This window comes from Halomonas caseinilytica (assembly GCF_001662305.1).
Lineage (GTDB): Bacteria > Pseudomonadota > Gammaproteobacteria > Pseudomonadales > Halomonadaceae > Halomonas > Halomonas caseinilytica.
Genome location: NZ_BDEP01000002.1, coordinates 166543 through 224213, shown reverse-complemented (window position 1 = coordinate 224213; position 57671 = coordinate 166543). Strand labels below are relative to the sequence as shown.

The following is a 57671-nucleotide window of genomic DNA, read 5'->3' as shown; positions in this document are numbered from 1 at the left end:
GCGACGCAGGTTCTGCTCCATCAGGCCGCCGAGTACATAGCCTAGGATCACCGGAGCCAGCGAGATGCCAAGCTTGCGCAGCAGATAACCGAGGATGCCGATGACCAGCATCAGGTAGATGGCGGTGAGATCGGAATGCAACTGATAGACGCCGACGAAGGCGAGCAGGGCGATGCCCGGTACCAGCACCCAGCGGGGAATGGTCAGCACCCGGGCGAAGAGGCCGGCCAGCGGCAGGTTCAAGGCCAGCAGGACCAGATTGCCGATGTACAACGAGGCGATCAGGCCGCCGGCTACCTCGGGACGCTCGGTGAACATCATCGGGCCGGGCGTGATGTTGTAGAGCATCAGGGCGCCGAGGAGTACCGCGGTGGTGCCGGAGCCGGGGATGCCGAGTGTCAGCATGGGTACGAAGGAGCCCGCCGCCGAGGCATTGTTGGCGGCCTCCGGTGCTGCCAGACCACGCATGTCGCCTTGGCCGAAGGTATCGTGCTTGTCGGAAATGCGCTTCTCGGTGGTATAGGCCACCGCGCTGGCCACCGAGGCGCCGGTGCCGGGCAGTACGCCGATGATGAAGCCCAGCAGGCCGGAGCGGCCCATGGCCCCCTTGCAGGCAAGAATCTCCTTGAGGCTGACGAAGACACGCCCCAGAGGCGGAATGCCCTCGTCCAGGCCATCGCGCCGGTTGCCCTGCTCGAGCATCAGCAGGATCTCGCTGATGGCGAACAGCCCGATGATCATCACCACGAAGTCGATGCCGTCGTAGAGCTCGGCCATGCCGAAGGTGTAGCGCATCACGCCGGTACCCGAGTCGACGCCGACGGTGCCGATCAGGATGCCCAGTATCGCCCCGATGGCAGTCTTGAGTGGATCCTTTCCCATCATCACCGACATGGACGCGAAGGCGAACACCATCAGGGCGAAGAATTCGGCGGGGCCGAACATCACGGCCACCTCCGCCAGCAGCGGGGCGAACAGCGTGAGGCCGATGATGGCGATGGTGGCACCAACGAAGGAACTGACCGCCGAGAGGCCGAGTGCCGGCCCGGCCAGGCCCTTCTTGGCCAGCGGGTGACCGTCCAGGGTACTCATGACCGCACCGGCATCGCCCGGCACGTTGAGCAGGATGCTCGACATGCGGCCGCCGTATTCCGAGCCGGTATAGATCCCGGCGAGCAGGATCAGCGCCGACTCCGCCGGCAGTCCCAGGGTATAGGCCAGGGGCATCAGGATGGCGATACCGTTGATGGGCCCGATGCCCGGCAACGAGCCGAACAGGGTGCCGAGCAGGGCGCCGAGGAAGGCCAGCCCCAAGTTCATGGGGGTCAAGGCGACAGCGAAGCCATGAATCAGAAAGTCGAACATGCTGACGCTCCTCTAGACGATGCCTGCCAGATAGCCGTCGGGCAGCGAGATGCCCAGGCCACTGGTGAACAGGAAGTAACTGCCGATGGCCATCAGGACACCGGTGATCAATGCCTTGCCCCAGGTCGTACCGAACAGCCGGGCCAGTATCGTCGCCGCCAGCAACGAGGCGGGGATGTAGCCGAGCCGGGTGAACAGGGTGGCGTAGACCACCAGCAGCACGAGTACCATCAACAGCTTCACGGCCAGGGCACGATGCGGCCAGTGCCCATTGGCGCCGGGCCTGAACACCAGCACCAGGGCCAGGATCGACAACAGCGATGCCAGCCCCAGGGGAAATGCCCTGGGGCCCACGGGTTCATAGCTGAAAGGAATCTGCCACTGCAGGGCCTGGACGGCGACAAGTGCCGCCAGGCCCAACAGGACGATCCCCAACAGCCTGTCGGCCGTCACTCTCATTGGCCCAGCCCCACTTCCTGTGCCAGTGACTTGAAGTTGGCGATCTGTTGCTGGACGTACTGATCGAAGTCATCACCGAAGCGGGACATCGGGAAGAGGCCGCGAGCTTCACGCAACTCGGCGAACTCGGGATCTTCGGAGAGCGCCTTCATGCGCTCGACCCAGGTGGAGTAGGCTTCGTCGCTGACTTCGGGGCCCATGTAGTAACCGCGCCAGATGGGCCACTGGACGTCATAGCCCTGTTCGGCGGCGGTAGGGATCTCGGCGAAGGGGCCGCCCATGCGCTCCTCGGACAGCGAGGCCAGCACCCGGATCTTGCCGCTCTCGAGCTGCGACTTGAGCTCGGAAAGGTCGCCGGTGAAGACCTGGATATGGTTGCCGAGCAGTGCCGCCAGGGCCTCGCCACCGCCCTCGAAGGCGACGTAGCGCAGCTTCTGCGGAGAAACGTCGGCGGCCTTGGCGGTCAATGCCGCCTTCATCCAGTCCTGGCTGCCCACGGTACCGCCGGCGCCGAAGGCAATCTCGCCCGGCTTGTCCTGGAGGTCCGACATCAGGTCGTCGAGGTCTTCCCAGGGAGCGTCGGCATTGACCACGATGGCGCCATAGTCGACGCCCAGTGCGCCCAGCCAGCGGACCTCGTCGCCGCTGTAATCGCCGAACTTGTTCAGGGCGAGGTTGACCGCCGCGCCGGTACTGGCAGCGACGATCAGGCTGGGATCGTCGGTGCGCACGCCATTGAGATGGTTGTAGGCGACGGCGCCGATGCCGCCGGGCATGTAAGTGACCACCATCGGCTGGTCGATGCGGCCGGTTTCCTCCAGGCCGTTGGCGGCCAGGCGGCAGGTCAGGTCATAGCCGCCGCCGGGCTTGGCCGGGGCGATGCATTCGGTCTCGCCGGACTGGGCCTGGGCGCTGCCGGTCAGCAACAGGCTGCCCAGCAGGGCGAGGCAGGAGGCGTGGCGTAGCGTCGTGTTGATCTTCATGGCGAACTCCTGTTCTCTTGTTGTGATCGAGGCTGCGGCCTCGGCGTCATCGGGGATGACGGGAGTGATCCTAGGAGCGCTACCTTTCATCAACCTGTCATGTCATGAATCGCTCTGTGAGACTTTGGTCGCATGCGTTTGCTCGTCGTCGAGGATGATCCGCTGATTGCCAGGTCACTGGACAATGCCCTGGCGCCGCTCGGCAACATCGTGGAAGTCTTCACGCATTGCGCCGAGGCGAGCGCGGCGCTGTGCCAGGGCGGTTTCGATCTGGTCCTGCTCGACCTGGGGCTGCCCGACGGCAATGGCCTGACGCTGCTCGAGGCACTTCGCGAGCGTGGCGACATGACGCCCGTGCTGATCCTCACGGCTCGGGATGGCGTGGAGGACCGCGTGCGTGGTCTCGATCTGGGCGCCGATGATTATCTGGCCAAGCCCTTCTCGCTCGCCGAACTGGAGGCACGAGTACGCGCGCTGCTCCGGCGCAGTCAGCAGCGCAGCGACAACCTGCTGCGCCTGGGGCCCTTGTGTTTTGATTCGGCCTCCGGACGCGTGACCCTCGACGAGGCCGTGCTGGAGCTGCCGCGTCGCGAACTGCTGTTGCTCGAAGGCTTGCTGTCCCAGGCGGGCGACATTGCCCCGCGCGAGATGCTGGAAAGTCGCCTGTTCGGTTTCGGCGAGGTGGGCTCGAACGCCCTTGAGGTCTACGTCAGCCGGTTACGCAAGCGGCTGCAGGGCAGTGGACTGTGCATCCGTACCTTCCGGGGGCTGGGCTATCGCCTTGAGGAAGCGCGGACGTGATCGAGGTCGACGGCTCGCTGAAGCGTCGACTGGCGATCTGGCTGCTGGTCACGGTGACCGGCCTGGGTACCCTGTTGATGATCGAGGCCTACCTGGGCGCGCAGCGCGCGGCGCAGCGTGCCTATGACAGCCAGTTGGAAGCTGCCGTCCTGACCATCGTCGAGTCGGTGCAATGGCGGGAGGGCGAGCCGGTGCTGGAGATTCCGGCGGCGGCGCTGCAGATCCTCTCCACCCGTCACGAAGAGCGCGTGTTCTATGCGGTGCTGGATGCCGACGGGAAGCGTATTTCCGCCAACCTGGCGCTCGAGATCGACCCGGCCGACCAGCGTCACGCCGCCCGTGAACCCTTCTGGCGCGACCTGACCTGGCGTGGGGAGGACTGGCGCCTGTACGGGCGGGAATACGATTCGGCTGGCTGGGAAACTCAGGACCCGGTACAGATCTGGGTAGGGCACACCATGGCCGGTCGCCGGGCGCTGGCGGGGGAGCTCTTCGAGCGCGCGGTGACACGCTTTCTGGCCATGGTGCTGCTCGCCGGCTTGCTGATGCTGCTGGCCATGCGGGTGGCGCTGACGCCGATGCGCCGGCTGCGGCAACTGCTGCGCCGCCGCGATGCCGATGACATGGGGCCGCTGGATGCCCGCGTGCCCGAGGAACTGCGCGAACTGGCCGAGACACTCGATACCCTGTTTGCCCACCAGCGCGACAGCCGCGACGCTCTGCTGCGCTTCACCGCCGATGCCAGCCATCAGCTCAAGACACCGCTGGCCGGCCTGCAGAATGCCAGCGAGCTGGCGCTTGCCCATGATGACCCGGCGGCATGGCGGGCGGCCCTGGTCGATGTCAACGAGGGTGCCGCGCGCACCAGCCGGCTGGCCAGCCAGTTGCTGAGCCTGGCGCGATTGCGCCATGTCGGTGGCGACGGTGACATGACGCGCCTCGACCTGGCGGCCATGCTGCGCGAGGTGACGCTCGACTGGGCTGGTCGGGATGCTGCCCGGGATCACGATCTGGGGCTGGCCGAACTGCCGGTCGGACCGGCCGTCATTCTGGGGTCGCCCTGGGCGCTGCGCGAACTGCTGGGCAACCTGATCGACAATGCCCTGAGCTATACCCCGGCGGGCAGCGAGATTACCTTGGGCATCGAACTCGATGCCGGCACGGCAACGCTCTACATCGAGGACGATGGCCCCGGCGTGCCGGCCGAGTTGCTCGAGTGCCTGCATCATCCCTTCGAACGAGGAGGACGTCAGGACACTCAGGGCTCCGGACTCGGGCTGGCAGTGGTGGATTCCATCGCCAAGCGCCACGGCGCCGACTGGCATGTGAGCAACCTTGACCCTCGAGGGCTTCGTGTGGCGCTGCACTTTACCCTGTCGAGCCGGGAGGAGCCATGATGCGAGCGCGACGCCTCGCCGTGTTCATCGGCCTGTTGGTCGCCTCGTTCAGCGAGGCTGTTGCCGCCGAGACGCTGGTTGTCGAGGCGGCGCTCGATCGGCGCGTGGTCGCGCCGTTACTCGACGCCTTCGAACGCTCTCACCCTGATATCGAGCTGAGGTTTCACGACCGGTCTACCCTCGAGGTCGATACCTTGGTCGAGCGGGCCGATCCGGCGCCCGACGTGGTGATCAGCTCGGCCATGCCCTGGCAGATGGCGCGCGTCAACCAGGACTACGCACGTCCCCTGCGTTCCCGGGAGGCGCGGGCCTGGCCGGACTGGGCCAAGTGGCGCGATGAGGTGTTCGGTTTCACCTTCGAGCCGATCGTCATGGCCTACCGGCTCGACTTGCCGCGGCACATGATGCCGCCCTCGACGCATGCCGACCTGCATACGCTGCTGACCACCCGGCAGGACATGCTGCGCGGCAAGGTGACTACCTATTCGCCGGCGCGCAGCGGTGTGGGTTATACCCTTTTCCAGCAGGACGCGCGCTACACGCCCCGCTTCTGGGATCTGGTCGCGGCCATGGGCAACGTCGATGCCCGCCTCGAGGAGAATACCCGCGCTATGCTTCAAGGCATCACCGAGGGTCGTTACTGGCTGGGCTACAACCTGCTGGGGTCTTACGCCATGGTCTGGGCCCAGCATCATCCCGAAGTGATCGTTCAGGTGCCTCAGGATTACTCGTTGGTGATGATGCGCATGGTGTTCATTCATCGAGATGCTCCGCATCCACGACGCGCCGGCGAGTTTGTCGATTTTCTGCTCAGCCGGGAAGGGCAGCGCGTGCTGGCGGGGCAGACGCCGCTGTTCAGCGTACGGCCGGATGTCAGCGGCCCTTACACGGCACAGCGGCTGCGCGATCAGGTCGGCGATCAGCTGTATCCCATTCCGATCAATGCGTCGTTGCTGGCCTTCGTCGACCCGCAGCGCCGCGCCGCCTTCATGGCACGCTGGCGCCGCGAATTCCAGCGCCGTCGCTGAGGGCCTCAGGAGAAGGCGGTGCGAGCAGCCAAGACAGCAGAAAGCACCACCACATTGCCCGAATTCGGTGGGCCGCGTTATAATGGTTGATTAACTTTACTCCCTCCTCCCACAGCGCACTGGGTGTTGCCGACTATGCTACGTATGGCCCAAGAAGCTCTTACGTTCGATGACGTATTACTCGTACCCGGCTACTCCGATGTCCTGCCCAAGGACGTCAGCCTCAGGACTCGCCTGACCCGCAACCTCTTCCTCAATATCCCGCTCGTTTCCGCCGCCATGGACACCGTGACCGAAGCCCGCCTGGCCATCGCCATGGCGCAGGAAGGCGGGATCGGTATCATCCACAAGAGCATGACCATCGCGCAGCAGGCCGCCGAGGTGCGCAAGGTCAAGAAGCACGAGAGCGTGATCGTCAAGGATCCGGTGACTGTCGGGCCCAAGGCCAAGCTGGCCGACCTGCTGGCCATGGCCAAGGAATATGGCTTCTCGGGCTTTCCGGTGGTGGAGGGGGAAACCCTGGTCGGCATCGTCACCGAGCGCGACATGCGCTTCCAGCCCAATCACGGCGACAGCGTCGCCGACATCATGACGCCCCGCGAGAAGCTGGTTACCGTGGCCGAAGGCACCGAGCTGGCCGTCATCAAGGGCAAGATGCAGGAGCATCGCGTCGAGAAGATGCTGGTGGTGGATGACGATTTCCGTCTGCGCGGCCTGGTCACCTTCCAGGACATCGAGAAGGCGCGCACTTTCCCGCACGCCGCCAAGGACAGCGACGGCCGCCTGCTGGTCGGCGCTGCCGTGGGCACTGGCCCCGAGACGTCCGATCGTATTGCCGCCCTGGTGGAAGCCGGTGTCGATGCCGTCATCGTCGACACGGCTCATGGCCATTCCAGGGGCGTGATCGAGCGTGTGGCCTGGGTGAAGGAACATTACCCGCAGATTCAGGTGGTCGGTGGCAATATTGCTACCGCGGAGGCGGCCAAGGCGCTGGCCGAGGCGGGCGCCGATGGCGTCAAGGTGGGCATTGGCCCCGGCTCGATCTGCACCACCCGCGTGGTGGCCGGTGTCGGCGTGCCACAGATCACCGCCGTCTCCAATGTGGCCGAGGCGCTCAAGCCTTACGACGTGCCGCTGATCGCCGATGGCGGCGTGCGCTTCTCCGGCGATCTGGCCAAGGCCGTGGCCGCCGGTGCCAGCTGCGTGATGGTGGGTGGCCTGCTGGCCGGCACCGAAGAGGCGCCGGGTGAGGTCGAGCTCTACCAGGGGCGGACCTACAAGGCCTATCGTGGCATGGGCTCCATGGGCGCGATGGCGCAGACCCAGGGCTCCAGCGACCGCTATTTCCAGGACAAGAGCGAAGGTGTCGAGAAACTCGTGCCGGAGGGCATCGAAGGCCGCGTGCCCTACAAGGGCGTGATGGGCGCCATCGTTCACCAGTTGATGGGCGGACTGCGGGCTTCCATGGGCTACACCGGCTGCCGCGACATCGAAGAAATGCGCACCAAGCCGGAGTTCGTGAAGATTACCGGCGCCGGCTTCAACGAGTCCCACGTCCACGACGTGCAGATCACCAAGGAAGCGCCCAACTACCGGGCAGGGTAAGAATCATCTGCGCTCGCTCAGGCAGTGTTGAATCGCGGCTCAACGTGCTCATTTACCAGCATGTAAACTCCGCTGTCTCGCCACGATTCGCCTCGCCTGAGCGTCGCTCGAAAGATTCTCGAGCGAATCGCCCCGTTCAAGGGACACCGTTGTTCAGCGGCGCTGGTGAGGCGCTGTTGCTTATTTAGAGAGCCCCCGATGACCGACATTCATGCCCACAAGATCCTGATCCTCGATTTCGGCTCCCAGTACACTCAGTTGATTGCCCGTCGGGTGCGCGATATCGGGGTCTATTCCGAGATTCGTGCCTTCGACATCACCGAGGAGGAGATCCGCGAGTATGCTCCCAACGGCATCATCCTCGCCGGTGGTCCGGAATCCGTCACCGAGCTGGATTCGCCCCGCGCACCGCAGTGCGTCTTCGAGATGGGCCTGCCGGTGCTGGGTATCTGTTACGGCATGCAGACTATGGCCGAGCAGCTCGGCGGTGGCGTGGAAGGCTCGCAGAAGCGTGAATTCGGCTACGCACAGATTCGTCTCGATGGCGAGAGTCCCCTGTTCGAGGACATCGCCGATCACATCGAAGCCGAGAGCGGCAAGCGTCTGCTCGATGTGTGGATGAGCCACGGCGACAAGGTCGCCCGGGTGCCGGAGGCCTTCAGCGTGATCGCCTCCACCGAGAGCTGCCCGATCGCTGCCATGGCCTGGGAGGAGAAGCGCTTCTATGGCGTGCAGTTCCATCCCGAAGTGACGCATACCCTGCAAGGACAGCGCATCCTCGAGCACTTCGTGCTGGGAATCTGCCAGGCGGAACGCTGGTGGACACCGGCGCAGATCATCGAGGACCAAGTCGCCCGGGTGCGCGAGCAGGTGGGCGATCGTCACGTGCTGCTGGGGCTTTCCGGAGGTGTCGATTCCTCGGTGGTGGCCGCGTTGCTGCACAAGGCCATCGGTGACCAGTTGACCTGCGTGTTCGTCGACAACGGCCTGCTGCGCAAGGACGAAGGCGATCAGGTGATGAAGACCTTTGCCAGCCATAAGGGCGTGCGGGTGATCCGCGTCGACGCCGAGGAGCAGTTCCTGTCGCGTCTGGAAGACGTGCATGACCCCGAGGCCAAGCGCAAGATCATCGGCAATACCTTCATCGACGTCTTCGATGCCGAGGCGGCCAAGATCGAGGGGGTGGAATTCCTCGCCCAGGGCACCATCTATCCGGACGTGATCGAATCCGCCGCCGCCAAGACCGGCAAGGCGCACGTCATCAAGTCCCACCACAACGTGGGCGGCCTGCCCGAGACCATGAAGCTCCAGCTTGTCGAGCCCCTGCGCGAGCTGTTCAAGGACGAGGTACGCAAGCTCGGCGTCGAGCTCGGTCTGCCCTACGACATGGTCTATCGTCATCCCTTCCCGGGGCCGGGCCTCGGTGTGCGCATCCTAGGCGAGGTGAAGAAGGAATACGCCGATATCCTGCGTGAGGCCGACGCCATCTTCATCGAGGAACTGCACAAGGCCGACTGGTACCACAAGACCAGCCAGGCCTTCGCCGTCTTCCTGCCGGTGAAATCCGTCGGTGTGGTCGGCGACGGCCGCCGCTACGAATGGGTCATCGCCCTGCGCGCCGTGGAGACCATCGACTTCATGACCGCCCGTTGGGCCCACCTGCCCTACGAACTGCTGGAAACCGTCTCCAATCGTATCATCAACGAACTGGAAGGCGTTTCCCGCGTCACTTATGACGTGAGCAGCAAACCGCCGGCAACCATCGAGTGGGAGTGATCACACGTTAGGCACTAGCTGGTACAAATTGGCATAAAAGATACTTAAGCCCATGTTCTCATGGGCTTTTTTTATGTTCTATATCAGCCTTTGTCCAGCCATGTGCGGGGACCCCAGGCCACTTTGCCCTCAGAGGTTTCCGCGAATACTGGTCTTACAGATCGTGGGCTTAGGGCATCAAATGGCGCCACAAGTCGAAAACGGTCGACTGGGGGGCTATCGGATGAATTTCTGTTCCTAAGATTTTAAGTTATCTACAGCTTTCGAAAAGATCAGATACATGTTTTATTCTATCTGGTAATGGATCATGGTCTTCTTTTCTGGTATTTTTCATTTCTTAATATTTTTCTTATTTAAAGAAGGTTAAGAGAGGGGTAGAATATAGTGAATAGCGGTCCTCGGTTTTCTATGCCAAAGGCGCTGGAATGGAGGTGTTAATAAAGAACATTCATGGATACACCACATTCTGTGCATTGTTTAGCATATGTCCGATGCAGGGCTGAAATTGATATGCTGTAGGGATTATAAATGAAAAATATCCGCATAATTATTGCTGATGACCATCCTCTGGTTTTGTTGGGGCTGAAGGAAGTCATAAACAGATATGGTGAGGATAAAGTGGAGGTGGTCGGGGAAGCTAATGATCCTGATGAGTTATGGAGGTGTTTGAATGAGAAAGCATGCGATGTCATTGTGACTGATTTTAATATGCCTTCAGGAAAAATGACCGATGGACTGGAGCTGATCTCAAGAATAAGAAGAAACTTCCCTTCAGTAACCATTCTGGTCGTTACCATGGTATATAATTCAAGCATGATCAACGCAATTTTTAAATCCGGAGCCAATGGAGTTTTTGACAAAAGAGAAGAGCTCCCTGTTCTTGTAGGAGCTATAAGAAGTATTAATAATAAAAGCATGACTTTGTATAGCTCAAGGTGGGTAGATAAGTCTGATTCTCATATGACGCAAGCCGACCTTGAGCGCAAGCTTTCAAAAAGGGAGTTAGAAGTCATTCGACTATATGCCTCAGGGCTTTCGGGAAGGGAAATAGCGAAAAAACTTAACAAGAGCGAGAAAACAATAAGCAGGCAAAAAAGAAGTGCGATGGAAAAGCTTGGGGTTGAAAGTGATGTTTATCTGAATCAAACAATTTCTGCGATTGGGCTGATATAAAAGTTTGGCGGGTTATGTTTTTATCTTTTTTCAAAAATACAATTCATATCGTTGTCTTTCTGATTTTTCTATTAGGCTCATCGCAGTCCAGAAGCACGGACCATGAAGATATCCTGAGGGAGTGGAAGGAAAGTCATGGTACGTTAATCGTTGGTCTGGCAGGTCTTGATGAGGAAGATGAAGATACTAGCTCAGGCGATGAAAGAAGTGACTCGACAAGTATAATAAAGGCGATTGCGAAGGAAATTGGTGTTGAAGTTAAATTTATTGTTTATCCAGACGCCGAATCTCTGAATTTGGCTTTGTCCAAGGGGCTGATAGATATAGCGCATCGTGGAAAAGGAAATCCCCATTATAATCCCCTTAGCCGTATTGAAAGGCCGCTTCAATCCCCGGGAGAGAGTCCGTATTGGATATTGAACAGTGAAGCGGACTATCCGATAAGTCGAGAAGGATGGGAATCATTGCGCGTCGCTGTCGTCAATGGGAGCAGAGTCGAGAATTACATAAAAAATAACTTTTCAGAAGTCAAGGTAGTGGAAAGAAATGATTATGGCGACATGATAGAAGCTGTAAGGAAAGGATATGCTGATGCCTTTGTGGGGGATAGATATTTTGTTAACAAGTATCTAAAAAATGGCAACGGTAAGGGGCTCAGGGTCGGGCCGGAAGCTATACCGGAGAATCGTCGATACGCATATTCCCTTTCAGAGAAAGATAAATCATTAAAGGAAGTGGTTGGTGAGGCATGGGCTCATCTATCAGATGACGAAAAATCCCGCCTTCTGACGGAGTGGGTGTCAAGCAGTATGGCAGCAAAAGAAAAAAAGCCCAAGAAACTAATAAAAATAAGCCTCGATGCTAAAGCGTTTCCTTTTACCTGGAAGGATGATGAAGATGGCATTGCCGGTCTCGGTGTCGAGTATTCTCAAAGCATATTTAAACCGGAGTACAACAGGATTCAGTATTATCCGGCAGAAGGTATGGAGAACGCTCTTAACATGCTCTTGGATGGAAAGGTACAGTTGTCTCTAGCAAGTGCTTCTATAGCGAGCAAGGTGCCAGGTCTCATATCCAGCGAACCTCTTATAGATTATCCCGTTGTCATAGTCGGAAAAGTGGATGAAGATCCTGTCAAAGAGCTCCCTGAGTTAAGCGGAAAGATTGTCGTTGGAGATTTGAATAACTCATGGTTTGATGACATGAAAAATAAGATTGATGGTGCTTCTTATATTCAAGAGTCGGATCTACGAAAGGCATACACATTGGTTTGTGACGGGAAGGCCGACTTTGCAGTGGCTAACCTGGCGCTGGCGACTCCCTTGTTGAGTGGAGACTTTTCAGACAAGTTAAAGATAGCGCGGTTGACTCATTGGATGGATGAGCTGGCATTCATAGCGACCGAAAACAATTCTGGACTGATTGATGATATTAATCAATCAATAGAAAACATGTCAGATTATGAAAGGATGAGGGTTGCCAATATCTGGATTGGCTCTCAGCTGTCTGAGAGCAAAGATAATCTGGATAAGTACTTTTACCCCCTTCTGTTGCTTATACTGGTGCTTCTTCCGGCGATCATGGTGTTGGTCATCTCACATATCAGGCTGAAAAAGGAGGTGGAAAGAAGGGTTGTCGTTCAGAAAAGGCTGGATGATGTGGCCAAAAACCTTCCCGCTGTCATCTACAAGCTCAAGGTCTCGAAACAGGAGGTTAGCCTCTTATTAATCATTGGTAACAGTGAGAAGATGTTTGGTATCTCGCCAAGGGATATAGAGCATGATCCAATGCTTCTGCTTAACAGGATTGGCACATATGATATCAAGTGGTTGGTAGGGCGCCTGCTAGTGTCCTCACGTAATTGCTCTCCAATTTACCGAGAGTTTTCCTTCTATGAGAAAGGTGAAAAAAGGTGGGTGGGAACCTTCCTTGAGCCTCGACGTCTGGAAAATGGAGACGTCCATTGGAATGGATACTGGGTGGATATCACAGCACAGCATTACCAGGCCGAAGCGCTATCGAAAGCCAAAAATGAGGCGGAAATGGCCAACAAATCGATGAAAAGCATGTTGGCTATTGTGTCCCATGAGCTAAGAACACCGCTCAGTGTCATCGTCGGGATAATCGACATACTTAGGAAAGGCTCTCCTAGCAGAGAGGAGAGATATTGGATAGAACAGCTGGAGATGACGGCAGAAGGACAGCTCCAGCTCCTGGAAGACATACTGGATTATTTCAAGATAGAAGCAGGACAGCTTCAGATACATCCGGAGAAGATAAATATAAGAGAAATTGTATGCCACTCTGTCAATATAATGTCGGATAATATATATTCAAAAGGGGTCGACTTGAGCCTGGATATAGACAGTAAACTGGCTACCTGTCTGTGGATTGATGGAAGAAGGCTCAGACAGGTTTTGTTTAATCTTATATCCAACTCAGCAAAGTTTACTGAAAGTGGAAGTATTGATATAGAAATTGAAGCAAATGAAATTCATGATGGAATGCAAAGAGTAGAGGTCAAGGTTGTCGATACAGGGATAGGTATCGGCGATTCGGCACAGAAAAAGCTATTTACTCCATTTTCCCAAGCGTATGATCATAGAGTACAAAATGCTGGGGGAACAGGTCTAGGACTCTCCATATGCAAGCAATTGATGGAAGCCATGAATGGCCATATAACCCTTGAAAGTACATTGGATAAAGGAACCACAGTAACGATCGACTTTTCTGCCAAGGTAGTGGAGTCCCGAAACCCTGCACCACTATTGAAAGGAATAGGCATCGCACTTGATGTGAGAAATGGTAAAACCAGGCGTGCTGTAGAAAATGCTTTGTATTATCACGAAGCGACCCTTCTGAAAAATGAAGAGGAAGCGCGGGTGGTGCTTTCTGACAGAATTTCCAGTTCCACGGAGAACAAAATAAGGCTTGTGGAATGCCCTAAAAGTCATTTGATTCACTCTAATGACGTGGCTATTAGCGTATATCCTCTGCAGCATGACGAGCTGTCTCATATCATTCTTGACCATCTGGGGATAAAAGAGTTTGGTCGCTTTGAATATAAGGAGGGAGGAAGCGAATCTATAGGGAAGTTCAAGATATTGGTGGCGGAAGACAATCCTGTCATCCGTAATGTCATCAAGGAGCAACTACAAAACTTGGGACAGTCTGTAGATGTCGTAGATGACGGGGATCAAGCGTGGGCCATGTTGCAAGAGAAAGGCTATAATATCGTTCTTACCGACTGCTACATGCCTGGCATCGATGGTATGGAATTGGCGAGAAGAATACAAGATAACAGTCAGTTTTCCGGCATGAATGTGATCGGAATGACAGCTAATGCACAGAAGGAACATGTGTCCGAATGCTTGGCATATGGAATGAAAAGGGTTTTGATAAAGCCTGTTACTTCCGATAATCTTTTAGAAATACTTTCCTCTTTAAGTTTTAGTGGAATGGAGGGGGAGCTTCTCGCTTCCAGTAGTGAGGAAAGCTTTTACAAGGAGAATGTTTATAGCATTGAGGGGTATTCTCCCGAGCTTGTGGAGAAGTGGATTTCAATGGTCAAGAAAGATAACAAGGAGCTGGAGGATAGCATTGGAGTTTATGATGCCGAGCAGATCGTTAGTAATGTACACCGACAACTTGGTTCATTGCGACTTTTTAACTGTCACGATGCTGTCGAGGCAGGGGCACTACTTGAGGAAAGATGGAGAAGTGATGGGGAATTGAAGGAAACGTTGTTGTCACGATATATAGATTGTATCTGGGATGCTGTTAGAGAAATCGAGGAGCTGGCGAGTAAGAGGTAGTGGCAAATAAGAAAATAACTTTAGCCGATTGGTTAGAAATTTCTTCAGCACTATTATCAATTATGGGAAGCAGTACCTTCTGAGTGGGGCGGTCGCTAGAGTGTTGCACGGACGCCACTCGTTTTCGCCTAGCCCGATAAGCGCTATTCGATATATGAGCTGGGCGCTATAGAACGAAAGGGGTACTGAGATAGGCTCTAGTTCTAATGAACCGATCAGGGAGCGTTCAGGCTAGTGAGGAGCTCACTATATGCGTTTCGAATTGTGAATCTGGCTGAAATACGGAATGGAGTCGTCGTTAGCGATGTGGTGACATATAGAGAATGATTCGAAAGCTCACTGTGCTTCTGGAATTGGTGTTCGTCACGAAGCCTGAAGATTATTACGATATTTCCAGAGTCGAATAACTCAGGTAGCGAAAGCAATACTTATCGGGAAGCTGTAGCCGTATAATTCTCCAGTCTTGTGATCGCTTGCTTTAAGTTTGATGCTTCGAGTCACTAACTAAAATGAGCCAATGGGGAAGTCTTTTTGCAGATAAAAGTGAGTTTGTTATATAATGGGAGAATTGGAAAGGAGGGTGTGTGAACCCTCCCTTTTATACGCTATGATAGACGACTTAAAACTGCAGTGTTGCGGTCAAGGTGTCTGTATAAGTGCCTGCAACTGCAGCTGTGTCGTTAGCATTCAGCTTACCATAGAGAGGAACTTCAACTGCCTGCCCATTGGTAATGTTGAATGTCACAGCCTTATTGATGCCGTATGCTTGAGTGCGGGCATCATCTTGATAGATGTTATAGGTGAGTGTGTCGCCACCAGCAGTGCTGATCTGCCGCTCTGCACCACCCGATGTGCCGCCATCGAGAGCCAGTGTAAAGGAGTTTACACCTCCTGAGCATACAACCGAGATGGCTCCGCCGCTAACCGAACTGGTAACTTCTGCATTAACGGCTTCGCTCCAAATGGGTTGAAGTGTTCCGAAATCCAGGACACCCCAGGATGTTTCGCTACCCCCGCCTTGGCCGCCATCAGTGCTAATTGCGCAGCCTTCCATGACAGTGGCCTTGACCTCAATCTGACCAGTGACAGGCGCTGTTTGTGCATTGGCAAGAGAAACAAATCCCATAGATGCACCAACAACGCTTGCCAACATAACATTCTTTAATTTCATAGTAGTTAGCCTTGCTCTTCAGTATAGGAAGGTGTTCGGTTGAATGTTGGTTTGTACTTTTCGGATTGAAAGTACCTTGCCTAGAATAGGTGAGCCGCTTGCTCGCCTCTATGGGAAAATTCTCATTTTTTAAATCCCTACTGGTTTTTCATTCTGCTCTTGATAAGCTGGATACTCTCACAGAGTATGCAGCATAGCAGGATGACGACTCTCAGGATGAGAACTATCTCATTTTTCTTCTGGGAAATGAGAATTCTGTCGTGGAGATTTTTTGTGTGAAAAGGATATCATGTTGCTGCTTATAGAATGAGGCAACTGAATTTTTCAGCCAAGTGTCTTCGCCATATACGTGAAGGCAAAGATCATGATTAATTCGTATCCTTTTTCTGGTTGAAAATGGAAGTTTTTTGTCTAGAGGGTTGGTCATGAAAACCTCTCACTGCTCTTATGTTACTGGTTTATTGCTTCTGTCGGTTGCCTCCGTGTCCATGGCACAAACACCCAGCTCCAATGAAGCAGTTTTGAATGTCAAAGTGACGATGGAGCTCACTCCCGCATGTGAGTTCTTGGCGGGGGGAGGGGCCGGAAGTGGCGAAGGGAACGTAAATCTTGGAACCATGGACTTCGGCTCTTTTTATCCACAGGATGCCAAGAGAACGACCCAGCTTTCCGGTGGTGAAGCTGGTAATGGAATTAGTGTGAAGTGTGCCACCGGTGTCGATGCCAGTGTGCTACTGCAGAGCTCTTTGAACACGGTCCAAGCAGGGGTGAGTGCTACAAGAGTCATGATGGATGGGGAAGGAAATAGTATAGGTTACGATGTATATAATGAAGTGAGTATGTCGACACCTCTGCAAGATGGCGATGTTATAGCAACTGTCAAGGGAGATGGTGGTGCACAATCAATACCTTTGTACGGTATGGCCAATATTACCCATGACACAGAGGCGGGCGAATATTCAGATACGCTGTATATAACCATCGAGATCTAAAGAGAGCAAAACATGACGAATCGTATGAGGATTTTATGCTCTTGTTGCGTTGCTTGCGTCGGAATATTGGTTACTAACCCTATGTGGGCAGCTCCAACCGCAACCTTTGAGGTATCTGCCGCGATAGTAGAAGGGTGCGTGGTTTCTGGTGGGGGGGCGAACGGAAACTACGGAACGCTGGATTTTGGAACGGCCTCGACCCTTTCAACCGATGAAAAGACAGCTGAGCTGATAAGGAATCAGAGTGTCTCTTTTTATTGCACTGAGGGCGTGACTCTCAACGCTGCTATTGATGGTGGTCAGAATTATGTCAATGGACAGCGGAATATGATAGCCGAAGATGGAAGTGGCAGCCTAATTCCTTACTCTATTTATAGCGATGCCAATATGGCAACCCCCGTCGGGGTGAATGAAAATATCATGATTGTAGCAGAAGATGCTAACCAAATAAGCATACCGCTTTATGGGAAGCTGAAGTTATCAGGGGGCAATCCTGCGGGACGCTATAATGACAACCTAACATTAACCGTTACATGGTGATTGAATCATGGAAAAGATACCATTTCGATTGCAGAGATTTTTGATCGGTGCGGTGCTGGCATTGCTTACAACGAATGCCTTGGCTGCGGCTTCTGTTCAAATATGGCCGATTAACCCGGTAATTCGTTCCGAAGAAAACGCCACTGGGCTATGGCTGGAGAATCGTGGCAACAAAGAGGTTACTCTTCAGGTACGGACGTTTTCATGGGAGCAGGAAGCTGGAGATGTTTATTCGAACCAGAAAAATATTATAGCCAGTCCGCCTGTGTTTACAGTGCCTGCTGGTGAGAAACAGCTTATTAGGCTGACAAAGGTTGGAAGCGTTGAGCCTGGAGTTGAAGATGCTTATCGGGTCATTGTGGATGAAGTTCCTGTAAATAATAAAGATCCCGATAATCAAGGCACACTTTTGAAATTTCAAATGAGGTATTCCATTCCCCTTTTTGTTTATGGGGAGGGGGCGCAACCTTTGAAAGAGGAAGGTGAAGATTCCTCTGGCTTTTTGGAAGATGGTCTTAGCTGGAGAATTGTCGACAATATGCTGGAGATCAGTAACTCGTCGAATCACCATGTGCGGCTTACTGCAGCCAGCATAGTTAACGGTAGTCATGAGGTTTCTCAGGGGAATGAGTTGTTGGGGTATGTGCTTGCCAACTCCTCGAATCGTTGGCCTTTGCCTGATGGGTTGAACAATCAGTCTTCGCTTAAGGTTCAGGTGAACGGTGGGGACGCCGTTATTATTAACAAGGGCTAAGACTATATTCTGAAAAAGGGGATTCAGGGTGTGTGAAGATAAAAATTGGCCATTCTTGTTTCAGAATAAAAATGGCTTTTTGGTTCGGGCAAGGGGGGCGGCGTTGGTTGCCGGCGTTGCCCTTTTTTCCGCAGAACATAATGTGGTCTGGGCCGAAGGCTTTCGTACCATTCCTGATATCCCTTCAGAGAGCAATAGCCAAAGTCAATCGGACCTGGCGGCCTCTCAGGAGGTCGAGCTGTATCTAGAAATTATTGTGAATGGACGCAGTACGGGCACGATTTACCGAACTATACGAAAAGGCGATGACTTCTTCCTGGATAAGTCGTTCCTGGTTGAGCATGACATTCGTGTTCCCAATGATGCCCCCATGCGTGTCAACGTATCTCAGCTGACAGACGTGGAGGTCGAGTATCAAGAGAGAGAGCAGAAACTGGAAATCACGGTGCCTTCCGAATGGCTTCCCGAGCAGAGTTTGAATCTGGCGGATGGCCGAAACTACACGGAAGCCAAGGTCGGTACGGGTCTGCTTTTTAACTATGACTCTTATACGACGCGGACCGATATCGGAACCAATACTTCTCTGTGGAATGAGATTAGGTTCTTTAGTCCTGCTGGAACCTTCTCCACAACCTCAGTTTATCAGGATTACATTTCTGGGGGAGATGAGATCGTTGGGCAGGATAATTTCATTCGCTATGATACTTCATGGGAGTACTCCGACCAGCACTCCATGAGGAAGTATCAAGCCGGCGATTTCGTTTCCGGCTCCCTGCCCTGGAGTAACAGTGTTCGTGCGGGAGGGGTACAGGTCTCGCGCGATTTTGGCGTGCGTCCTGACCTGGTGACGTACCCGCTTCCCGAGTTCAGCGGATCGGCGGCGGTGCCCTCTACCGTTGACTTGTTCATTAACGGTAACCGTTCCGGGCAAACTGATGTCAATCCCGGTCCTTTTACTCTGACGGATATTCCATATATCAACGGTGCGGGGCAAGCAGTTGTCGTCACGCGCGATGCCTTGGGTCGGGAGGTGTCGACCACCGTACCCTTTTACGTCACGAGTGATTTGTTGAGACAAGGGCTTTCGGACTACTCCTTTGGAATCGGTCAGATCCGGGAGGACTACGGCACCAAGGATTTTTCTTATGGCTCGACAGTGGCGAACGGTATCTTTCGCTATGGTGTGACAAATGATTTTACCCTGGAAAGCCATCTTGAGGGGGCGAGTGGGCTGCAGCTATATGGTCTCGGGGGTGTCTACCAGCTAGGCATGCTGGGGACGTTGAATACTGCCTATAGCTATAGCAACGATAATGACGAGTCTCAAAGTGGCAGTCAGTACAATGTCGGCTACCAGTACTCTGCTGGAGCTTATAATTTTGGTTTGCAGTACACGGATCGAGATTCGGGGTATACGGATCTTTCCTCGTACAAATCTGGCTATCGGTTGAGCGATCAGTCTTTGCAGGCCAATGCCAGTATGTCCTTCGATAAAATCGGCACGCTGGGAGCGGGATACTTTGACATCAAGAGCTTCGAGGGTGACAGAACCAAGCTGTTAAACCTCTCGTGGAGTAAATCTCTATGGTCAAACGTCAGTGCCTTTTTCTCGGCGAATAAGGACATGGGCGATGATGGTGGCTGGACAACAATGGCACAGGTCAGTGTGCCGATTGGTACGGCCGGAAGCGTCAGCGCGACGACGAATCATCCCGATAAAGGTACGGCGTCACAAATCGTGCGCTATTCTCATAGCGTGCCCAGTGATGGTGGCGTAGGGGTCAATGTGGCCTATACCAACAACGAAGGCAATGATGGCTACTACCAGGCCGATGCTACCTATCGCTCACGCTATGCCCAATTGCGCGGCGGCATCTATGGCTATGAAGGGGGAGAGGACACCAAGTGGCTCGATGCCTCTGGCTCGGTCGTCGTAATGGGCGACAATGCCTATCTCGCCAACAAGATCACGGATGCCTTTGCTGTCGTGGATGCTTCCGGCTACGAAGGCATTCCTGTTAGCTATGAAAACCGGCTGATCGGAGAAACGGATGCCTCCGGTACCGTGCTCGTCCCCTGGGCGACCGGCTATTACGATGCGAAATACACCATTGATCCGATGAATCTGCCCTCGAGTACTGAAGTATCGACCGTGGAGCAGCGCGTCGCCATCAAGAGCCGTACGGGCTATAAGGTCGACTTCGGTATTAAATCGATTCGTTCCGCGGCCGTTACCTTGCAGGACAGTCAAGGCCAGTCTATCGCACTGGGTTCTGTCGCCACGATCAACGACACAACAACGGCGCCTGTCGGCTGGGATGGCGTGATCTACGCGAAGGATCTCCAAAAGCAAAATTCCCTGCTGGTGGAAAAGGCGGATGGCGGTAGTTGTCATGCATCTTTCGAGATGAAGGAAGTTTCCGAGCAAATCGCAAACATTGGCCCTCTGGTATGCCAGTAGAACTTGGGAGGCAGGAATCATGCGTCAGATCATATTGATATTTGCCGCGCTCTGCGGCTGGACCTGGAGTTGCAATATCTGGGCTGATTGTAATGTAACTGTAGGAGATGCAGGTTTTGGTAGTCCTACTTCTAAAATTGTCCGAGAGCAACCAGTAACAACAAGTGGTGCGGGCGGAATAGTATGTGGAGGAAATCTTGGGTTTATTAGTAACCGCTGGATATTCTCGAAATCAGAGTCAGCAGGCCCTTTTGAATTGGTAAATCAAGCATATCCTTCTGAAAAAATCGGTTTTGAGGTCTATACAGATGCAGGCTATACGCTACCTTTGACAACACAAGTACAAGAGTTCTCTGATTTTTCAGTTATTGACTTTGGTGGTGCTAAAGAAGGCATTCCTCTCTATTTGAGAACGATCCCTGGGTCGAATGTTCGAGCTGGTCGATACGTGGGAAGTATTCCCGTACGATGGTATTGGCAGGTATGTCAAGGACTTGGTGTTGGCCAAATATGTTTGGGTTGGAATACCAGTCCTGGGCTTGTGACAAATTGTATTCTGGGGATTTGTTACAAACCAGAAGAGCTTGGTCAAGGGGCGGTAGGAACTATAAACGTTGAGCTTTATGTTACGAAAGATTGCCAGATTAATGCGCCGAATATCGACTTTGGCTCGGCGCCTTTGGTGGGTGAGTTTGATCCCGTCCAACAACGCATTGAAGTACAGTGTGCCAAGGGGGAAGCCTATTCGGTGGGGTTGAGCGATGGCAATCATCCTGTCGATGGTGTTCGGAGCATGCAAAAAATAGATGGTACTCAAGCCATCAAGTACGAGATCTATAAAGGAAACGGCACCACAGGGGAGCGCTGGGGGAATACCGGCAGCGAACGCTTCGACAGTGCCGATGCCAGTGTAAATCCGGGGGAGGCCGATGGGCTGAACTCTCAGGCGTATCGTTATACCGCCAAGATACTGGAAGATCAGAGTACCCCTTCGGGCGGCATTTACCAGGATAGCGTGGTTGTCGATGTCGCCTACTAAACCTCTCGAGGAGTCGGTAGGCCGTAAGGCCTATCGGCCTCTTCTCTCTATGACGTTCATTATCCTGTTGACGGTTTCGGCCTCCGTTTGGGGCCAGTCGACTGCGGGCAGCAATAGCCTGTATCAATCGCGTCAGCAGGATCTGCTCGAGCATCAACGCCATCAGTTACAGCAGATAGAAAAATCAAGATCCTTCACGACCGAGAAAAGGGAGGAGGAAAAGAGTGAAACGCCATCTGAGGGTCAGGCCGATGCGGCAAGGTGCATTCCTGTTGAAAGGGTCGAGATATCCGGCAATGTTGCATTGACACGCCAGGAGTTGCGAGACGGTATCGGTCACTATGAACACCGCTGCTTGACGTTCTCCGAGTTGAATGAGGTGCGCCGAGATCTGACCCTTCGATACATCGATGAAGGGTTCTTGACCACCAAGGTCTATTTTGGGGAGCAACAACTGTCTCCGCGTCGCTGGAATACCTTGAGGCTGACGGTGGTCGAGGGAAAAATCGAAAAAGTCTCCTCCGACATTCTGTCGGATTCCGAACTATGGATGCTTCTTCCCGAACGGCGCCATGCCTTGAACATTCGTGACCTGGAGCAATTGCAGGATCAGGTTTCCAGGTTGGATAGCGTCAGCACCTCCGTCGATATTGCCCCGGGGAACGCTCTGGGCACGAGTCGCATTGATGTCAAGGGAACGAGAGACTTTCCCCTTGAGCTTGGCATTGAGTATGACAATTCTGGACAAGTGTCTACCGGGCGTCATCGAGCTGTCTGGGATCTATCCTACGACAGTCCGCTGGGGCTGGCGGATAAACTGTCTCTGTCCGGAGAGAAGTCGCTGGATGGCGTGAACGACCAGGGGGAACTGACGCAGGTCGGTGGCCGTTACAGCATTCCATTTGGGTGGTGGCTGTTCTCTTACACCTATCAAGAGCAGGAGGCGAGGGTGCCCCTGCGCCTGGCCGATGTGCTGGCATTTGATAACACGGGGAAAAGTACCTTTCAGCAGCTTCGACTCGAGCGCGTTGTGCAGCGTGACGGTAATGGCAAAACCTCCGTCATGGGCGGGGTCAACAAAATCGAGTCCGAGAACTTCATTGAAAACATCAAGCTGGACTTGTCGAGCTTTGATCTGAGCGAGGCGCTGCTTGGCCTTTCCCGCAGTGGGTATCTTGGCAATGGGACCTATTACGGCAGTCTGAATTGGGCCAAGAGCATCAATGCGCTGGGGGCCGATCATGATAACGCTGAAGCGTTGGGCGATGTGCGGCTATCGTATGATCGGTTCAATCTGGCGGGAAGTCTTCTGTATCCCTGGTTCATCGACAAGAACGCTTATATTACCTATGAAACATTGCTGGTTGCCCAGTATTCGGACGATGTCTTGCCAAGCCCCGTCAAGTTCAGTGCCGGCGGGAGCGCATCGGTTCGTGGGTTCAGAGATCAACTGACCAGCAGCAGTACAGGGGTTTATTCAAGAAACCAGGTGTCACTGGTGCATCGTTTTCATGCCGTTGACGGCTGGGAGAGCCTGGTCGATAGCGCCTATGTCGGACTGGGGTATGACATCGGGCATGCCAAGGGAGAGCTCTATAACGATACTTACTCGGGGAGGCTCTCCTCGGCATCTTCAACGCTGGGACTGAAAGGAGGAAATCTCTCACTGGAAATCACTTACGCGAAATCATTGATCCATCCTGAGGGCTTCAGGGATGAAGACCCTCTGTATTTCAACCTTCGTTATGACATCTGAATAGAGACTGGCTATGAAAACCTTAGGTTCACTGTTGCTGGTGGGAGCAGGCGTTGCCCTGTCGTCAAGCGCGCTGGCGGCCGGCATCACCATTAACCCCGCGCAATCCGGCACTTCCGTCTCACTGACTGAGAGCGGTACCACTCTTGTCGATATCGTGGCGCCTGATGCCAACGGCATTTCCCACAATACGTATACCGACTTTAATGTTGGCCCCAATGGCGTGGTGCTGAACAACTCGACGGTCAGGACTCAGACGGAACTGGCGGGGGCCATCGCGGGCAACGCCAATCTCGGTGGCCATGCCGCAAGCGTCATCCTGAATGAGGTGGTAGGCGCGAATGCCAGTCAGCTGGGGGGGGCGCTGGAACTAGCCGGCGCCGATGCCAAGGTCATTCTGGCTAACCCTAATGGAATCGCCTGCAATGGGTGCCAATTTAGGCATATTGATCAGCTCGATCTGGTGGCGGGCGCGCCGGACACCTTCAATGGCGAACTCAAGGGGTACCGGATCGATGACGGCAAAATCACCGTTGCTGGGGGCGAGCGGCTGGATGCCTCTGCTACCGATGAGCTCAATCTTATGGCGAATGCTATCCTCGTGGAGGGGGGGATAGAAGGCAATAACGTCAATCTAGTGGCCAACAGAGGGCATTTGCGTCCGGACGGTACTATACGTTCCTCGGATAGTTCAGGGTATTTCCCAAAAGTGGCTATTTCGGTGGAAGAGCTAGGTGGAGTTCGTGCATCTAACATTCGTTTGGTATCGGGGAACTATGGAGGCGTTGGAGTAAATATAGCTGGCTATGTAGATTCCAATTCCGGGAGTGATTCTCAAGGGAATATCAGAATCGACTCCTATGGTGATATCAATATCGATGGAGGAGGAGTGTTGTATGCAGCTGATAAATTAGAGTTGACTACTGACCATAGCCTCTATAATCGTGGGCGTGTGCAGGCGGGTAACGCAACGTATGCTCATGCCAAAGACTCGATAGACAATGCTAGTGGAGTAATTGGCTCTCAGAATACAATAGATCTTTCTGCTAACCATATCTATAATGTTGGTGGCCATATTCAGTCTTATGGCTCCATTTCTCTTGAGGATAAATCCTGGTTCGGTGTGAACAATACATTCGGAACCATCAAGGCTGCTAAGTCTATTGAGGGTGATGTTCCTGGATGGTTTTTTAATATTGGTGGCACAGTTGAGTCAGGTATTTAATGTTTAGGAGCATAATGTTAATGAAAAAGAAATTTCGCTTTACGTGGTCTGCTGTCGCGGGTCTATCGTCTCTTGTCACTCCCCTGGCGGCCTTGGCGGGAGGCATTGCGACTGTCCCGAATGCCGGGGTGGACGTTTCCCATCAGCCTTCCGGCGTTGATGTCATCAACATCGCCACGCCGGATAAGAACGGGCTGTCTCACAACAAATATACGGACTTCAATGTTTCTCATTCCGGAGTCGTTCTCAATAACTCCTCTACAGGAGGGGCGTCTAGCCTGTTGGGTAGCGATATCGCCGGGAATGCCAACCTCGCCAAGGGAAGCGCCTCCGTCATCCTGAATGAGGTAGTGGGATCGGCGGGCTCTTCGCTGAACGGGGCTGTCGAATTGGTAGGGCAGGATGCGCACGTCATTATCGCCAATCCCAATGGCGTTTCCTGCAACGGCTGCTCGTTCAGCAATGTGAACCAAGCGACTCTGGTAGCGGGGGAATCGCGTATTTCTCAGGATACGCTGGACGGTTTCGCGGTCTCCGGTATCCTCGAGGTGGGCGAAAAAGGGCTGGATGCCTCCGGTACATCCGCCTTGACCCTGGCGGCCAACCAACTGTTCATCGATGGCATCGTCACCGGCCAGAACGTTGCCGCCTTGGCGGGCCATGGTTTCATGTCCGCGGGCACGGCTGCCATTGATGCAGGCAGCAGTGCCGTGCACCCCGACGTCGCGATCGACGTTGCGGCATTGGGCGGTATTCGTGCCAACAATATCCGTATCCTGTCGACCGATAACCAGGTGGGCGTTGGTGTGAACGTCGATGGCGATATCATGGCGAACAATGGTTTGAATATTGATGCCTATGGCAATGTGGTCGTGGACGGCTTTGTGCATAGTGGTGGCGATCAGATCGTCCATGCCCGGAACCTGAATAATACGGGGACCATCAAGTCAGACGCGAAGATGCAGATCATCACGACTCAGGATGTCAACAATAACCATGGCACGATTGCCAGTACTGATGACATGAGCATGACGGTTCATCACTTGAACAATGACCATGGTCGTATCGCCACGGCCGGTGATCTGAGCCTTGATGACAATTCCTGGTTCGGTCCCACCAACTTCTGGGGCAGTATCGAGACGGGCGGCACTTTTGAGGGCGACCGCCCAGGCTGGCTCCTGGGGATTGGAGGTAGCCTCAAGGAAGGGACTGGGGCTATCTGATCCTCTTCATTGCAGGGGGCGGAGGCATTCGCGGCGACGATTCCCCGCGGCTAGCAGGGGATGATCTCTAGGGCAGGACCGACGAGCCGTCTGCGCATGCTGAGTGCCGCGCTATAGCCGCCATCCTTGTTTCTACCGGGTCTGTCAGGCCTTCCGCTCGGGGAGAGTCAGCCCCCATCATTTCCATGACGAGGCGTGCTCCCATTGCACGAAAGGCGCCGTGGGCCTATGGTTCGCGGCGCCTGTTCATTTCTGAGGAGCCCCCATGTCCACGCCTTTGACATCCTTGTGGCGCGGCTATCGCGATACGTCGCTGATACTGCGGGTCACCCTTGCCCTGATTCTGGGTGCCGTGGTCGGCCTGGTAGGTGGCCCGGCTGTCGGCGAGGCGCTGGCGCCGCTGGGCGAGCTGCTGATGCGGCTGTTGACGTTCATCATCCTGCCGATCGTGCTGTTCACCTTAATGGCCGGCATCAATCAGGGGCGAGCCGGTAGTCTGGGGCGCATCGGTCGCAAGGTGTTCCTTTATTACATGGCCACCTCGGCGCTGGCGATCATTGTCGGGCTGAGCGTTGCGACCCTGTTGTCGCCGGGCGAGGGGATGTCGCTGGAGGGGGCCGAGTCGGTGTCGGTGCCCGAGAACCCAGGCATCCTGTCGGTCGTGCTCGGCATCGTGCCGACCAATATCATCGAGGCCTTCGCCGAGCAGGACCTGCTTGGCATCATCTTCACCGCCATGGTCTTCGGCCTCGCCGTGGCCCGTCTGCGACAGTCCGATAGCCGCAGCGAGCTGGGCGAGCGACTGGCGGGGCTGATCGAGGCGCTCAACGCTGTGACCCTCAAGGTGATGAGTGGCATCCTGCATGTGGTGCCGATCGGGGTGTTCGCCATCGTGGCGGGTACCGTGGCCGAGCGGGGTATCGACACGCTGCTGTCGCTCGGTGACATGGTCGTGGTGCTCTACGTGGCGCTGGCCGTTCACTTGCTGGTCTATCTCGGTTTGTTGAAGGGCTTCGGCGTGCCGTTGGGTGCTTTCTTCCGTGAGGCACGCACGCCCATGGCCACGGCCTTTGCCACTCAGAGCAGCTCCGGTACGCTGCCGTTGACCCTCGAGGCCGCGCGTCGGCTGGGGCTTTCCCGGACCCTCTATGGCTTCAGTCTGCCGCTGGGGGCAACACTCAACATGGACGGGGCAGCGATCCGCATTGCCATCTCGGCGGTGTTTGCCGCCAATGTGGCGGGCGCATCACTGGACCTTGCCAGCATGCTGCAGATCGTGGTGGTCGGCACCTTGATCTCGGTGGGTACCGCCGGGGTGCCCGGTGCCGGCATCGTGATGATCGCCACGGTGTTCTCCCAGGTGGGCCTGCCCATCCAGGCCGTGGCGTTGCTCACCGCCATCGATGCCTTGGTCGGCATGGGTTGTACGGCGCTAAACGTGACGGGTGACCTGGTTGGCACCGCGCTGATCGGTCGCAGCGAGAACGAGCGCATCGGCACGTCGGAGAGCGCGGAGACCGATGCGACCTGCAAATCCTGAAGGTCAGACACGATCCATTCGGTCCATGGGCGCTGATCCGCCTCTTGACACTCAGCGTGGAGCAGACGAGTGGCGGTGGCGTGTTGCGAGGGGTCGAAAGGTAACCTTTAACAGGCTATCTTTTCCCTGTCAGAGGTGAGCGGCGATGCATGGCGAGTGCATCGTCGCGCCCGCAACGCACTCGTACAGGAATTCCCATGAGCCAAGATACCGAGTACACCCCGCCGAAGGTCTGGACCTGGCGCCAGGAGAGTGGCGGCCAGTTCGCCAGCATCAATCGCCCGATTGCCGGGCCTACGCATGACAAGACGCTGCCGGTCGGCGAGCATCCGTTCCAGCTCTATTCGATGGCCACGCCCAATGGCGTCAAGGTCACGGTGATGTTCGAGGAACTGCTGGCGAAAGGCCATGCGGGGGCGGAATATGATGCCTGGCTGATCAAGATCGGCGACGGTGATCAGTTCGGCAGCGGCTTCGTCGACGTCAATCCGAACTCCAAGATTCCGGCGCTGATGGACCACGGCACCGAGCAGCCGACCCGGGTCTTCGAGTCGGGCGCAATTCTGCTTTATCTGGCAGAAAAGTTCGGCGACTTCCTGCCCAAAGACCCCATGGCGAGGACCGAGGCACTCAACTGGCTGTTCTGGCAGATGGGCAGCGCGCCCTTCCTGGGCGGCGGTTTCGGTCACTTCTACGCTTATGCGCCGGTGAAGCTCGAGTACCCCATCGACCGTTACGCCATGGAGACCAAGCGCCAGCTCGATGTGCTCGATCGCCATCTGGCGGAGAACCGCTACCTGGCCGGCGATGAGTACAGCATCGCCGACATGGCCAACTGGGCCTGGTACGGCCAGCTGGTGCTGGGGCGTCTCTACGATGCTGCCGAGTTCCTGCAGGTGCATACCTACGAGAACGTGGTGCGCTGGGCACAGGAGATCGATGCGCGTCCGGCGGTGCAGCGAGGGCGCATGGTCAACCGGACCTTCGGTGAGCCGGAGCTGCAGCTTCACGAGCGCCACGACGCCAGCGACTTCGAGCACAAGACGCAGGACGTTATAAACTCTTGATCCGCCGGATCTGACCTGGCGAGCGCCGTGGGCCCGAGGCCGGCGGCGCCTGTGTAACGGGCACGCGGCCACAACGAAACGGGGCCCGCATGTGCGGGCCCCGTTCAACGAACCGCGAGGGTTCGCGTGCTCTCGTGATCTTTGGGATCAGCCGAGAGACTTGATGTTAGAGGCCTGAAGGCCTTTCTTGCCCTGGGTCACGTCGAAGGAGACGCTTTGACCTTCCTGCAGGGACTTGAAGCCTTCAGCCTGAATTTCGGAGAAGTGGGCAAACACGTCGTCGCTGCCGTCGGCAGGAGAAATGAAGCCGAAACCCTTGGAATCGTTGAACCACTTGACGGTACCAGTCGTCATTTGAAAATCCTCTCGCGCTAAGCGCCTTGTAAAGTTTCTGGTATTACCCAGGATCAGTAGCGGGTACAACAAGAAATACAATTACAGGCGGTCGAAAAGGATCGAATGCTTCTGGAACCATGCTGCTTGCTTACCAACTGACGCCACAGTGTCACGCTGTCTCGCTCAGGTCAAAGACTTTCGCATACTATTTTTCTGGTGGTATTGAGTTGGTAGGGCACGGGCTAGCCCCCGATGATGAGGCGCTCGTCGGTGATGTGGCCGATGGCGCCATAGCGCCAGGGGCGGTTGTGCAGGCCGTGGCCGCTCGGCAGGCCGGTGTAGAGCGGCAGCCCGAGCGGGGTCAGGGTCTCGGCGACGATGGCTTCCAGCGGCGTGTCGCCATAGGGCCGGCAGCCCTCGAAGGTGCCTAGGCACACCGCGGCGGCCCGGTCCAGGGCTCCGCCGTGCACCAGCTGCCACAGCGCACGTTCCAGGCGGTAATAGGGCTCGCCCACGTCCTCGAGGATCACCAGCGAACCGGGTGGGGGGCGAAAGCCCGCCGGGGTGCCGATCAGGCTGGCGAGCGTGGCAAGATTGCCGCCTACGACAGGCCCTTCCAGGGTGGCAGGAGCATCCGCGTAGGGTGCTAGGGGGTAGTCGAGAGGTGTCGGCCCCTGAATCAGCGCCAGGGTCTCCTCGAACTGGCGTCGCACGATGTCCCGTTTGTCGGCCTCGCCCTCGAGCACGCCGACGGCGGCCTTGGCCACTGGGCCGTGGATGGCCGGCACGCCGTGGCGGTGGCCGTGATCGAGCAGCACCGTCACATCGGAATAGCCGATCAGCGGCTTGTTCGAACGCGCGAGTCGCGACCAGTCGATGCCGTCGACCAGTTGGGCGGCGCCGTAGCCTCCGCGCACTGCCCATACCGCTTGGGTCTCGGGAGCGTCGAAGGCGGCGTGCAGCTGGGCCAGGCGATGTTCGCGGCTGCCGGCGAGGTAGCGCTTCGGTGTCTGCAGCGGCTCATCGTAGTGGACGTCGGCGCCCAGTGCCTCCAGGCCGCGAATGCCGGCATCGATGGCCTCGGGGGCGGTGTAAGACGACGGGGCGATGAGGCTGACGGCGAGCGGCATGAAGACTCCTCGTGGGGCGAAGGGCACAGCCCGGTATTGTCGGCGGGATGCGGTCGGCTGTCACGGGGCGGTGTGTCGTGGTCAGGGGCGGGGTGGATGGTGAAGGCCTGCTCGAAGCGCTTTGCCGTGGCATCGCGCATGATGCCCTCGCGGCGAGCCGCCTCAGGTCAGATGTACCGCGCGCAGCGTGCTCGTCAGGCGCTCCAGGAGTGTGCCGCTGTGTCGCCAGAAGTGCCAGTAGAGGGGAACCTCCAGGGCGTGGCCGGGGGCGAGGCTGATCAACTCGCCCCGCTCGACCGGCTCTCGAACCTGCATCATCGGCATCATGCCATAGCCCATCCCGGCACTGGCCAGGCGCACGAAGCCTTCCGATTCCGGGCAGAGATGGTAGGGGAAGGGGCCGTGATAGCCGAACCGGGCGAGGAAACGATGCTGCAACTGATCGTGGGGGCCATAGACGATGGCGGGCGCGCGGCGAAAGGCGCTTTCGGTCGGGCCGTCAGGGAAATATCGCGCGATATAGCGCGGCGTGGCCATCGGGTGGTAGGCCATCGTGCCCAGCGGTACGCAGCGTGCGCCGGCGATCGGCTGGTCGCTGGCGCACAGGCAGGCGGCCACGTCGCCATCTCGTAGTCGCTTGAGCCCCACGTCCTGGTCCTCGATCACCAGATCCAGCAGCACGTCCTCGCGCTGGCAGAAGTCGCTGACCGCCGATGCCCACCAGGTCACCAGGCTGTCGGCATTCACGGCGATTCTCAGGCGTGGCGAGGCGACCTCGAGAGTTGGCAGGGCATGGCCCAGCTCGCGCTCCAGCAGGCACACCCGCTGATAGTGATTGAGCAGACGTTGGCCGGCCGGGGTCGCTGCCAGATGTGGATGACGCACCAGCACGGGCTGGCCGAGCCGTACCTCGAGAGCCTTGATGCGTTGCGAAATTGCCGACTGCGTTAACCCCAGCACGTCCCCGGCACGTTCGAAGCCGCCGACTTCCAGAACAGTGGCCAGGGCTTCGAGCAGTTTGTAGTCGAGCATAAGCAAAACTAATGCGTTATTAGCAGAATGATTTTTTAGTATAACAGCATGTCGTTAATCTGGCGGAGTGATGGCAAGCCAGAGAAGGACGATGTCGATGTTAGAGAGTTATCTGACCGGGTTGTTGGTGAGCGGAGGTATCATCATCGCCATCGGTGCCCAGAACGCTTATGTCCTGGGGTTGGCTGTGCGCCGCGAGTATCACTGGTGGTCGGCTGGGCTGTGCATGAGCACGGATCTGTTGCTGGTGACCGCCGGCATGTTCGGAGTCAGCGGGCTTCTGCTGGCAGTCCCCGAGGCCCTGGCGATAATGCGCTGGCTGGGAGTGGCTTTTCTGGCCTGGCTGGCGTTGCAGGGGATGTATCGCGCCGCCACGGGTCGCCACGGGCTGGAGCGTGCCGAGGCCGAGAGGCGCGGGCTGGTCCATGTGCTGCTGGCTACCCTGGCGGTTACGGTGCTCAACCCCCAAGTCTACCTGGACACGTTGCTGCTGATTCCTTCGGTGGGAGCGCAGCAGGAAAGTGCGGTTGCCTTCGTGGTCGGTGCCGGTAGCGCCTCGGTGGCATGGTTCAGCTTGCTGGCCTGGGGGGGAGCCCTGCTGTCGTCCTGGTTGTCACGGCCTCTGGCCTGGCGCCTGATCGATGGTGGCATTGGCGTGATGATGGCCGTCATCGCCTTGCAATTGGCAGGCGAGGGACTGGGGGTGTATCAATAAAGACTTATTCATTTGAGGGAGACTGCTACACTGGGAGTGCTCTGAAGCATTTGCCCCGAAGACACTCGTGCTCTGTTCATGTGCGGCATCGATGCGCATGACGAGCTCGATCGACAGGAGGAGGTTTCGTCATGTCGCGCGTGATATCTCTGCTCGCTACCGCATTTTTCGGCAGTGCCTTGCTGGCTGCACCGGCAATGGCCGACGTCGAGGCCGCGGCGCCACCGGAAGATGCCAATGTGTATTTCATCTCGCCGCAGGATGGCGCCACCGTGTCGAGTCCCGTGACCGTGCGCATGGGGCTCGAGGGCATGGGCGTCGCGCCGGCGGGCATCGAGGTCGAGAATACCGGCCATCATCACCTCTTGATCGACAAGCCGCTGGATGACGTGGATCTCGCCTCGCCGCTCCCTGCCACTGATCAGACACTGCACTTCGGTGGCGGTCAGACCCAGACCACGCTCGACCTCCCGCCGGGCGAGCACACCCTGCAATTGCTGTTCATGGACTATCGCCATATCAGTTTCGATCCGGCGGTGCATTCGGAGTCCATCACCATTACCGTCGAGTGAGCGTCACCGCCGAGTGAGCGTCTGGCGGTCGATCCGCGAAGGTGCGGTTGGCACGAACCTTTGCCCGTGATGCTGTCCAAGGAACATGTCTTGTCACTACTAGGATGATTGACCATGAAACGGATGTTTCTTTTTTTCTATTTTCTGCTGGCTGCCGCAGTTCTGGTCGGTTGTGCTGCCGTGGAGCGCTCGGGGAACGAGAAGGCCGAGGCAGCGCTGGGCGAGTTGCCGGCCAGTTTCCGGGGGACGCTGCCATGCGCCGACTGCCCCGGCATTCGCTATCATCTGTCGCTGTTCGAGGATGGTGTCTATACCCTGGAGACGGTCTATCTGGGCAGTGACGAGGCCAACCGTTTCCACGAGAAGGGCGAGTGGTCGCTGGATGGTGCCGGCAAGACGCTCACCCTGACGGACGACGAGGGCGCTCGACTGTGGCGCGTGCGGGATGCTGCCACCCTGGAAGCCCTGGATCTTGAAGGCAACGAGATCGAATCTTCCCTGAACTATACCCTGAAGCGTACCGATGGCTTTGTCACCGAGACGCTGGAGAACAGCTACTGGAGGCTTACCGAGTTGCGGGGCGAGCCCATCGAGACGACACAAGGGCAGCGCGAGGCGCATCTGGTGCTGCATCCCGAAGAGCAAAGGGTGGCCGGGGCCACGGGCTGCAACCAGCTTTCGGGCCGTTACCAGCTGGAAGATGACCAATTGAGCTTCGGTCCTCTGGCGACCACGCGCATGGCCTGCATGAACGAGGCGAATGTGGAGTCGCGCTTCCTGGCGGCCCTGGAGGAAACCACGTCTTATCGAGTGCTGGCCGACAGGCTGGAACTCTACAACGACGAAGGCGAACTGCTGGCGCAGTTCGTGGTGCAACACCTCACGTAAACGCTACCGTCGACCCTGATCCGGCCGGCCCCTGGGGCCGGCCTTTTTTGCGCTGGCGTTCTGCGAGGCGCTCAAGGCAACTCGCCACTGTGATAGACGTTCTGCACGTCATCCAGGTCGTCGAGCATGTCGAGCAGCTTTTCGAACAGGGCGACATCATCGCCTTCCACCGGTGTGGTGGTCTGGGGTACGAACTGGATCTCGTCGATTTCGAATTCCAGCTCGCCGAAGGCGTCGAGCAAGGCCTGCTTGGCCTTGGCATATTCGGTGTGAGGGGCGAAGACGGTGATATGTCCCGCTTCGTTCTCGATGTCGGTGACATCGACATCGGCTTCCATCAGCGCTTCAAGGGTCGCTTCCTCGTCCTCGCCATCGAAGGCGAGAATCGCGCAGTGGTCGAACATGTGGCTGACGCTGCCAGGGGTGCCGAGCTTGCCCTTGCACTTGGTGAAGCAGGTGCGAACATCGCCGATGGTGCGGTTGGGGTTATCGGTCAGACACTCGACGATGACCATGGCATTGCCCGGACCGAAGCCCTCGTAACGTGCCGGAGAGTAGTCTTCGCCACCGCCGCCTCTGGCCTTGTCCAGAGCCTTGTCGATGACATGTGCGGGCACCTGGGCTTTCTTGGCGCGCTCGATCAGTCCCCTCAGCGCGAGGTTGGCATGAGGGTCGCTGCCTCCCTGCTTGGCGCATACATAGAGTTCGCGCCCATATTTGCCGTATACCTTGGCCTTGGCATCCGACGTCTTGGCCATGGATTCCTTGCGGTTCTGGAAGGCCCTGCCCATTGCGTTGTCCTGTTGCCGCTAATGTTGTGCAGGATTCTACGAAACCGCAGGAGGTGGGAACAGTCTTATTTCGGCTTCCCGGAACGACTGCCTACACTGGTATGGCGTGCGTATCGAGCCGCGCGGGCATTCATGCCAGAGAATTCCTCGGAGAAGAGCCGTTGCCGGGAGAGCAACCATGGATCATCGGGCCTATCGTCATGCCCTCGCCACGACCCGACAGGGAAGCGAGTTGCCGTTTCCGCCGGATGAGTTCGAAAGGCGCCGCTTCGAGGTGCGTCGTCGGATGCGCGAGAGGGGCATCGAGGCGCTGCTGCTCACCGACCCGGCCGATCTGTACTATCTGACCGGCTATCACACCTTCGAGGTTTCGGTGCATGCCTGCCTGGTGGTGACCGGCGAGCGCCTGGTGCTGCAGGTGCCCTCGATCGAGACCGGGCCGGCGGTGGTCACCGCCATGGTTGACGAGATGCTCGGCTACCGTTGGGAGAGTCTCGACGAGGTCGTCGAGCCGCTGGCCGAGACGCTGTCCCCCCATGGCGTCATCGGTCTGGATACGTTCGGTGCCGGTTTGCGCTTCGGGGTGATCCGTGAGCTTCAGGCCAGGCTTGGAGCATCACGTTTCCGCGATGACGGCGGTGAACTGCTCGACCGGGTACGGATCGTCAAGAGTCCAGCGGAGCTCGAGTGCCTGCGTGAAAGCGCTCGAATCACGTCTCTGGGGCTAGGTGCGGCGGAGTCGATCATCGCGCCCGGCGTCACCGACAGCGATGTCGCGGCCGAGGGGGCCAGGGCTATGCTGGCAGCGGGAAGCGAGTTCATGAGCCTGCAGCCCATCGTGACCAGCGGACATCGTACCGGCACCATTCACGTCAACCACAAGCGGCGGACGATCGCGCCTGGCGAGCCGGTGTTCCTGGAGTTCGGCTCGGCCTTCCAGCGTTACACAGCCCCCATGATGAGGACGGCCGTGGCGGGCGATCCCAGCCGCGACATGCTGGCGCTCGGAGAGCTGTGCCGGGAGATCGGGGAAGTCCTGTGCGCGGCCATGCGACCGGGTAACACCTTCGACGAGGCGGCGCGTGCCGCCGAGGCGGTGCTGGCGCCTCACGGCGAGCAGGTATTCTTTTCCGGTGTCTTCGGCTATGCCGTGGGCGCCCAGTTCCCGCCGAGCTGGGTCGAAGGGACGGGCTTCATCGCGAGAGGGCAGATGCACGTGTTCGAGAGCGACATGGTCTTTCATCTGCCGCTTTGTCTGCGACGGCCGGGTGAGTGGGGCATCGGCCTGAGCGATACGGTCAGGATCACGCCCGAGGGAGGCGTGGCCTTGACCGACAATGACTGGCGCCTGGTGACGCCGTGCTGATCGAGGTCATGGCGGCATTCCCGAGCGAGCGCGATCCAGAGTATTGACCTCAAGTTAAGTTGAGGAACTACATTGCAGGCTTGCAGTGCCCGTCCTTCTTCATTCGAGAGTGCCGCTATGTTCCGCTACTTCGAGAATCTGGTGAATCCGTACCCCGAGGGTGAGCCTCGGGTGCCGCCGCGCGGGCTGTTGCCCTTCATTGTGCACTTCTCCCGGCCGGTGGCCGGCCTGCTGGTGGCCATGTCGCTGGCCACTGCCCTGGTGTCGGCTACCGAGGTGGTATTCTTCCACTACATGGGCGAGCTGGTCGACTGGCTGTCCGGTGCCGAGCGTGAAGGCTTTCTCGCCGAGCATGGCTGGCGTCTTGCCGGCATGGGGCTGCTGGTCGTCGTGGGGTTGCCCTTGCTGGTGCTGTTGCAGTCGCTGCTGACCCACCAGGGCATCTTCGGCAATTATCCAATGCTTGGCCGCTGGCTTTCACATCGCCACATGCTGCGTCAGAGCATGGCGTTCTTCCAGGATGAGTTTGCCGGGCGCGTGTCCCAGAAGGTCATGCAGACGGCGCTGGCGATTCGCGAGACGGTCATGAAGCTGATGGACCTGCTGGTCTATGTCGCCGTCTATTTTACCGGCGCCATGCTGTTGCTGGGTAATGCCGAGCCGTGGCTCATGGCACCGTTGGTGGTGTGGCTGGCGGGGTATGTCGGCATCATGTGGTTCTTCGTTCCGCGTTTGCGCGACGTTTCCATGGCCCAGGCCGATGCCCGTGCGCGCATGACCGGTCGAGTGGTGGACAGCTACAGCAATATCCAGACCATCAAGCTGTTCGCCGACACGCGCCGTGAGCAGGACTATGCGCGTGACGCCATGGAAACGTTCATGGTCACCGTGCACCGCCAGATGCGCCTGGCCACCCGGCTGTCGGTGAGTCTGACGCTGCTCAACTCACTGCTGCTCGTCGGCGTCGCCGCGATGGCGGTGGGCGCCTGGTACCTGGAGGTCGTATCCTTGGGCGTGATCGCGGTGGCCATCGGGCTGGTGATGCGTATCCGTTTCATGTCCGACTGGATTCTCTGGGAAGTGGCGAGCCTGTTCGAGAACATCGGCACCGTGCAGGACGGCATCAATACCATTGCGCGCACGCCGGCGGTGCTGGACGCGTCGGACGCCGGCGAGCTCGAGGTGCCGAGGGGCGAGATCCGATTCGAGGCGTTGCGCTTCGGCTATGACTTGCCTGACGGCGAGGCGCGACGCGTCTTCGATGGTCTGGACCTGACCATCGCGCCGGGTGAGAAGGTGGGCCTTATCGGTCGCTCGGGGGCCGGCAAGTCGACGCTGGCCAACCTGCTGCTGCGTTTCTATGATCTGCAAGGCGGCGCGATCCGCATCGATGGCCAGGACATCGCCGAGGTGACCCAGGAGTCGCTGCGTCGCTGCATAGGCATGGTGACCCAGGATACCTCGCTGCTGCACCGTTCGGTACGCGACAATATCCGTTACGGTAGCCCGGAGGCCAGCGAGGAGGCTATCCAGCAGGCGGTGCGCCAGGCCCATGCCGACAGCTTTCTCGATGACCTGATCGACCCGCAGGGGCGCCGCGGGCTGGATGCCCATGTCGGGGAGCGTGGCGTGAAGCTGTCGGGCGGCCAGCGCCAGCGGATCGCCATCGCACGGGTACTGCTCAAGAATGCGCCGATCCTGGTGCTCGACGAGGCGACTTCGGCGCTGGATTCCGAAGTCGAGGCGGCCATTCAGGAACAGCTCTATGCGCTGATGGAGGGCAAGACGGTCATTGCCATTGCACACCGCCTGTCGACCATCGCCATGCTCGATCGCCTGGTGGTGATCGACGAGGGCAAGATCGTCGAAACCGGAAGCCATGAACAACTGCTGGCTCGCGATGGACTCTATGCCGCGCTGTGGCGACGTCAATCGGGAGGCTTCCTGGGGCTCGATGCCTCGCAGTCCGCCGAGCAGGATGATTGTCGGTCCATGGAAGAAATAACATCATGAAAAGGAGATTTCCCTCATGAAACCGTCGCATGTCGATGACCCCTTGACGCTCAAGGTCGGCCATGAAGAGCTGGTCATTCGCCGACGCTATGAAACGCTCAGTATTGCCAATGACTTTCTCATTGCCATCTGGTTTCTCGTCGGCAGTGTGCTCTTCCTTTATCCCAGCCAGGAAACCCTGGCGGTCTGGATGTTCATCATCGGCAGCTTCCAGTTTCTGGTGCGACCAGCCATTCGGCTGGCCAGCCATCTTCATCTGCGGCGTATCCCTGATAGTGAATGGCAGCAGTGAAGAGGTCGGTTTAACAGGGAGGAAGGAAGGTCGCAGGCACCCCCGCGAAAGGTATCGAGAGGGTCGGCCGTGGTCTGCAATGTCGGGTGGTTTGACGGTATCCTGACGCCTGAAGGTGGGGAAAAGGTAAAGCAGTACCATGACAATAAACAGGGATACCCTCGATGGCGTATCGGTCGGCATGTGCCTCGAGCATTATCAGGCGAGGAAAAGAGCATCGCACTCGGTCAGAAAGGTTTCATGCGGCGGCACACTCATGATGTCACTGATGTTGAGTAGCTGTGCCGGAGCGGAGAGCGGCGATGGCTTTCCCGACCCGGATGACGCCTACATACGGGGAGGTATCTTTGAATCGCCTCAGGCGATCAGATCGGTTCAGCCCGGCATGACGAAGGACCAGGTTCGGCACTTGCTGGGGAGTCCTCATTTCGCCGAAGGGCGGCTCAACGCTCAGAGGTGGGACTATCTGTTCGATCTCAGTGGCGACGCTCGCCCTGGTACCGGGATGTGCCAGTTCCAGCTGACGTTCGATGGAGCGATGCGTGTCGAGAAGACCCGATGGCGGACGGCCGAGTGCGCTGTGCGCTATTCGGCCATTCAGATCGAACCGCTCGAGAGCGATGACATGGGGCCGCGCTACCACCTGCCCGTCGTCGGGATGTTCTCGGAAGAGGGGCGCTTGACCGCTGATGGGCGCCAGGCGCTGGAGGAGTTCGCACAGATCCTGCAGCGTGATTTCCATGCCCCGATGCTGGTCATTGGCAGCTATCCCGAGCCTGGTCGCTATCGTGCTCAATGCGAGGCTGTCCAACGCTTCCTGAGGGCTCGGGATGGTGAGGCGGTCGGCCGGGTATCACTCACCTCGGAAGACATCGCCTCTTGCCGGGGACTCGATGTCGACGATACCTGTCTCGATGATCAGGTCGTCATCGCCATCCAGGCGCGTTGAGGGAGGCGGTCTCCAGCGGTGGCCTAGTGTCGTTCGTCGTCGATGTCTTCGTCGAGCGGCTCCAGTTCGACAGGAAAGGTCAGCAGGAAGCGGGTGCCGACCTTCTCTGTGCTCTGGCACTCGATGGTGCCTCCATGGCATTCCACGACCGATTTCACCAGCGACAGCCCCAGGCCGTAGCCCGCTGACAGGCTGGCGCCGGAGCTGCGTTGGTAGCTGTCGAAGATGTGTGGCAGATCCTGTTCCGGGATGCCGACTCCCTGGTCCTGGATCGAGAGGGTAATGCGTTCCGTTGAAGCCTTGGCCGTGATGGACACCCGGGTATCCGGTGGACTGTACTTAATGGCGTTATCCAGCAGGTTGAACACGGCTCTCAACAGGTAGGCGCGGTCACCTTCCATCGGGCACTCGTCCTCGATGTCGCTCTCGATGTCGATGGATCGCTGTCTCGCCGCTGGCCAAGCCTGATCGATGGCTTCCAGAACCACGTCCGACAGCAGCACAAAGCCCTGGTTCATGGCGCCAAACTCGGCCTTGGTCAGTTGCATGAAACTGTCCGTCAGCGTCAGTGCATTGCGTGCCTGCTGCGCGATGCGGTCGAGCAGCTCCGCTTCTGGCAACGGAGACGACGAAGTGCGTTGCAGCTGGGTCAGGGCCAGTATGCTGGATTGTGGCGCCTTGAGGTCGTGCGACAGGAAGCGCAAGAGGCTGGCACGTTGCTCTTCGGCCTGTCGTTCGCTGGTGACATCCACGAGCCCGACCAGCCAGCCCACTTCGAAGGCATCGGCAGCGGTCACCAGTGGCGAGACCTTGAGATGATAGTGGCGTTCGTCAGCGCCCTGATAACGCGTATCGTCGAGTGCGCCGAGTGCCTCGTTGCCTTCCTTGACCGGCCTGGCGGTGGGGTGGGTCTCCGGCGTCATGATGTCCAGTAGATCATGCACCGATGCGTCCTGGGCGATGCCGTACGATCGGAACAGCCGCTTGGCCTGGGCGCTGGAAAGAATGATCCGGCCCTGCATATCCACCACGAGGGTCGCGATGGGCATGGAGTCGATCGAGTCGGCAATGAACTGACGAGTATTGTGCATGCGCGTGATGGCTCCCTCGAGCGAGAGGAGCCGCTGATGCAGCCTGAGTCCCCATTTTGTGCGTGCCGGGTTGGGGGCGGGCTCGGGAATGAGGCGGGGCACCGTCTCGAGCCGAGCGATTTCCTGCTGGAACCAGCGCAGGGCCGCGGCTTGGCAGCGCCAACTGATGAGAATGCATGCGGCGAGGACCGAGCACAGGCCTGCCGTGATCGGCCACCACCAGCCCATGGCCAGCAACCCCCAGGCCCCCAGTAGCATCATGACCAGAATGACCAGGGTCAACTTGGCCATATGACGAAACTTGAATGCCCAGACCAGAGCCAGGAAAAGCCATAAGGAAAGGAGGGAAAGCAGTGACGCGAGCCACTTGGGCATGTCCTGAGTGATGTTGCCTTGCATCAGGCCATCCAGCAAGTTGGCCTGAATCTCGATGCCGGGCATGCCGCCTTTGGCGCCTCCGTAGGGGGTGGGGTGATGATCGCCCGGGCCCTTGGCGGTAGCGCCGACCAAGATGATGCGGTCTGCCAGCAATGAGCGGGGTACGCGGCCTTCGAGGATGTCCACATAAGAGACCTGTGGATAGTGGGAGGTCCCGCCCCGATAGGGAATGCGGATCTCATGCGCATTACCGTCATGGGACATGAAAGGGGCAAGCGTGTCGGCAGGTTCGATCCGTTCTTGCGCAATCAGGTCTTGATAGAGTCGCAACGTCAGTTGGGGAATGTGGTGTTCCCACAGGCGGATGCGGCGCACGACGCCATCGGCATCCGTTCGGATATCGATATGCCCGATGCCCCGGGCGGCGTCGCGTAGCAGGTCGGTGGGGAACAGGCCACGGAGACCCGAAGGGTCGTCTTCGGCCTCGACATGAAACATGGGCAGGAAAACATGGCCATGGCGCTCGAGGGCCTGGGCAAGACGTTGGTCATGGCGACTCTCCCATGAGGGTTCGGTGAACACGACATCGAAGAGCACGGCACTGGCACCGCTCTCGGTCAGACGATCCAGGAAGTCCGCGTGCATATCGCGTGGCCAGGGCCATTGGCCCAGGGCTTCCAAGCTGCGTCCGTCAATGGCAGCAATCAGGAGGCTGTCGTTCGGTGGGTGTGTCTGTGTCGTCAGCAGGCGATCATACACATAGGTATCGGCTAGCCAAGTGTGTTGCCCCGCCCACCAGGTGAACACGGTCAACAAGGAGCCGATCAGAAGCCAGGTACGGGTCAGATCTCTAAACAGGCTATGGCTGGCGTGCGGCACCTTGCCTCCCGGAGGCCACCACGGCGGAGTAGTCCGCGAGCTCCCCGCTCGTACCGGATACCAGCAATCGCCAGAAGAAGTCGTCTGTCGGCAGGTTGCACAAGGTAACGCCCTGACTCGTCGCGAATGATCGGTTCATGAAAGGTTCACTGAACGTGGCATCTTCGGACAACTGTAGGCGATATTCCAGGCGAGGGATACGGGTCCAGTGGAACTTGTAGCCATCGTCGATGACTTCCAGGCTCGCCTCGATCGGACGATGCAGGATCAACTGACGATCTTGGTGGCCTTCGATGCCGAGGGAGTCGAAAGCCGAGCCTCGCACGTAATAGAAGCCTTGCGGTACCGAGTCGAAAATGATGGTGGGCGAGGTGTCACGCTTATCGTGAATGATGCTTCGAAAGTTGGGGTCTCGAGCCAGTTGCACATGATAGGCCACGGCACCTTCCACCTTCGACAAGTTGATCTGCAGTGATCGGTCGAAGGGCTGGCCACCCTCCTGCACGGTCGGGGCCGGGAGCAATGCTGCCGTTTGAACGGGCGACGCCGCGCTCGAACGAGCTCCCTGGCCGGCGGGGACGCTGATGGTTTGTCCTTCATGGCTCAAGGCGACCTCGCCTGCCAGAGTACTGACGAGAGTGGCGTCATCGACATAGGTGACTCGAAAGTGGGTGCCGCGCACCCCAATGATGCTCGTCGGCGTCTCGATACGCAGCACGTCAGAGTGGTCGTGTTGCGACGGTACATTGGCTTCCAGTTCGCCGCGCTCCAGATACAGCCGTGTACCGTTGCGGCCCTGTCGCTTGACGACGATCCGGGAGTTGGAAGGCAAGACCACATCCTCTCCATGGGGCAGATGTAGAGAAACGAAGGACTCGTTCGCGGTTTCCACGATATCGCCGGGGGCGATGGTCATCCCTTTGCGCAGTGGAATGCGTTCGCCATCGTCCTCGACCAGCCAGGCGGTACCTTTCCGATGACTGACTTCAGCGGCCAGCGGGGGCAGAGAGGGTAGCTGGGGCGCCAGGCCGGGCTGCATGTACCGGGGGCCTCGATTTGATTGGCTTCTTGAAGGAGGGGCCACGCTTTGGCATCGCCGAGATACTCCTCGGACAAGTGCCATAGGGTATCCCCTGGTTGCACATAGTGAATCTCGCTTTGTGCTGGCCTGGTCTGGGTGCTCTCATCAGCCTGTGCTATCCCCAGTAGAAAAGTTATGCCCAGAAGTAATGAAGTCCTTTTTTTCATATTCCCTTCCTTCAAGAAGGTGAGGCGTCAGTATGCCAATTGTCAGAAGGTTATGACTTGGTAGATTTCAGGAATGGTAAGGTAACTGGTCTGGTAGCGAAATGTTTTTTGTCATTTTTTAACAAAGTTTAATCTTGTCTGGTTTTGGATGAGCAGTTGGTGAAGTGAGGTGTTCATCATGAAGAAGGGGGCGAAGTGCGGTGAGGAAAGAGTTGTTTAACAAGACGGAAGCAGGGTGGTTTGTGCTATATGATGAATATCAGGGTCTTTTGATGTTGAAGCGTGGGTTTGTTGTCCAGCTTGCGGAGTTTTCTGGCAGTCATGGGTGTCGTAGGGGATTGATGGGTAAAGTGTCTTTTGCCTGTAGAGCATGTGGTGCTTGCCGTTTTGGATAGTGACGAATGAGGGGGGGGGCGATGACCGCTTTTCGGGATCTTTTGAAGATGTGTAACGCTCTTAGCTCAAGGTGTTCTAGATGTCTTTGAATTTAAGGGAAGTGGTTAAAAGTCGTTAAAAAGGAAATGGTGTGGCCTTTATCCAATGCTTTGGTCATGTTGATGCCTGTGGAAAGATGGCAAAAGACGTGCTGCTGTACGTCGCGTCAATCGCCTGGAAGATCAGACAGACCGGCGGCGATATGGCACTCAGGAGAGTTCGGGTGCGAGTTCCTCGAGCCTGCCTCCCGCTCTCAATCCATCCAGTGCGTACACCGATCATTTTTATGTTATGGTAGGATAATTTTATGAAAATGGGTGTTTTTCATTTCTTCATCTTTCATGGATTAACACTCGGGCAGCCATTGCCTACCATGATGATGTCATAGGTTCGCCTATGGCCCCCTGCTCTTGCCTGGCCCCGTGCCAGGCTTTTTTATTTTGCGTGAAATTATCTATTTTTTGGTAAAGTGTCTGGGTGTTTCAATGTGTAACGAATTGGTTATACTGTGTGATGTTCATGATGAGTGAAGAATCGTGAAGTTTACACGTGGGGAGTTGCACCTTGATATTCATAGCCATCCTTGAGGACGACCCTGTATGTCTCGATCAGCTATCGAGTCTGTTGGAAGCGGCGGCGGCGCAAAGCCGAAAGGGGTGGCGTGTCGATGGTTGGGAGAAAGGGTGGCATATTGATTGCTATCAGGACGCGAGGACTTTCATTCGCGGCATCAAGCTTCGAACCTATGACCTCGTTCTTCTCGACTGGATGCTCCCGGACCTGAGCGGTCCCGAGGTTCTGGCCTGGCTGGACGAGTACTTTCTGGTGACTCCGCCCGTCATCATGGTCACTCACCGGGATTCAGAGCGGGATGTCGTCGAGGCCCTGAAGGCTGGTGCGGAAGACTTCATCAGCAAGCCGTTTCGTTCCGAAGAGCTGGTGGCGCGCGTATTGACGACACTGCGTCGCCATCACGTGGGGAGCAAGCATCGCTACGAGCCTTTCAGCCATGGCGATCTCACCGTATATCCCAAGGAAGAGATCATCACGAGCCATGGCGAGCCCGTGAAGTTGACCTATCAGGAATATCGACTGGCACTGCTGCTGTTACGCAACCTGAATCACCCCTTAAGTCGCTCCTACCTGTATGAGACGGTCTGGGGACAGGAGGAGAGCCCCATGTCCCGGACGCTGGATGTCCATATCTATCGTCTCAGGAGGAAGTTGGGGCTGAATGCCGAGAATGGCTGGAAGCTGTCCTCCGTATATCGCTACGGGTATCGTCTTCAGAGGCTGAAGGAAGATGAATGAGTCGATAAAGGCACCATGAAGTGCGTCACAATGGTCAGTTTCCGCCCTTTCGGGTTGCCAGACACCCGGATGGGAGAGGCGGCATCGGGCATCGAATGACGGGCTCTGAACCAAGGTGCACCCGGCGTGGTACTCTCGAGAGCGTGGATATATTGCGCCTGACGGCAAGGGGACGGCGAAGAAGCGGAAAGCCGCCATGCGGACGGCGTCCTCGCGCTGCGTCAGGACGATGTGAATTTGCCAAGGGAGCCAGCCATGTCGATCTGCGATGCTTTATGCCAGCAGCTCGGTATCCGTTATCCGATCATCCAGGCGCCCATGGCGGGCGTTTCCACGCCGGCACTGGCGGCGGCAGTCACCGAGGCGGGGGGATTGGGCTCGCTGGGCCTGGGAGCTTGTGGTGTGGACCGGGCCAGGGAGCAGATTCGCGCGACTCGCGAACTGACGAATGGTCCCATCAACGTCAACCTGTTCTGCCATCGCCCCGCCGACCGCGACGCTGGACGTGAAGCCGACTGGCTCGATCATCTGGCGCCGCGTTTCGCCGAGTTCAATGCCCGGCCACCAGAGGCGTTGCGGGAAATCTACCAGAGCTTCGTCGGTCATGACGCCATGTTCGAGATGCTGCTCGAGGAGCAACCGGCGGTCGTCAGCTTCCATTTCGGGCTGCCGGGTCGCGAAGTGGTGCATCGCCTGCGCGAAGCCGGCTGCATGACGCTGGCTTGTGTGACCTCTCTCGAAGAGGCCGAGCGAGCCGAGAGCGAAGGCGTCGATGCCCTCGTTGCCCAGGGAGTCGAGGCTGGCGGGCATCGGGGAGTGTTTGATCCGGAACGCGATGACGGCATCGGCACTTTGACGCTGGTTCGGTTGCTGGTAGCGAACAGCCGCCGGCCGGTCATCGCTGCCGGTGGCATTATGGATGGTGCCGGTATCGCAGCCGCCTTGCTACTGGGAGCCTCGGCGGTTCAGCTCGGCACGGCCTTCGTGCTCTGCCCGGAATCCGCCGCCGATGCCGCCTATCGCGAGAGGTTCAAGTGCGAAGGGGCGAATCACACGCGTATTACCTCCTCCATTTCCGGGCGCCCCGCGCGCGGATTCGTCAATCGCCTGCATGAAGCTGCCGGCGACCCCGCACCGCCCGACTATCCCGTGGCGTATGATGCGGCCAAGGCGTTGCACGCGGTAGCCGGTGCCGTCGATAACCATGATTTTGCACCGCATTGGGCGGGGCAAGGGGCTCCTTTGGCCCGGGAATTGCCAGCGGCTTCCCTGATAAAGGCGTTGGTAGAAGAGTGGCGCAATGCGGCAGTATCTGATCGATCCATGGTTTGATGTGAGAGAAATGAGTCGGCCAGAATTCATGAAAGTTCATGGAAAATTGCTAGGCGGTATTCGGCCATATTGGGTATAGTTTGCAGCGCGATATCCACATTAGTGCGAGATCGTGCTTTGCCAGGGACGGCATCGTATCATCGTGTTATCCACGATGCTTGCCCCATCGGTGACTCGCTGTTTGGTGTGTTGTCGATGGGGCATATTCGTGGCAGGCGAGTTGGCCTTTTCCGTATTTTTGGCTGTAATGGGTGCCTTGTTACCCATCTTTATGGGGAACAGGAGTACAGAAAGGCCCCGCCTTGAGGCGAGGCCAGAAAGATGTCATGGCGTAATGCCTGCTCTATTCGTCAGGCTGAATCTTTCTCGTCGGATTCGATCTGTTGAACCCCGGATTGGCCCGAGTTGAGGCTATTGATCTCGATCTCCCGCGGTTTCTCCGCTTCGGGGATTTCACGCAACAGGTCAATGACCAGTAGACCGTTTTCCAGATTGGCGCCTTGCACCTCGATGTGATCCTCAAGCTTGTAGGTCAGCTTGAAGGAACTCCGGCCAATACCGTGATGCATGTAAGTCACGTTGTTATCGCTCTTCTCGTCATCCTTGACGCCGGATACCGTCAGAACGCCGTTTTCCAGCCTGATGCTGAGATCTTTTTCGGAAAAGCCGGCGACTGCCAGTACGATGCGATAATTGTTTTCTCCATGCTTCTCAATGTTGTATGGAGGGAATGTCGATGTCGAACTTCCCTCCAAGGCACGATCGAAGAGATCGCTGAATCGATCGAAGCCAATGGAGTGACGAAAGAGCGGCTCAAGTGAAAGTGCAGTGCTCATCGGTATGTCCTCCCTATCACTTGACGGGATCATATCTCGATAGTCTTGCCCACCTTTTCGGTTACCGCTCTCGAAGGAGGGCTGTCTGGCATGAGCAGATATTTGGTTGCCAATGAGGATTTCAATCCCTCTCTATATAATGTTTTTTCATCTCTTATGACGAAAGGTATTGTTGCAGTGTTTGCGGCGGGGGAACGATCTGCCTGAGGGAGGAGAACATGGCAGGAGAAAGAGACAAGAGAACCCCTGACGCAGGGCGACCATCTCATCGGGTCAAGGTGTTGGCAGGCCAAGCGTGTTGCCCATCTGACAGCTGACGAGACGGTAATAGAAACGGCCACCGCGATGATTCGCCAAGTGGCCGTTTCTGTTGAGATTCCTGGTGCCGGTGAGTGGACTCGAACCACCGACCTACGCATTACGAGTGCGTTGCTCTACCAACTGAGCTACACCGGCGCGCCGCGTATATTACCGGGAGGCGCGCCGGTATGCCAGGCCTGGCGTTCAATAGGCGTAATCGCGACCGGCGGCCTTGGCGCGTTCCCGTGAGCTCGGGTTCACCGACTCGCGGAAGGGCATCTCGCAGACCGTCGCGGCCACGGGCTGGCCGGGTATGTCGAGGAATTCATCGGGTAGCCAGGCGACCAGCTCGGTCCCCAACGTCGCCGAGGACACCGGTACATAGGCCATGGCGATATTGGTGCCGAGTTCCGGCGAGTACCAGGGAGAGGTGATCCAGCCACAGGGTTCGCTGCCAGCATCCGGACTGACCAGCCAGAAGTCCGGTGCATAGTCCTCGATGGGCTTGCCGTCGAGCTTCAAGCCTACCAGCTGATGGCTGAAGGGCGGCTTGCCGGCCTTGACGAGCTCCCGGGTGCGCTCGAGTGCCTCCTTGCCGATGTAGTCCGCTTCCTTGGCCTTGGGCACCATGTGCCCGAGGTTGCATTGGAAGGGATTGGTCTCGTGATCGAGATCCTGGCCATAGGACAGGATGCCGGCTGCAATGCGACGGTGGTGGGCCGGAGCGATCACCATCAGGTTGTAGGCTTCGCCGACGGTGCGAATGGCATTCCAAACGGTCTCGGCGTTCAGGGTCGAATCGTAGGCATAGACCTCATAGCCCTTCTCGCCGGAGAAGCCGGTCTGGGAAATCAGGACGTCGGCTCCCTCGATCCTGGCGGCCATCAGACCATAGTAGGGCACTTCACGCACCGCTTCGCCAACCAGGTCGGCCAACAGATCTTCGGACTTGGGCCCCTGGACCTGGAGCGGGCTGACATCGATCTCGTCGATCTCGACATCGAAGCGCATGCCGTGATTGACGCCCCGGAACCAGTAGGCCAGGTCCGAATCGCTGATGGTGAACCAGAACTCATCGTCGGCGACACGCAGCATCACCGGGTCGTTGAGCACGCGGCCCTGCTCATCGCAGAGCACCACGTAGCGGCCCATCATCGTTGGTACTCGGGTCACGTCGCGGGTGCAGACATAGTTGCAGAAGGCTTCTGCCTCGGGGCCCCTGACGCGGATCGGCCGCTCGACGGCGACATTCCACAAGGTGACGTCGTTGACCAGCGCGCGATATTCCTCCATGGCGCCACCGTCCTCGGGGCGCACGTAGGCGCGGGGATGATACATGCGGTTGTAGACAGTAGCCTTCCAGCATCCTGCCTCCACCGAGAGGTGCCAGTAGGGCGACTTGCGTACCCGGTTGGAAAGCAGCAACTGAATGCCTGGGTCGCCGCTCTGGCGGAGGTTGACCGGCACCAGGCGCTCGCTCTGGTCGATGGACTGCTGGAAATTGATATTATGTGGCATGGTGCGGCACTCCTCGTCCTTGGCTATTGGCCCGAGAACGATGCCGAGGAGGCGCACTGCATCGCCGCCGTTCACGCCGTCCTCGACGACTCGGCCCTCGCTTTCGGAGGCCCGGGGGGGGGCATCCGCTCGACGGCGTCATCTGGATTGTGTCGGTCGTTGTGGATGAGGGCCGCCGATACCTTCAAGGTAGGCGTGCACGCGCCGGCCACCGTTCCAGCGGCGACGCCGGAATTTCCGGGGACGACACCCGCTGTCAGGTGGTCAGCGTGGCGTGTCGCGCAGTCGTGTCAGGCCTTCCTGGGCGCTGGAGGCCACCAGGCGGCCGTCTCGGTCATAGATGCTGCCGCGGCTGAAGCCGCGTGCGCCACCGGCCCAGGGACTATCCATGTCGTAGAGCAGCCAGTCGTTGACCTTGACGTCGTGATGGAACCACAGGGCGTGGTCGAGGCTGGCGATCTGCAGCCGGGGATCACCGAAGGTGATGTTGTGAGGCACCAGAGAGGTGGTCAGCAGGTTGAAGTCGGAGCTGTAGGCCAGCAGATAGCGGTGCAGCGCCGGGTCGTCGGGTAACTCGCCGGCCAGGCGGAACCAGAGGCGCTTGCGAGCCGGCTGGCCGGGTTCGGCACTGTCCTCGAGATGGCGGAATTCGATGGGGTGCCCCGGGAAGCGGGTCACTCGCGTGTCGTCGTTCTCGGGGGCGTCGGGAGGCGCCACCTCGGGCATGCGCGGCTGGTGGGTGATGCTCGTTTCTTCACCGTGGAAGGAGGCGCTGCAGAAGAAGATCGGGCGACCCTTCTGGATGGCGGTGATGCGTCGGGTGGTGAAGCTGGCACCGTCACGCACGGCGTCGACCTGATAGACCACCGGCATCTGGGCATCGCCGGGACGCAGGAAGTAGCCGTGCAAGGAGTGCACGTGGCGTTTGGCATCCACGGTATGGGTGGCGGCCGAGAGTGCTTGGCCGAGCACCTGCCCGCCAAAGAGTTGCGGCAGTCCCAGGTCCTGGCTACGGCCTCGGAAGAGATTCTCTTCCAGGGGTTCCAGGGCGAGCAGATCGACCAGGGCGTTTAGCGCGTCGGACATTCGGGGGTATCCTCCTGAGAAGGGTGTCGGCCCGCCTGTGAACACCGTCTGCGGTGGGTGCTGCCGAGCCATCATCTACATGTCGAGCAGTCTACTGGAGTCAACGGCGATGCGCAGCGATGAGTATTACATGCACCGGGCCGTGGAGCAGGCGCATCTCGCCGAGGCGGCAGGAGAGGTGCCGGTGGGAGCCGTGGTCGTGGATCCGGACGGCGACATCGTGGGGCGTGGCTTCAATGCACCGGTCTCCGGTCATGATCCCAGTGCTCATGCCGAGATTCGTGCGCTGCGCGATGCCGGCGCCAGGCTCGGCAACTATCGTCTCGATGGTTGTACGCTCTTCGTGACGCTGGAGCCCTGTCTGATGTGTACCGGGGCCATCATCCACGCGCGTCTGGCTCGGGTGGTATATGGCGCGGCCGAGCCTCGCAGCGGCATGGCGGAGTCGCGGGCCAATCTGTTTGCACAACCCTGGTACAACCATCGGGTCGAGGTGACGGGGGGCGTGCTGGCGTCTCGTATTGCCAAGCATCTCAAGGCGTTCTTTGCCGCGCGGCGGAACGCTGCCGCGCCTTGAGCAGCTCAGGTGCTGGGCGGGACGACATCGAACGCTTCGCGGCCTGCCTTCTCGGGCAGTCGAGCGTTGAGTGGGTGGAACTGTTCCTGGCTACGGTCCACGTAGGCCAGGATCTCGTGATAGCGGCGAATGTTGCGGACATAGATCACTGGCTCGCCGCCTCGCGCATACCCATGGCGGGTTTGCTCATGCCAGCCGCTTTCCTGAAGCAGCGGCAGGGAGCGGCGTACGTCCTTCCAGGCATCGGGGTCGCCGCCACGCTGGAGGGTGATGTCGCGGGCATCGTAGAGGTGTCCGAGTCCCACGTTGTAGGCCGCAAGTGCCATGTAGAGGCGGTCGTCGCCGGTGATCGACTCGGGTAAGCGCTGTTCGAGACTCCTCAGGTAACGCGCGCCCCCCTCGATGCTCTGGGCCGGGTCGAGGCGATTCTCGACGCCCAGATCGCTGGCGGTCGGGCGGGTCAGCATCATGAGGCCGCGCACGCCGGTGGGGGAGGTGGCTTCGGGATCCCAATGGGATTCCTGGTAGCCCACTGCGGCCAGCAGCTTCCAGTCAAAGCCGGTATCGCGAGCGGACTGGCGGAAGAGTGGCGCGTAGTCCGGCAGTCGCTCCTGGGCATGAGCAATGAAAGTGCGCGCGCCGACGTATTCGAGATAATTGTCGCGACCGAAATAGCGCGTCTCGAGCTGCTGGAGCAGGCCGTTGTCCTGCATGTCGGCGAGGAAGCGATTGGCCTCGCGTACCAGGCCCAACCCCTGGCCGGCGGGAAAGGCCCAGGCCAGGGAAAGTGGCTTACCGAGCCGGAAGCCGTCCTCGACCTCGGGGAAGAACAGGCGATTGAGCCGGAACTGGTGCTCGAAGACCACGGCGGCATCCAGCGTGCCGCTGGCAACCTGGCTCAGTAGCGAGGCGACCTCCATGTCGTTGGCTTCCTTCCAGCTCAAGGTGGGATGCTCGGCCTGGAGTTCCCGCATGACGGTGTCGGTGCCGGTGCCGCTCAGGGTACCGATCTCCAGGCCCTGAAGATCCTCGATGTCCTGCGGCGGTGGCAGGTCGCGGCGATAGACCAGCAAGGGTTGCAGCGGCATGATCGGACGGCTGAAGATCACGCCCTCCTGCCCCGGGTCGAGGGGCAGGGCGGCGGCGCCCATATCGCCCTGATGGCGTACCGCTCCGAGCACGTCGGTCGTGTTGTGGTCGTCGTTCAGTGCCAGGCTGACGCCAAGATGATCGGCAAAGCGTCGCATCAACTCATACTCGAACCCGGTAGGTCCCTGGCGCCCCTCGTAATAGGTGGTGGGAGTGTTGCGGGTATGCACGCTGATGAAGTCCCGCTGCAGCACGTCCTGCAGATGTGGCCCCGGTTCGCTGTGGTGTCTTGCCGGCAGCAGCATGAGCAGCAGAACGGCGCACAGCGTCAGGTAGCCACGCCAGTGGCGGCGGACATGGTCGAGCCAGAATGCGAGCATAACGGTGATGAGCGGCGATGAGACCCTCCACCTTACCCAGCCTCCCTTCGGCTGTCATCATTCTCGATTTCTCGCGGCCGGCGCTTTCCAGTATCATAAGGCCTCTTTGCCGCCGGCCGCGGCCTTCAGGAAACACTGGATGAACACCCACGCGGCTCAATCACGGCATTGCGCGAGACCGGAGCCCCTTCGCTCATCTTTCGTATGCTCCGCGTTGCTCGCCCTGTGCTTGAGGTCGTGAGTCGGTTGTTCGGCGCTTCCTTAATTTTCGCTTGCTTCAGAGGCCCGAGGATATGCTCGAACTGCGCGGTGCGCCCGCTCTATCCGCTTTTCGTCACGCCAAGCTACTGGATGCCCTGCGTAGTGTGGTGCCCGATGTCGAGGCGCTCGAAGCCGACTACGTGCACTTCGTCGATCACGACGGGGAACTGGCCGATGGTGATCGACGGTTGCTCGAGCAGTTGCTGGACGACGGGTCGACGCGTGAGGCGTCGCCCGGTAGCCGAGGGCATCTTTTCCTGGTGGTGCCGCGCATCGGCACCCAGTCACCCTGGTCCTCCAAGGCCACCGACATCGCGCACAATTGCGGGCTGACGAAGGTTCGTCGTCTGGAGCGAGGCATCGCCTATCGGGTGCAGTTTGCCGGGGAGCTTTCCGAGTCGGGCTTCGAGGCCGTGACGGCGGCGCTGCATGATCGCATGACCGAGACGGTACTGTTCGACGCCTCGGATGCCGCTCGCCTGTTCGTGCATCACCAGCCGGCCCTGCTCGGCCAGGTCGATATTCTGGAGGGCGGCCGCGCGGCGTTGGCAACGGCCAACATCGAGCTTGGCCTGGCGCTCGCCGAGGACGAGATCGACTATCTGTGCGAGGCCTTCAAGGGCCTCGAGCGCAATCCGACCGACGTCGAGCTGATGATGTTCGCCCAGGCGAACTCGGAGCATTGCCGCCACAAGATCTTCAATGCCGACTGGGTCGTGGACGGTGAGGCGCAATCGCACTCGCTGTTCAAGATGATCAAGAACACCTTCGAGGCTTCGCCGGACGATATCCTCTCTGCCTACAGCGACAACGCGGCGGTCATCCGGGGCAGCGAAGCCGGGCGCTTCTTCGCGGCACCACTGACCGGCAAGGCGGCCGACCGTGCCGTCTATGGCGCACATCGGGAATCGGTGAACATCCTGATGAAGGTGGAGACCCACAACCACCCGACGGCCATCGCCCCGCACCCTGGTGCGGCGACCGGTGCCGGCGGCGAGATCCGCGACGAAGGCGCCACCGGTATCGGTGGCAAGCCCAAGGCTGGTTTGACCGGCTTTACCGTGTCCAACCTGCGCATTCCCGAGTTCGTCCAGCCCTGGGAAGCCTTCGACTACGGCAAGCCGGAGCGCATCACCAGTGCGCTGTCGATCATGCTCGAGGGGCCCATCGGTGGCGCGGCCTTCAACAACGAGTTCGGCCGCCCCAACCTGACCGGCTATTTTCGCAGCTATGAACAGGATGCCCTAGGCGCCGACGGCATCGAGCGCCGGGGCTACCACAAGCCGATCATGATCGCCGGCGGCTATGGCAACATCCGTGAAGAGCATGTCCAGAAGGGCGAGATTCCCGTCGGCGGCAAGCTGATCGTCATGGGCGGGCCGGCCATGCTGATCGGCCTGGGCGGCGGTGCGGCCTCCTCGATGGCCTCCGGCGCCTCCAGCGCCGATCTGGATTTTGCCTCGGTGCAGCGCGACAACCCTGAGATGGAGCGTCGTGCCCAGGAGGTCATCGACCGCTGCTGGGCGCTGGGCGAGGACAATCCGATTCGCTTCATCCACGACGTCGGTGCCGGCGGGCTGTCCAACGCCTTGCCGGAACTGGTCAAGGACGGCGACCGGGGCGGGCGCTTCGAATTGCGCGAGGTGCCCAACGCCGAGCCTGGCATGAGCCCGCTGGAAATCTGGTGCAACGAGGCCCAGGAACGCTATGTGCTGGCCGTGGCGCCGGACGACCTCGAGACCTTCGAGGCGCTGTGTCGCCGTGAGCGTTGCCCCTACGCCGTGGTCGGCGAGGCGACCGAGGCGCATCATCTCGAGGTGCGCGATGGCCATTTCGAGACGCGGCCGGTGGATCTGCCGATGAACGTGCTGTTCGGCAAGCCGCCGAAGATGCAGCGCGAGTTCACGCGCCAGGACCGCGAATTGCCGGGCATCATGCTCGACAACCTGGACCTGCGCGAGGCCATGGACCGCGTGTTGCGATTGCCCACGGTGGCGTCCAAGAGCTTTTTGATCACCATCGGCGATCGTTCCATCACCGGCCAGGTGGCGCGCGACCAGATGGTCGGCCCCTGGCAGGTGCCGGTGGCCGATGTCGCCGTGACCACCGCGACCTTCGATACGCACGCCGGTGAAGCCATGGCCATGGGGGAACGGCCACCGGTGGCATTGATCGACCCTGCCGCCAGCGCTCGCCTGGCGGTGGCCGAGACCATCACCAACCTGGCGGCAGCGCCGATCGCCAAGCTGGGCGACATCAAGCTCTCCGCCAACTGGATGAGCGCGGCCAGCCATCCCGGCGAGAATCAGGCCCTCTTCGACGCCGTTCGGACCGTGGGCATGGAGCTGTGTCCGGCGCTGGGCATCGCCGTGCCGGTAGGCAAGGACTCCATGTCCATGCGCACCGCCTGGGAAGCCGAGAACGACAAGGGGGAGCGCGAGGAGAAGAGCGTCACCGCGCCGCTGTCGCTGATCACCACCGGTTTCGCGCCCGTCACCGATGCTCTGCGTACCCTGACCCCGGAGATCAACCTGGAGCAGGACGAGTCCGACCTCATCCTGGTCGATCTCGGCGGTGGCCGGAATCGCCTTGGCGGCTCGGCCCTGGCGCAGGTCTACGGTCAGGTTGGCGACGAATGTCCCGACCTGGACGACCCGGAAGATCTCAAGGCGTTCTTCTCGGTGATTCAGGGACTCAATGCCGACGGCAAGCTGCTGGCTTACCATGATCGCAGTGACGGTGGCCTGCTGGTCACGCTGCTGGAAATGGCCTTCGCGGCGCATGCCGGCCTGGAAATCAAGCTCGACTGGCTGATCGACGAGCCCACCGATGCCTTCAATGCGTTGTTCGCCGAGGAGCTTGGTGCGGTGATCCAGGTATCCCGCGAGCATACCGAAGAGGTGCTGGCGCAGTTCGCCGGTGCGGGCATCGAGACGTGCGGCGTCATCGCCCGGCCACGTTATGACGACCAGGTTCGCGTGACCCTGTTCGAGGAACCCTTGCTCGAGACCACGCGCCTGCTGGCGCAGCGTACCTGGAGCGAGACCAGCTACCGCATGCAGGCACTGCGCGACAATGCCGAATGTGCCAAGAACGAGTTCGACGGCTTGCTCGACGGCCGCGACCCCGGGCTCTCGGCGTCGCCCACCTTCGATGTCGATGAAGACATCACCGCGCCCTTCGTGAATACTGCGCGGCCCCCCATGGCCGTGCTGCGGGAGCAGGGCGTCAATGGACACCTGGAGATGGCCTGGGCCTTCGACCGAGCCGGTTTCGAGGCCGTCGACGTGCACATGAGCGATATCCTCGAGGGGCGGGTGAGCCTCGAGGACTTCAAGGGGCTGGTGGCCTGCGGCGGCTTCTCCTACGGGGACGTGCTCGGTGCCGGCGGTGGCTGGGCCAAGTCGATACTGTTCAACGAGCGCGCGCGCGATCAGTTCGCCGGCTTCTTCGGTCGTGATGACAGTTTCGCGCTGGGCGTCTGCAATGGCTGCCAGATGCTCTCCCAGCTCAGGGAGCTGATCCCTGGGGCCGAAGACTGGCCGCGCTTCGTGCGTAACGAGTCCGAGCAGTTCGAAGCTCGGGTCTCCATGGTCCGTGTGGAGCAGAGCGCCTCGATCCTGCTGGCCGGCATGGAGGGATCGCGACTGCCGATCGCCGTGGCCCACGGCGAAGGGCGCGCCGAGTTCCGCGACAGCGCCCACCTGCGCCGCATGCAGGGCAGCGCGCAGGTAGCCCTGCGTTATCTCGACAATCACGGGCAGGTGACCACGCGTTATCCCGCCAACCCGAATGGGTCGCCGGGCGGCATCACCGGCCTGACCACGCCGGACGGTCGTGTGACCATCATGATGCCGCATCCGGAGCGTGTGGCCAGGGCGGTGACCAACTCCTGGCGGCCGGCCGAGTGGACCCGGGATGGCGCTTGGATGCGCCTGTTCCGCAACGCCCGGCGCTGGCTGGGCTGAAGACAGGCGGCGCGTCCGTCAGGGGCCGCCATGCAAGACGCCGACGCCCGGCTGGGCGTCGGCGTCTTGCCTTGTCTCGGCTCATGTCGCCTCGGTATGGCGCGGGGTCAGGAGGCGTTGTTGTCCGGGACGTCGTCCTTGTGCTTCAGATGCGATTCCACATCTTCGAGTAGACTGCGGAATTGTGCCTGAAGGCGGTCATAACGCCCGAAATCATGACCGCACTCTTCGCAATAAACGTGGTACTGCCCCTCGCGACCCGGCGGCAGGCGCTTCCAGTGGCTGCCGCATTCCGGACAATTGGGGCTGGTCTTTTGAGTGGTCATGCAAGGTTCTCCCTTAGGGCAATACGAGATGATTCATTCTCATACTACCTAGGTATCATGCCTGTATGCCCATAGGTCAAGCCATGCTCGGCCGTCTTGCTGTCGGCAGCGATGGCGGCAGGTGGCAAGATGGCGACGTTTCACCGCACGAGTGGCCCCATGAGCATCTCTTTCGCACCACGATTGCGCCCTTATCAACAGGACGCGGTAACCCGAGTGATCGAGCACTTTCGAGCCAGTCATGACCCGGCCGTGGTGGTGCTGCCCACTGGCAGCGGCAAGTCGCTGGTGATCGCCGAGCTGGCCCGTCTGGCACGAGGCCGGGTGCTGGTGCTGGCGCATGTACGCGAGCTGGTGGAACAGAATCACGCCAAGTACGAGGCCTACGGGCTCGAGGCGGACATCTTCAGTGCCGGGCTCGGCAGCAAGCGGGCCGCGCGACAGGTGGTATTCGGCTCGGTGCAGTCGGTGGTGCGCAACCTCGACGCCTTCGGTGAGCGCCTCGATGCACAGGGCGGCAAGCATGGCGCCTTTTCGTTGCTGGTGATCGATGAGTGTCATCGGGTCTCGCTGGACGAGGACTCGAGCTATCGGCGCGTGATCGACGCCCTGCGTCGCCACAACTCGCATCTCAAGATCCTCGGCTTGACCGCCACGCCGTACCGGTTGGGGCAGGGCTTCGTCTATCATCGTCATTACCATGGCATGGTGCGTGGCGACGACGATTGCTTCTTTCGCGAGTGTGTCTTCGAGCAGCCGCTGCGCCTGATGGTCAAGCAGGGCTACCTGGCCGAGCCACGGCGCGTCGACGCGGCAGTGGCCCGCTATGATTTCTCGCGGATGGCGCCGGGTGCCGGCGGGCACTTTCAGGAAGCCGAGCTCGATCGGGTGGTGGCCGGCCATCGTGCCACGCCGGCCATCGTCGCCGAGGTGGTGGCGTATGCCGCCGAACGTCAGGGCGTGATGCTGTTTGCCGCCACCGTGGCGCACGCCGAAGAAGTGTTCTGTCATCTACCGGAGGGGCAGGCGGCTCTGATCACCGGTGCCACGCCGTCCGACGAACGCCAGGCCTGCATCGAGGCGTTCAAGGCGCGACGTCTCAAGTACCTGGTCAATGTGTCGGTGCTGACCACCGGTTTCGATGCACCCCATGTCGATCTGATCGCGATTCTTCGGCCCACGGAATCGGTCGGGCTCTACCAGCAGATCGTCGGGCGCGGGCTGCGGCTGGCCGAGGGCAAGCGCGATTGCCTGATCCTCGACTACGCCGGCAATCCCTGGGACCTCTATGCCCCCGAGGTAGGCAGTCCCCGGCCGGCGTCGGACACCGAGCCCGTCCAGGTCGAATGTCCCGCCTGTGGTCACGCCAATCTCTTCTGGGGGCGTCGTGATGGCGAGCTGGTCATCGAGCATTTCGGGCGTCGCTGCCAGGGATTGGTCGACGATGAGGCGGGCCGGCAGCATCAGTGCGATTTTCGCTATCGCTTCAAGGAGTGCGAGCATTGCGGCGCCGAGAACGACATTGCCGCGCGTCGCTGCCATGGCTGCCAGGCAATGCTGGTGGATGCCGACGACAAGCTGCGCGAGGCCCTGCGGCTGCGTGATGCCATGGTGCTGCGCGTGACCGGCATGCAGCTCGAAGCGACGCACAACGGGCGTGGTCTGCCGCGACTCAAGGTCGTCTACCACGACGAGGACGGTGCCACCTTGGCCGAATGGTTCTCCCTGGAGACCTCGGCCCAGCGCGGGGCCTTCGCCGCGGCCTTCCTGCGCGAGCATCTGCGCGCCCCCGGCACGCGCTGGTCACCGAGCACGCCGGAGGAGGTGGTCGCCGAACAGCACCGCCTGCGCGCCCCGGACTTCGTGATCGGCCGCAAGGCCGGCCGCCATTGGCAGGTGCGGCGCAAGCTGTTCGACTACACTGGCCGCTACCGCCTCGCCGCCGAGGCGGGATAACGTCAGGGAGAGGTTGGATAATGCAATAAACAGGCTAACGGCTTATCATGCATGTTGCGAATTCGCTGATGGAGTAATGACGATGGCTTGGACGACCCCGGAAGTAAAAGAGATCTGCATCGCGCTGGAAATCAACGACTACATGCCCGCTGAATTCTGAGGCAGCGTTGCATATTCGAGTGCTAGGGGCGGCCGCCGGCGGCGGTCTCCCCCAGTGGAACTGCCGCTGCGAGGTATGCCGGCTGGCGTGGGCGGGCGACCCACGCGTCACGCCGCGAACCCAGTCTTCCATCGCCGTCAGCGCCGATGGCCACTCCTGGGCGTTGATCAACTGCGCGCCCGAAGTGCTGACCCAGATTCGCCAGACCCCGGCGCTCTTTCCTCAGCAAGGCAGGCGTCACACGCCCATCGCCTCGGTGCTGGTGACCAATGGCGACATCGATCAC

The 57671-nt window shown here is 58.8% G+C and carries 46 protein-coding genes and 1 tRNA gene (2 of these 47 only partly in view); 31 read left to right on the top strand and 16 right to left on the bottom strand.

Features of this window, described 5'->3' with window-relative positions; genetic code table 11:
- The 3 genes in view from A9O65_RS01650 to A9O65_RS01640 are tightly spaced (at most 12 nt apart) and all read right to left on the bottom strand, a layout consistent with a single transcriptional unit that may run on beyond the window.
- Positions 1 to 1365 carry the 5' portion of a tripartite tricarboxylate transporter permease gene (locus tag A9O65_RS01650; RefSeq protein WP_064701163.1) on the bottom strand. Its footprint begins 150 nt before the window's first position, so only the first 1365 of its 1515 coding nucleotides appear in the window; it begins with the start codon at positions 1363 to 1365; its stop codon lies off the left edge, out of view.
- 12 nt (positions 1366 to 1377) lie between these two features.
- Positions 1378 to 1824, bottom strand: coding sequence for a tripartite tricarboxylate transporter TctB family protein (locus tag A9O65_RS01645; RefSeq protein WP_064699111.1), 447 nt, complete (start codon positions 1822 to 1824; stop codon positions 1378 to 1380).
- Positions 1821 to 2807 (bottom strand): Bug family tripartite tricarboxylate transporter substrate binding protein, encoded by a 987-nt coding sequence (locus A9O65_RS01640; protein ID WP_064701162.1) that lies wholly within the window; start codon positions 2805 to 2807, stop codon positions 1821 to 1823. The genes A9O65_RS01645 and A9O65_RS01640 overlap by 4 nt, the downstream gene beginning before the upstream one ends.
- A 132-nt stretch (positions 2808 to 2939) precedes the next feature.
- On the opposite strand from A9O65_RS01640, the gene A9O65_RS01635 reads away from it, so the two are divergent.
- The 7 genes from A9O65_RS01635 (at position 2940) to A9O65_RS01610 (ending at position 14402) form a co-directional block, all read left to right on the top strand.
- Positions 2940 to 3608, top strand: a complete 669-nt coding sequence (locus A9O65_RS01635; RefSeq protein ID WP_064701161.1) for a response regulator — start codon at positions 2940 to 2942, stop codon at positions 3606 to 3608.
- The gene (locus A9O65_RS01630) at positions 3605 to 5005 is read left to right on the top strand and encodes a sensor histidine kinase (protein WP_064701160.1); all 1401 of its coding nucleotides are present in this window, start codon (positions 3605 to 3607) and stop codon (positions 5003 to 5005) included. Before A9O65_RS01635 ends, A9O65_RS01630 begins: the two co-directional genes overlap by 4 nt.
- On the top strand, positions 5002 to 6033 hold the full coding sequence (locus A9O65_RS01625) for an ABC transporter substrate-binding protein (protein WP_244534445.1): 1032 nt from the start codon (positions 5002 to 5004) through the stop codon (positions 6031 to 6033). The genes A9O65_RS01630 and A9O65_RS01625 overlap by 4 nt, the downstream gene beginning before the upstream one ends.
- A gap of 135 nt (positions 6034 to 6168) precedes the next feature.
- Complete coding sequence (guaB, locus tag A9O65_RS01620) at positions 6169 to 7638, top strand: IMP dehydrogenase (RefSeq protein ID WP_064699116.1); 1470 nt, start codon at positions 6169 to 6171, stop codon at positions 7636 to 7638.
- 198 nt (positions 7639 to 7836) lie between these two features.
- A complete protein-coding gene (gene guaA / locus A9O65_RS01615) occupies positions 7837 to 9414 on the top strand; it encodes a glutamine-hydrolyzing GMP synthase (RefSeq protein ID WP_064699117.1) in 1578 nt (525 codons plus the stop codon).
- 528 nt (positions 9415 to 9942) lie between these two features.
- The gene (locus A9O65_RS16850; RefSeq protein ID WP_074749303.1) at positions 9943 to 10587 is read left to right on the top strand and encodes a response regulator; all 645 of its coding nucleotides are present in this window, start codon (positions 9943 to 9945) and stop codon (positions 10585 to 10587) included.
- Positions 10588 to 10601: 14 nt separating this feature from the next.
- On the top strand, positions 10602 to 14402 hold the full coding sequence (locus A9O65_RS01610) for an ATP-binding protein (RefSeq protein ID WP_082920092.1): 3801 nt from the start codon (positions 10602 to 10604) through the stop codon (positions 14400 to 14402).
- A 619-nt stretch (positions 14403 to 15021) separates the two neighbouring features.
- Here the strand turns inward: A9O65_RS01610 and A9O65_RS16845 are convergent.
- Positions 15022 to 15573, bottom strand: a complete 552-nt coding sequence (locus A9O65_RS16845) for a Csu type fimbrial protein (protein WP_082920091.1) — start codon at positions 15571 to 15573, stop codon at positions 15022 to 15024.
- A 425-nt stretch (positions 15574 to 15998) separates the two neighbouring features.
- On the opposite strand from A9O65_RS16845, the gene A9O65_RS16840 reads away from it, so the two are divergent.
- From A9O65_RS16840 to yghU, 10 genes are all read left to right on the top strand, one after another.
- Positions 15999 to 16565: a Csu type fimbrial protein gene (locus A9O65_RS16840; RefSeq protein ID WP_082920090.1), complete on the top strand. Its 567-nt coding sequence runs from the start codon at positions 15999 to 16001 to the stop codon at positions 16563 to 16565.
- Between the two features lie 12 nt (positions 16566 to 16577).
- Positions 16578 to 17105 (top strand): Csu type fimbrial protein, encoded by a 528-nt coding sequence (locus tag A9O65_RS16835; RefSeq protein WP_082919969.1) that lies wholly within the window; start codon positions 16578 to 16580, stop codon positions 17103 to 17105.
- Between the two features lie 7 nt (positions 17106 to 17112).
- On the top strand, positions 17113 to 17859 hold the full coding sequence (locus tag A9O65_RS16830; RefSeq protein WP_074749306.1) for a fimbrial biogenesis chaperone: 747 nt from the start codon (positions 17113 to 17115) through the stop codon (positions 17857 to 17859).
- Between the two features lie 28 nt (positions 17860 to 17887).
- Complete coding sequence (locus A9O65_RS01600) at positions 17888 to 20320, top strand: fimbria/pilus outer membrane usher protein (protein WP_139180658.1); 2433 nt, start codon at positions 17888 to 17890, stop codon at positions 20318 to 20320.
- Positions 20321 to 20339: 19 nt separating this feature from the next.
- Entirely contained in the window at positions 20340 to 21359 is a 1020-nt protein-coding gene (locus tag A9O65_RS16825; protein WP_074749307.1) for a Csu type fimbrial protein, read from the top strand.
- A 49-nt stretch (positions 21360 to 21408) separates the two neighbouring features.
- On the top strand, positions 21409 to 23115 hold the full coding sequence (locus A9O65_RS01590) for a ShlB/FhaC/HecB family hemolysin secretion/activation protein (protein ID WP_175473452.1): 1707 nt from the start codon (positions 21409 to 21411) through the stop codon (positions 23113 to 23115).
- A 13-nt stretch (positions 23116 to 23128) separates the two neighbouring features.
- Entirely contained in the window at positions 23129 to 24340 is a 1212-nt protein-coding gene (locus tag A9O65_RS01585) for a filamentous hemagglutinin N-terminal domain-containing protein (RefSeq protein WP_064701154.1), read from the top strand.
- A 20-nt stretch (positions 24341 to 24360) separates the two neighbouring features.
- On the top strand, positions 24361 to 25563 hold the full coding sequence (locus A9O65_RS01580; protein WP_175473453.1) for a filamentous hemagglutinin N-terminal domain-containing protein: 1203 nt from the start codon (positions 24361 to 24363) through the stop codon (positions 25561 to 25563).
- A gap of 265 nt (positions 25564 to 25828) precedes the next feature.
- A complete protein-coding gene (locus tag A9O65_RS01575) occupies positions 25829 to 27103 on the top strand; it encodes a dicarboxylate/amino acid:cation symporter (protein ID WP_064701152.1) in 1275 nt (424 codons plus the stop codon).
- 197 nt (positions 27104 to 27300) lie between these two features.
- A complete protein-coding gene (gene yghU, locus A9O65_RS01570; protein ID WP_064701151.1) occupies positions 27301 to 28170 on the top strand; it encodes a glutathione-dependent disulfide-bond oxidoreductase in 870 nt (289 codons plus the stop codon).
- Between the two features lie 147 nt (positions 28171 to 28317).
- Here the strand turns inward: yghU and A9O65_RS01565 are convergent, their stop codons facing one another.
- From A9O65_RS01565 to A9O65_RS01555, 3 genes are all read right to left on the bottom strand, one after another.
- Positions 28318 to 28524 carry a cold-shock protein gene (locus A9O65_RS01565; protein ID WP_064699127.1) on the bottom strand — a complete coding sequence of 69 codons (207 nt, stop codon included), beginning with the start codon at positions 28522 to 28524 and terminating at the stop codon, positions 28318 to 28320.
- A gap of 224 nt (positions 28525 to 28748) precedes the next feature.
- Positions 28749 to 29636, bottom strand: coding sequence for a S66 peptidase family protein (locus tag A9O65_RS01560; RefSeq protein ID WP_064701150.1), 888 nt, complete (start codon positions 29634 to 29636; stop codon positions 28749 to 28751).
- A 162-nt stretch (positions 29637 to 29798) separates the two neighbouring features.
- Positions 29799 to 30668, bottom strand: a complete 870-nt coding sequence (locus A9O65_RS01555) for a LysR family transcriptional regulator ArgP (RefSeq protein ID WP_064699129.1) — start codon at positions 30666 to 30668, stop codon at positions 29799 to 29801.
- A gap of 97 nt (positions 30669 to 30765) precedes the next feature.
- On the opposite strand from A9O65_RS01555, the gene A9O65_RS01550 reads away from it, so the two are divergent.
- From A9O65_RS01550 to A9O65_RS01540, 3 genes are all read left to right on the top strand, one after another.
- Positions 30766 to 31383, top strand: coding sequence for a LysE/ArgO family amino acid transporter (locus A9O65_RS01550; RefSeq protein ID WP_064699130.1), 618 nt, complete (start codon positions 30766 to 30768; stop codon positions 31381 to 31383).
- A 131-nt stretch (positions 31384 to 31514) separates the two neighbouring features.
- Positions 31515 to 31955: a DUF4399 domain-containing protein gene (locus A9O65_RS01545; protein WP_064701149.1), complete on the top strand. Its 441-nt coding sequence runs from the start codon at positions 31515 to 31517 to the stop codon at positions 31953 to 31955.
- 114 nt (positions 31956 to 32069) lie between these two features.
- Positions 32070 to 32843: an META domain-containing protein gene (locus A9O65_RS01540; RefSeq protein WP_064701148.1), complete on the top strand. Its 774-nt coding sequence runs from the start codon at positions 32070 to 32072 to the stop codon at positions 32841 to 32843.
- A gap of 71 nt (positions 32844 to 32914) precedes the next feature.
- Here A9O65_RS01540 and A9O65_RS01535 read toward each other — a convergent pair whose 3' ends face one another.
- Positions 32915 to 33634 (bottom strand): YebC/PmpR family DNA-binding transcriptional regulator, encoded by a 720-nt coding sequence (locus A9O65_RS01535; protein ID WP_064699133.1) that lies wholly within the window; start codon positions 33632 to 33634, stop codon positions 32915 to 32917.
- A 178-nt stretch (positions 33635 to 33812) separates the two neighbouring features.
- On the opposite strand from A9O65_RS01535, the gene A9O65_RS01530 reads away from it, so the two are divergent.
- The 4 genes from A9O65_RS01530 to A9O65_RS01515 all read left to right on the top strand — a co-directional run bounded on the left by A9O65_RS01530 (position 33813) and on the right by A9O65_RS01515 (position 38254).
- Entirely contained in the window at positions 33813 to 35000 is a 1188-nt protein-coding gene (locus tag A9O65_RS01530) for a M24 family metallopeptidase (protein WP_064701147.1), read from the top strand.
- Positions 35001 to 35117: 117 nt separating this feature from the next.
- Entirely contained in the window at positions 35118 to 37013 is a 1896-nt protein-coding gene (locus A9O65_RS01525; RefSeq protein WP_064701146.1) for an ABC transporter ATP-binding protein, read from the top strand.
- A 16-nt stretch (positions 37014 to 37029) separates the two neighbouring features.
- Complete coding sequence (locus A9O65_RS01520) at positions 37030 to 37305, top strand: YrhK family protein (RefSeq protein WP_064699136.1); 276 nt, start codon at positions 37030 to 37032, stop codon at positions 37303 to 37305.
- A 256-nt stretch (positions 37306 to 37561) separates the two neighbouring features.
- Positions 37562 to 38254, top strand: coding sequence for an outer membrane protein assembly factor BamE (locus tag A9O65_RS01515; RefSeq protein WP_175473454.1), 693 nt, complete (start codon positions 37562 to 37564; stop codon positions 38252 to 38254).
- 23 nt (positions 38255 to 38277) lie between these two features.
- Here the strand turns inward: A9O65_RS01515 and A9O65_RS01510 are convergent, their stop codons facing one another.
- Together A9O65_RS01510 and A9O65_RS01505 are read right to left on the bottom strand one after the other, a co-directional pair.
- Positions 38278 to 40602, bottom strand: coding sequence for a CHASE2 domain-containing protein (locus A9O65_RS01510; protein ID WP_064701144.1), 2325 nt, complete (start codon positions 40600 to 40602; stop codon positions 38278 to 38280).
- Positions 40583 to 41641, bottom strand: coding sequence for a FecR family protein (locus tag A9O65_RS01505; RefSeq protein WP_064701143.1), 1059 nt, complete (start codon positions 41639 to 41641; stop codon positions 40583 to 40585). The genes A9O65_RS01510 and A9O65_RS01505 overlap by 20 nt, the downstream gene beginning before the upstream one ends.
- 1268 nt (positions 41642 to 42909) lie before the next feature.
- Here A9O65_RS01505 and A9O65_RS01500 point away from each other — a divergent pair.
- Both A9O65_RS01500 and A9O65_RS01495 read left to right on the top strand, forming a co-directional pair.
- The gene (locus tag A9O65_RS01500; RefSeq protein ID WP_254783105.1) at positions 42910 to 43596 is read left to right on the top strand and encodes a response regulator transcription factor; all 687 of its coding nucleotides are present in this window, start codon (positions 42910 to 42912) and stop codon (positions 43594 to 43596) included.
- A 255-nt stretch (positions 43597 to 43851) separates the two neighbouring features.
- On the top strand, positions 43852 to 44928 hold the full coding sequence (locus tag A9O65_RS01495; protein WP_064701142.1) for an NAD(P)H-dependent flavin oxidoreductase: 1077 nt from the start codon (positions 43852 to 43854) through the stop codon (positions 44926 to 44928).
- A 350-nt stretch (positions 44929 to 45278) separates the two neighbouring features.
- Here A9O65_RS01495 and A9O65_RS01490 read toward each other — a convergent pair whose 3' ends face one another.
- The 4 genes from A9O65_RS01490 to A9O65_RS01475 all read right to left on the bottom strand — a co-directional run bounded on the left by A9O65_RS01490 (position 45279) and on the right by A9O65_RS01475 (position 48668).
- Entirely contained in the window at positions 45279 to 45764 is a 486-nt protein-coding gene (locus A9O65_RS01490) for an Hsp20 family protein (protein ID WP_064699141.1), read from the bottom strand.
- 380 nt (positions 45765 to 46144) lie between these two features.
- A tRNA-Thr gene (locus A9O65_RS01485) sits at positions 46145 to 46220 on the bottom strand.
- A gap of 48 nt (positions 46221 to 46268) precedes the next feature.
- Complete coding sequence (locus tag A9O65_RS01480) at positions 46269 to 47582, bottom strand: glycine cleavage T C-terminal barrel domain-containing protein (protein ID WP_064699355.1); 1314 nt, start codon at positions 47580 to 47582, stop codon at positions 46269 to 46271.
- Between the two features lie 264 nt (positions 47583 to 47846).
- On the bottom strand, positions 47847 to 48668 hold the full coding sequence (locus A9O65_RS01475; protein WP_064701141.1) for an acyl-CoA thioesterase: 822 nt from the start codon (positions 48666 to 48668) through the stop codon (positions 47847 to 47849).
- A 109-nt stretch (positions 48669 to 48777) separates the two neighbouring features.
- On the opposite strand from A9O65_RS01475, the gene tadA reads away from it, so the two are divergent.
- Complete coding sequence (tadA, locus tag A9O65_RS01470) at positions 48778 to 49245, top strand: tRNA adenosine(34) deaminase TadA (RefSeq protein ID WP_064699143.1); 468 nt, start codon at positions 48778 to 48780, stop codon at positions 49243 to 49245.
- Between the two features lie 5 nt (positions 49246 to 49250).
- Here the strand turns inward: tadA and mltF are convergent, their stop codons facing one another.
- A complete protein-coding gene (mltF, locus tag A9O65_RS01465; RefSeq protein ID WP_064701140.1) occupies positions 49251 to 50714 on the bottom strand; it encodes a membrane-bound lytic murein transglycosylase MltF in 1464 nt (487 codons plus the stop codon).
- Positions 50715 to 51007: 293 nt separating this feature from the next.
- Between mltF and purL the strand changes: the two genes are divergently transcribed.
- Complete coding sequence (purL, locus tag A9O65_RS01460) at positions 51008 to 54943, top strand: phosphoribosylformylglycinamidine synthase (RefSeq protein WP_064701139.1); 3936 nt, start codon at positions 51008 to 51010, stop codon at positions 54941 to 54943.
- A gap of 107 nt (positions 54944 to 55050) precedes the next feature.
- On the opposite strand, the gene A9O65_RS01455 is transcribed toward purL, so the two are convergent.
- Complete coding sequence (locus tag A9O65_RS01455) at positions 55051 to 55269, bottom strand: hypothetical protein (RefSeq protein ID WP_064699146.1); 219 nt, start codon at positions 55267 to 55269, stop codon at positions 55051 to 55053.
- Positions 55270 to 55428: 159 nt separating this feature from the next.
- On the opposite strand from A9O65_RS01455, the gene radD reads away from it, so the two are divergent.
- The 3 genes from radD to pqqB all read left to right on the top strand — a co-directional run.
- A complete protein-coding gene (gene radD / locus A9O65_RS01450) occupies positions 55429 to 57225 on the top strand; it encodes a DNA repair helicase RadD (protein WP_064701138.1) in 1797 nt (598 codons plus the stop codon).
- Between the two features lie 76 nt (positions 57226 to 57301).
- Positions 57302 to 57385, top strand: a complete 84-nt coding sequence (gene pqqA / locus A9O65_RS17545) for a pyrroloquinoline quinone precursor peptide PqqA (protein WP_064699148.1) — start codon at positions 57302 to 57304, stop codon at positions 57383 to 57385.
- 7 nt (positions 57386 to 57392) lie between these two features.
- On the top strand, positions 57393 to 57671 hold the 5' end (the start) of the coding sequence (gene pqqB / locus A9O65_RS01440; RefSeq protein WP_064701137.1) for a pyrroloquinoline quinone biosynthesis protein PqqB. 621 nt of this gene lie beyond the right edge of the window; 279 of the gene's 900 nt are visible here — the first part of the coding sequence; its start codon is at positions 57393 to 57395; the stop codon falls past the right edge of the window.

Bases quoted from the DNA above. Each gene is read 5' to 3' on its own strand.
- A9O65_RS01645 (WP_064699111.1), bottom strand. From the start codon at position 1,824: ATGAGAGTGACGGCCGACAGGCTGTTGGGGATCGTCCTGTTGGGCCTG.
- A9O65_RS01640 (WP_064701162.1), bottom strand. From the start codon at position 2,807: ATGAAGATCAACACGACGCTACGCCACGCCTCCTGCCTCGCCCTGCTG.
- A9O65_RS01635 (WP_064701161.1), top strand. From the start codon at position 2,940: ATGCGTTTGCTCGTCGTCGAGGATGATCCGCTGATTGCCAGGTCACTG.
- A9O65_RS01625 (WP_244534445.1), top strand. From the start codon at position 5,002: ATGATGCGAGCGCGACGCCTCGCCGTGTTCATCGGCCTGTTGGTCGCC.
- guaB (WP_064699116.1), top strand. From the start codon at position 6,169: ATGCTACGTATGGCCCAAGAAGCTCTTACGTTCGATGACGTATTACTC.
- guaA (WP_064699117.1), top strand. From the start codon at position 7,837: ATGACCGACATTCATGCCCACAAGATCCTGATCCTCGATTTCGGCTCC.
- A9O65_RS16850 (WP_074749303.1), top strand. From the start codon at position 9,943: ATGAAAAATATCCGCATAATTATTGCTGATGACCATCCTCTGGTTTTG.
- A9O65_RS01610 (WP_082920092.1), top strand. From the start codon at position 10,602: ATGTTTTTATCTTTTTTCAAAAATACAATTCATATCGTTGTCTTTCTG.
- A9O65_RS16845 (WP_082920091.1), bottom strand. From the start codon at position 15,573: ATGAAATTAAAGAATGTTATGTTGGCAAGCGTTGTTGGTGCATCTATG.
- A9O65_RS16840 (WP_082920090.1), top strand. From the start codon at position 15,999: ATGAAAACCTCTCACTGCTCTTATGTTACTGGTTTATTGCTTCTGTCG.
- A9O65_RS16835 (WP_082919969.1), top strand. From the start codon at position 16,578: ATGACGAATCGTATGAGGATTTTATGCTCTTGTTGCGTTGCTTGCGTC.
- A9O65_RS16830 (WP_074749306.1), top strand. From the start codon at position 17,113: ATGGAAAAGATACCATTTCGATTGCAGAGATTTTTGATCGGTGCGGTG.
- A9O65_RS16825 (WP_074749307.1), top strand. From the start codon at position 20,340: ATGCGTCAGATCATATTGATATTTGCCGCGCTCTGCGGCTGGACCTGG.
- A9O65_RS01590 (WP_175473452.1), top strand. From the start codon at position 21,409: ATGACGTTCATTATCCTGTTGACGGTTTCGGCCTCCGTTTGGGGCCAG.
- A9O65_RS01585 (WP_064701154.1), top strand. From the start codon at position 23,129: ATGAAAACCTTAGGTTCACTGTTGCTGGTGGGAGCAGGCGTTGCCCTG.
- A9O65_RS01580 (WP_175473453.1), top strand. From the start codon at position 24,361: ATGAAAAAGAAATTTCGCTTTACGTGGTCTGCTGTCGCGGGTCTATCG.
- A9O65_RS01575 (WP_064701152.1), top strand. From the start codon at position 25,829: ATGTCCACGCCTTTGACATCCTTGTGGCGCGGCTATCGCGATACGTCG.
- yghU (WP_064701151.1), top strand. From the start codon at position 27,301: ATGAGCCAAGATACCGAGTACACCCCGCCGAAGGTCTGGACCTGGCGC.
- A9O65_RS01565 (WP_064699127.1), bottom strand. From the start codon at position 28,524: ATGACGACTGGTACCGTCAAGTGGTTCAACGATTCCAAGGGTTTCGGC.
- A9O65_RS01560 (WP_064701150.1), bottom strand. From the start codon at position 29,636: ATGCCGCTCGCCGTCAGCCTCATCGCCCCGTCGTCTTACACCGCCCCC.
- A9O65_RS01555 (WP_064699129.1), bottom strand. From the start codon at position 30,668: ATGCTCGACTACAAACTGCTCGAAGCCCTGGCCACTGTTCTGGAAGTC.
- A9O65_RS01550 (WP_064699130.1), top strand. From the start codon at position 30,766: ATGTTAGAGAGTTATCTGACCGGGTTGTTGGTGAGCGGAGGTATCATC.
- A9O65_RS01545 (WP_064701149.1), top strand. From the start codon at position 31,515: ATGTCGCGCGTGATATCTCTGCTCGCTACCGCATTTTTCGGCAGTGCC.
- A9O65_RS01540 (WP_064701148.1), top strand. From the start codon at position 32,070: ATGAAACGGATGTTTCTTTTTTTCTATTTTCTGCTGGCTGCCGCAGTT.
- A9O65_RS01535 (WP_064699133.1), bottom strand. From the start codon at position 33,634: ATGGGCAGGGCCTTCCAGAACCGCAAGGAATCCATGGCCAAGACGTCG.
- A9O65_RS01530 (WP_064701147.1), top strand. From the start codon at position 33,813: ATGGATCATCGGGCCTATCGTCATGCCCTCGCCACGACCCGACAGGGA.
- A9O65_RS01525 (WP_064701146.1), top strand. From the start codon at position 35,118: ATGTTCCGCTACTTCGAGAATCTGGTGAATCCGTACCCCGAGGGTGAG.
- A9O65_RS01520 (WP_064699136.1), top strand. From the start codon at position 37,030: ATGAAACCGTCGCATGTCGATGACCCCTTGACGCTCAAGGTCGGCCAT.
- A9O65_RS01515 (WP_175473454.1), top strand. From the start codon at position 37,562: ATGATGTCACTGATGTTGAGTAGCTGTGCCGGAGCGGAGAGCGGCGAT.
- A9O65_RS01505 (WP_064701143.1), bottom strand. From the start codon at position 41,641: ATGCAGCCCGGCCTGGCGCCCCAGCTACCCTCTCTGCCCCCGCTGGCC.
- A9O65_RS01495 (WP_064701142.1), top strand. From the start codon at position 43,852: ATGTCGATCTGCGATGCTTTATGCCAGCAGCTCGGTATCCGTTATCCG.
- A9O65_RS01490 (WP_064699141.1), bottom strand. From the start codon at position 45,764: ATGAGCACTGCACTTTCACTTGAGCCGCTCTTTCGTCACTCCATTGGC.
- A9O65_RS01480 (WP_064699355.1), bottom strand. From the start codon at position 47,582: ATGCCACATAATATCAATTTCCAGCAGTCCATCGACCAGAGCGAGCGC.
- A9O65_RS01475 (WP_064701141.1), bottom strand. From the start codon at position 48,668: ATGTCCGACGCGCTAAACGCCCTGGTCGATCTGCTCGCCCTGGAACCC.
- tadA (WP_064699143.1), top strand. From the start codon at position 48,778: ATGCGCAGCGATGAGTATTACATGCACCGGGCCGTGGAGCAGGCGCAT.
- mltF (WP_064701140.1), bottom strand. From the start codon at position 50,714: ATGCTCGCATTCTGGCTCGACCATGTCCGCCGCCACTGGCGTGGCTAC.
- purL (WP_064701139.1), top strand. From the start codon at position 51,008: ATGCTCGAACTGCGCGGTGCGCCCGCTCTATCCGCTTTTCGTCACGCC.
- A9O65_RS01455 (WP_064699146.1), bottom strand. From the start codon at position 55,269: ATGACCACTCAAAAGACCAGCCCCAATTGTCCGGAATGCGGCAGCCAC.
- radD (WP_064701138.1), top strand. From the start codon at position 55,429: ATGAGCATCTCTTTCGCACCACGATTGCGCCCTTATCAACAGGACGCG.
- pqqA (WP_064699148.1), top strand. From the start codon at position 57,302: ATGACGATGGCTTGGACGACCCCGGAAGTAAAAGAGATCTGCATCGCG.